This window comes from Pseudomonas sp. Irchel s3h17 (assembly GCF_900187505.1).
Lineage (GTDB): Bacteria > Pseudomonadota > Gammaproteobacteria > Pseudomonadales > Pseudomonadaceae > Aquipseudomonas.
On record NZ_FYDL01000025.1, the window covers coordinates 1 to 53,260 of the forward strand.

Genomic DNA, 53,260 nt, shown 5'->3' on the forward strand with positions numbered 1-53,260 from the left:
GTTATTTTCAGAAGTTTTCAAAGTTTCCCTTGTAACTTCAACCACTTGCGCTTCCGATCTCTCGTCAGCGGGAGGCGAATTCTACAGCGTTACACGCTGCTGTCAACACCTCTTTTTCAACTTCCTTTTAGCTTCGATGACCTGAAGCAACCTGCTGCCGAAAACCGCGTAACTCTTTGTTTACCAAGGAGTTTTCCGTTTCGACTGCGCCGGAAGTGGGGCGAATTATAGACAGATAAAATTCGCCGTCAACTGCTAATTCAGGGTTTCTATCAATAAACTGCACAAACAGGCAAAAGCGATGCTTTCCCTCCCGGACAAGCAAGGAAAAGCATCGCTTCTATATAGAAGTACCCCTCAGAGCACGCCGGCCTCTTTGAAAGCAGCAACGGCCGCCCCATCAAGCCCCAGCACCCGCTGCAACACCTCAAGCGTATGCTCGCCCAGTAGAGGAGGAGCGCTGCGGTACTCAACCGGGGTCTCGGACAAGCGAATCGGGCTGGCAACCTGCGGTACCAACCCTGCCAAAGCATGAGGCAACTCGATCGCCAGGCCACGAGCCTGCACCTGCGGATCGGCGAAGACCTGCGACAGGTCGTTGATCGGCCCGCACGGCACACCGGCCACCTCCAACTGCGCCACCCACTCGGCAGTGGTCTTGAAGACCGTCGCCTGGCGAATCAACGGAATCAGCACCGCACGATTGGCCACCCGCAGCTTGTTAGTCGCAAACCGTGGATCATCCGCCCACTGCGCCTGGCCAGCCACTTCAGCAAACTTGCGAAACTGCCCGTCATTACCCACTGTCAGGATGAAGTTACCATCCGCCGTCGGGAAATCCTGGTAAGGGACGATGTTCGGGTGCGCATTGCCCAAGCGCTTGGGTGCCACACCCGTCGTCAGGTAGTTCATCGCCTGGTTAGCCAGGCACGCGACCTGTACATCCAGCAATGCCATATCGATGTGCTGACCACCACCGTCATGATCCCGATGAGCCAAGGCCGCCAGGATTGCCACTGTCGAGTAGAGGCCCGTCAGAATATCCGTCAGCGCCACACCGACTTTCACCGGCCCGGCACCCTCATCCCCCTCGGGACGCCCCGTCAGGCTCATCAGGCCGCCCAGGCCCTGAATCATGAAGTCATAGCCGGCGCGCTTTGCATAAGGACCGGTTTGACCGAAACCGGTGATCGAGCAATAGATCAGGTCAGGGTTGATCGCCTTGAGCGACTCATAGTCCAGCCCGTAAGCCGCCAGACCGCCAACCTTGAAGTTTTCGATCAGGATGTCGGACTTCGCCGCCAACTCACGCACCAGGCGCTGACCTTCAGCCTGGGTAAAGTCGATGGTCACCGATTGCTTGTTGCGATTGGCCGACAAGTAATAGGCGGCCTCGCTGGTGTTTTCGCCGTAGGCATCCTTCAGGAAGGGCGGGCCCCAGGCGCGAGTGTCATCGCCATTACCGGGACGCTCGACCTTGATCACCTCGGCACCAAGGTCCGCAAGGATCTGACCGGCCCAAGGCCCGGCCAGTACCCGCGACAAATCCAGTACCCGCAAATGCGATAACGCACCCATGGCCGCTCTCCTATTAATAGAACGCCTGGAGACCGGTCTGCGCACGACCCAGGATCAGCGCATGGACGTCATGGGTGCCTTCATAGGTGTTGACCACCTCGAGGTTGACCAGGTGACGGGCAACACCGAACTCATCGGAGATGCCGTTGCCGCCGAGCATGTCACGGGCCATGCGGACAATATCCAGCGACTTGCCACACGAGTTGCGCTTCATCATCGAGGTGATTTCGACAGCCGCCGTGCCCTCATCCTTCATACGCCCCAGACGCAGGCAGCCTTGCAGGGCGAGGGTGATTTCAGTCTGCATGTCGGCCAGTTTCTTCTGGATCAACTGAGTGGCAGCCAGTGGGCGACCAAACTGCTGACGATCCAGGGTGTACTGACGAGCGGTGTGCCAGCAGAACTCGGCCGCACCCAATGCGCCCCAGGAAATGCCATACCGAGCAGAGTTGAGGCAGGTGAACGGCCCCTTCAAGCCGCGCACGTCCGGGAAGATGTTCTCTTCGGGAACAAACACGTTGTCCATCACGATCTCACCGGTGATGGAGGCACGCAGGCCTACTTTGCCGTGGATGACCGGGGCACTCAGCCCTTTCCAGCCTTTCTCCAGCACGAAACCACGAATGTCGCCGGCATCGTCCTTAGCCCATACCACGAACACGTCAGCGATCGGACTGTTAGTGATCCACATCTTGCTGCCGGTCAGGCTGTAGCCGCCTTCCACTTTGCGCGCCCGGGAAATCATCGAGCCTGGATCGGAACCATGGTTTGGCTCGGTCAGACCGAAGCAACCAATCCACTCACCGGATGCCAGTTTCGGCAGGTATTTCTGCTTCTGGGCTTCAGTACCAAACTCATTGATCGGCACCATGACCAGGGAGGACTGCACACTCATCATCGAGCGATAGCCAGAGTCGACACGCTCGACTTCACGGGCAATCAGGCCGTAGCACACGTAGTTCAGGCCGCTGCCGCCGTACTGCTCGGGAATGGTCGCGCCCAGCAGGCCGATCTCGCCCATTTCGCGGAAAATGGCCGGGTCGGTTTTCTCATGGCGGAACGCTTCAAGAATGCGTGGCGCCAGCTTGTCCTGCGCAAACTGAGCAGCGCTATCGCGCACCATGCGCTCTTCTTCAGTGAGCTGTTGATCCAGCAGCAGGGGATCGATCCAGTTGAAGCTAGCTTTACCGGCCATGAGAGTGTCCTCGCGAGTAGGTCAAATATCGTGGACTGATCCTAGGCGCCGTTTATGCATTGGGCAAACGAGGATTTTGCATGCTGTTGTGCTAATTTCTCACTCCGTAACAGCCTGAAACCCTGAAAGCACCAATAACGTGTGAGGTTGCCGTACATGCGCCGCAAGATACCCAGCACTGCCGCACTGATCAGCTTCGAAGCCGCCGCCCGCCACGAGAGCTTTACCAAGGCGGCCCAGGAGCTTTCGCTGACTCAAGGCGCCATCTGCCGACAGATCGCCAGCCTGGAGGAATTCCTCAGCGTCGAACTGTTCCGACGCTCGCGGCGCGGAGTGAAGCTGACGGAAGCCGGCCTTTCCTACAGCCGACGCGTCGCCACCCAACTGGACGCCGTTGAACGCGACACGCTGTCGGTGATGGGCCAGCAGGGCGCCAATGTCATCGAACTGGCAGTTGTCCCCACCTTCGGTACTCAATGGCTGCTGCCACGACTCAAGGACTTCCAGCAGCAACACCCGGAAGTGACCGTCAACCTCACCAACCGCACGCGACCCTTTCTGTTTGCCGACACCGAATTCGACGCGGCGATCTACTTTGGCGATGCCGACTGGTCCGGTACCGAATCCCACAGGCTGATGGGGGAGAGCCCTATGCCGGTGTGCAGCCCGACCTTGCTGGGCAATCGTACTCATCTGAGTGCCGAGATGATTGCCGACCTGCCCCTGCTGCAACAGACCACGCGCCCCTATGCCTGGCGTCAATGGTTCAACTCACAGCACCTGAACATCCCCCGCGACATGACAGGCCCCCGTTACGAGCTATTCTCCATGCTCGCCCAAGCCGCCATGCATGACATGGGTATCGCCTTGATCCCACCCTTCCTGATTCAACGCGAACTGGCAGAGAACCGACTGGTCATTGCCAACACCCAGGCACTGTCGAGTATCAAGGCCTATTACCTGATGATTCCTGATCGAAAGGTCGAATCTGCCTCTTTACGCGCATTTCGAGACTGGCTGATCAAACAGGCTCATAGCTACAACGTAGAAGGACAGGGGCTGCCAGACATTAGCTGACCACGTAGTCAAATAACCAAAAGCCCTACAGATATAACTATTTGTCGCATATCCGTAGACTGTACCCACAACCGGCACAATCGTGCCACACGCGCCTAACGACGCGGCTTTGCGGCCTGGAATCGAGGCCATGGCGCATCATTCATACGGCCGATGTGTAAATTCTTGAATTTCGGCCAGAATCCTTGAAAGGCACGGCCTACAAGGGATTGAACAGTTCAGTTGCGACATTCGGTCACGGGGTGACTTGTAGTTAATTTTCCGTCACCCGTCATAATCCCTTGAAGGGCACAAAGTTCGCCTGCAAAATGCCGCGCCCCGCCCGAAATACGGCGGAGTCGTGCTGATCGGCCGCCCCAGCGCACCCTCCGCAGTGCGCTGGCCTTCCAAGAAAGATCAAAGCAATAAGATCAAGCAGGAGATTTGACGTGCACATTGGTGTTCCTCTCGAAACCCAGACCGGTGAAACGCGGGTTGCTGCAACCCCGGAAACCATCAAGAAGCTGATCGGCCAGGGTCATACAGTCACTGTGCAAAGCGGCGCCGGCGTCAATGCCAGCGTTGTGGACAGTGCTTATGAAGCGGCAGGTGCGGTGATTGGCAGCGCCCACGATGCATTTGGCGCGGAGCTGATTCTGAAGGTGGTCGCCCCCAGCGACACCGAACTGACCCTGATCAAAAGTGGAACCGTGCTGGTTGGCATGCTCAACCCGTTCAGCAATGAAACCATTGCCAAACTGGCCGAGCGCGGCATTACCGCGTTCGCCCTGGAAGCCGCGCCGCGTACATCCCGCGCACAAAGCCTCGACGTGCTCTCTTCGCAAGCCAACATTGCCGGCTATAAAGCCGTGCTGCTGGCCGCGCATCACTATCCGCGCTTCATGCCGATGCTGATGACCGCAGCGGGCACCGTGAAAGCCGCGCGCGTGCTGATTCTGGGCGCCGGTGTCGCGGGCTTGCAGGCCATCGCCACCGCCAAGCGCCTGGGTGCCGTGATTGAAGCGTCCGACGTACGTCCGGCCGTGAAGGAACAGATTGAATCCCTGGGTGCGAAGTTCGTCGACGTCCCGTACGAAACCGACGAAGAGCGTGAGTGCGCGGTCGGCGTTGGCGGTTACGCTCGCCCGATGCCGACCAGCTGGATGCAACGTCAGGCCCAGGCCGTGCATGAGCGCGCCAAGCAGGCTGACATCGTCATCACTACCGCACTGATTCCGGGTCGCAAGGCGCCAGTCCTGCTGAGTGCGGAAACCGTCGCGCAAATGAAACCGGGCTCGGTGGTCATCGACCTGGCGGCGGCGCAAGGCGGTAACTGCCCGCTGACCGTGGCCGATCAAGTGATCGTCGCGCATGGCGTGACGATTGCCGGCCCGACCAACCTGGCCGCACAGGTCGGTGCAGACGCCTCGGCGCTGTACGCCCGCAACCTGCTGGACTTCCTGAAACTGGTCTTCACCAAAGAAGGCCAGTTCGAGATCAACCTAGAAGACGACATCGTCGCCGCGTGCCTGATGTGCCGCGACGGCCAAGTCATCCGCAAAAACGCCTAAGCAGGGATTCAGACGATGGAAGAGCTTATCTCCCCCGGTATCTACAACCTGATCATCTTCGTGCTGGCGATCTATGTCGGTTATCACGTGGTCTGGAACGTTACACCTGCCTTGCACACGCCGCTGATGGCCGTGACCAACGCCATCTCCGCGATCGTGATCGTTGGCGCCATGCTGGCGGCCGCCTTGACCGTGACACCGCTGGGCAAGACCATGGGCACCCTCGCCGTGGCACTGGCCGCGGTCAACGTGTTCGGTGGCTTCCTGGTCACCCGCCGCATGCTTGAGATGTTCAAGAAAAAAGCCCCGAAAGCCGTAAAAGAAGAGGCGCCCAAGTAATGAGCATGAACCTCGTAACGACGCTCTACTTGATCGCGTCGATCTGCTTTATCCAGGCCCTCAAAGGCCTGTCGCATCCAACCACTTCGCGACGCGGCAACCTGTTCGGCATGTTGGGCATGGCGCTGGCGATCGTCACCACCATCGGTCTCATCTATAAGCTGGGCGCGCTCTCTTTTGAGCAAGGCGGGGCCACCGCCGGCATCGGCTATGTGATCGTCGGCCTGCTGGTGGGCGGCACGGCCGGTTCGATCATGGCCAAGCGCGTTGAAATGACCAAGATGCCGGAACTGGTTGCGTTCATGCACAGCATGATCGGTATGGCCGCCGTGTTCATCGCCATCGCCGCCGTGGTCGAGCCGCAGTCGCTGGGCATCGTCAAACAGCTGGGTGATTCGATCCCGGCCGGTAACCGCATGGAGCTGTTCCTTGGCGCGGCGATTGGTGCGATCACCTTCTCCGGTTCGGTAATTGCCTTCGGCAAGCTGTCGGGCAAGTACAAGTTCCGCCTGTTCCAGGGCGCACCGGTACAGTTTGGCGGCCAGCACAAGTTGAACCTGGTGCTGGGCCTGGCGACGCTCGGCCTGGGCATCACCTTCATGCTGACCGGCAACCTCGGCGCTTTCGCCCTGATGCTGGCCCTGGCCTTCGTGATGGGTGTGCTGATCATCATCCCGATCGGCGGTGCCGATATGCCGGTGGTGGTGTCAATGCTCAATAGCTATTCCGGTTGGGCAGCAGCGGGTATCGGCTTCTCACTGAACAACTCGATGCTGATCATCGCAGGCTCCTTGGTGGGTTCTTCCGGTGCCATCCTCTCGTACATCATGTGCAAAGCGATGAACCGCTCGTTCTTCAATGTACTGCTCGGCGGTTTCGGCGGTGCAACGGATACCGCAGGCCCAGCTGGCGCCCAGGAAGCTCGGCCGGTGAAGTCCGGCTCGTCCGACGACGCCGCGTTCCTGCTGACCAACGCCGACACCGTGATCATCGTGCCGGGCTACGGCCTGGCGGTGGCACGTGCCCAGCACTCGCTGATGGAGCTGGCGGAAAAGTTGACGCACCGTGGCGTCACTGTGAAGTTTGCGATCCACCCGGTTGCCGGGCGGATGCCAGGCCATATGAACGTCCTGCTGGCCGAGGCCGAAGTGCCTTATGAGCAAGTATTCGAGATGGAGGACATCAACTCCGAGTTCGGCCAGACCGACGTAGTGCTGGTGCTTGGCGCCAACGACGTGGTCAACCCCGCGGCGAAGAACGATCCGAAGTCGCCGATTGCCGGCATGCCGATCCTCGAGGCCTATAAAGCCAAGACGGTAATCGTCAACAAGCGTTCGATGGCCAGCGGCTATGCCGGTTTGGACAACGAACTGTTCTACCTGGACAAAACCATGATGGTCTTCGGTGACGCCAAGAAAGTCATCGAGGATATGGTTAAAGCAGTCGATTAAAACCTGCGCCAGCGCAATACCCCAAACCCCAGCCTCTAGTAGGCTGGGGTTTTTTATTACCCGCTAAAACCCGACCAAAGGCTCTAAATCAGCGGTCGGCATTCGACCATGGTAGCGGGACGAATTTTTTTGAAATCACTAGACTGCGCATCTTGCTTCCGCTGCCCGAGATAACAATCCATGTACCGTGACCGTATTCGCTTGCCTTCGTTGTTGGATAAGGTGATGAGCGCCGCCGATGCTGCCGCTCTGATTCAGGACGGCATGACCGTCGGCATGAGCGGCTTCACCCGCGCCGGCGAAGCCAAGGCGGTGCCCCATGCACTGGCCGAGCGCGCCAAGGTCACGCCGCTGAAGATTAGCCTGATGACCGGTGCCAGCCTGGGCAACGACCTCGACAAGCAACTGACCGAGGCCGGTGTACTGGCCCGTCGCATGCCGTTCCAGGTCGACAGCACACTGCGCAAGGCGATCAACGCCGGCGAAGTCATGTTCATTGACCAGCATCTGTCGGAGACCGTGGAGCAACTGCGCAACAAGCAACTCAAGCTGCCGGACATCGCGGTGATTGAAGCGGTGGCGATCACAGAGCAAGGCCACATCGTGCCCACGACCTCGGTCGGCAACTCCGCCAGTTTCGCGATTTTCGCCCAGCAGGTGATCATCGAGATCAACCTGGCGCACAACCCGAACCTGGAAGGTCTGCACGACATCTATATCCCCACCTACCGCCCAACCCGCACCCCGATCCCGCTGGTCAAGGTCGATGATCGCATTGGCAGCACCGCCATCCCGATCCCGCCGGAAAAAATCGTCGCGATCGTCATCACCAATCAGTCCGACTCACCGTCCACGGTGTTGCCGCCCGACAGCGAGACCCAGGCGATTGCCGACCACCTGATCGACTTCTTCAAGCAGGAAGTGGACGCCGGGCGCATGACCAACAAGCTCGGGCCGCTGCAAGCCGGTATTGGCAACATCGCCAACTCCGTGATGTGCGGGTTGATCGACTCGCCATTCGAAGACCTGACCATGTACTCCGAAGTGCTGCAGGACTCGACCTTCGACCTGATCGACGCCGGCAAACTGAGCTTTGCCTCGGGCAGTTCGATCACCCTGTCGAGCCGACGCAATGCCGATGTGTTCGGCAATCTGGAGCGCTACAAGGACAAGCTGGTGCTGCGCCCGCAGGAGATCTCCAACCACCCTGAAGTGGTTCGTCGCCTGGGCATCATCGGCATCAACACCGCCCTGGAGTTCGATCTGTACGGCAACGTCAACTCCACCCACGTCTGCGGCACGCGGATGATGAACGGCATCGGCGGCTCGGGAGACTTTGCCCGTAACGCGCACCTGTCGATCTTCGTCACCAAGTCGATTGCCAAGGGCGGGGCGATTTCCAGCGTGGTGCCGATGGTCAGCCACGTTGACCACACCGAACATGATGTGGACATCCTGGTCACCGAGATCGGCCTTGCCGACCTGCGCGGCCTGGCACCTCGGGAGCGTGCCCGGGTGGTCATCGACAACTGTGTGCACCCGGACTACCGCCAGGCGCTGAATGACTACTTCGACAAGGCTTGCACCCTCGGCGGACACACGCCACACATCCTGCGCGATGCCCTCAGCTGGCACATGAACCTGGAAGAAACCGGTCGCATGCTCGCCGTGTGATTGATACAGAAGGCGGCTGGCGCAAACACAGTTTCGTCAGCTCGCCCTCATTCCATCAGCATCCAGCAAAAACTGTACTACTGTACCGGCCTTTTCCCACCCTATTTGCCTACCTCTCCAGACAAAAACCCTAAAAATGCACTACTACAGTGCAGATAGGTACAGTTGCCTCAATTTAGACCAGTACACCCCTTATTAACAGTTAACTGGTCCCTCACAATACAGGTGAACTGTATCTAGAGAGACTGGCCAAACGAGAGGATCATGGGCACCAGTTAAACCACTACCTAATCCCGCCACAAGCGGAAGGATGTCAATCATGGAACGTACACTCAGTTCCGAACTGTTCTTCGAAGACAAAGCTGAAAAAACCCAGGCTTCCATGCCTCTGCGCGTTCTCGCCAACCTGATGCTGTGGCAACGCCGCATCTCCAGCCGCCACCAACTGGCTCGCCTGGATTCGCGTCTGCTGGCTGACGCAGGGATTAGCGAAGCACAGCGTTACGAAGAGCTGAGCAAGCCGTTCTGGCGCTAAGTTAGCGTCGCTGGCCCTGACCCACCGGGTCCACCGCCAGCACCCTGAATTGCATACACAAAACCCGTCGCGGGCAATCGCGACGGGTTTTGTCGTTTCAGGGCTGAAAAAACGTCGGTACAGAAGCGTTGATGCCAGACAGGTACAGTTTCAAATACTAAGCAACTGAACCAGTACAATTAAACGCTGCTGTAGCTGCTCCAGTGTCACAGAAAAGCTCACCCTGTTCTCCCAAGGCTGCTTTACCAGCCTCTGCGCGAGGACTTCATCATGGACCGCTCACTCGATATTTCGCTCCCACGCCCCCGGCGCTTCAGCACTCTCAAGCTGATGGCCCGCCTGTTCGCGGCTACCGGTCGATGCATGGAGAGGGCACGGACCCGGCGCCTGCTGGCTCAACTCAATGACCAGCAACTGCACGACATAGGCCTGAGCCACTCGGACCGAGCAGCCGAACTGGATAGGCCATTCTGGCGATAGGAGGTGTGACAAAGTGCGATGGGACTATTCGAACCCCTGGACAACGGCCTAATATCCAAGAACACGTGGCGAACACTGCGTATGACGCGTCTGATTCACTACTTCAACGCGACACACAGTGGTTGCCCGGCGTATTCAGCACCACTTTTTGGTTTTTGTTCATCAACAGGAGTTACCCCCATGTCCCGTCTTCGTCTGCTCAGCGCTGCGGCCCTGCTGGCCGTTGCTGCCAACTCGCACGCGACCAGCCTGATCGCCACCACTGACGCAATTGTCGGCGCACTCAAAGCCACTTCCGACGCGACCTCCGATGTCACCTCTTCGTTCCGCGACGACAAGATCGTCCGAGCGGCTCGCGACGATGCAGCCAGCTTCGTGGCCAGCGAAGGCGCCATCCGTGGCGTTCGCCTGGAAAGCGCTCTGGAGCACATCCGCAAGCAGGTTCCACAGCTGAGCGCGACCGATGCACAGCTGGCTCAGGCCATCCTGACCATCTGATTGCACGTCAACGGGGTCGGCCTGACCGGCCCCGCTTCCTCCGCGCTGGCTCTGCCCCGAGCCGTGCGCCTGGAGCCTGCGCTGGTTTACCTGCGCCAGACTCCGCCAAAACTTCGTGTCAGCGCGCTTGAACTGGCACAGACAATTCTCGTCCAATAGTTATCCCTGTTCTTCCGGAGTCGTTCCATGCGTAACCCGCTGATTGCTGCCACCCTTGGCCTGCTGTTGTTGGCCGATGTGGCCCAGGCACACACCCTGGTAGCCACCAGCAACATATTGATCCGCGCGACCCAGCGCACCCTGGATTTCACATCCGATACCACCACCTCGATCCGCGACATGAAAGTCATCCGTGAAGCCCGGGACGATGCCGCCAGTTTCGTTGCCAGCAACGGTGATATCCGTGGCGCGCACCTGGAAGCCGCCTTCGACACCTTGCGCACCCGCGTGCCTGAAGCTCGCGACGCCAGTGACCAAGTCCTCGCCGAAGCTATCCTCGCACTGTGAGGTCGCTCGTCACCTGGCTGCTGAGTGCATGCCTGTTGCTTCTCGGCGGCACAGCGCAAGCCAGCCTGCAACTACACCTCAACACCGAAGGCTTGAGCCCGGCAGAGCAACAGGCCAGCCAGGCCCTGCTGGATGAAGCGATGCAGGCACTGCCGCCACGCTTTATCGAGCAACTGGACCGTCGCATCGATGTCGGCTGGACCGACAACATGCCGAGCAACGCTTATGGCCAGGCGTCGCTGGTGTCGGAGCTCGACCTCAATCGCAAGCTGCTGGCCGGCCTGACCGACGGCAGTGCCGCGACGAAAAAAACCCATCGTCCGCACGGCACCGTACGCCGGGAAATGCTCGCCACGGTGCTGCACGAACTCACCCATATCTACGACCGTGCGCGCCTGTGGTCAGGCCCCGAACGTGTGCTGATCCAGCGTTGCACGCGGCAAAACAACAGTTCGGGACTGGTCGGCATCCCTGATCAGTGCCGTGGCCAGACGGGGCGTCGCTTTACCCTGAGTGACGACCCACGCCTGCTGGACCTGGCCGGCTGGCAGCAGTACGTCGGTCGTCGGGGTGAACGTGAGCAACACAACCGCCAGATCGTCCGCAGCCCGGATCTCTACGAGACCAGCAGCCCCAAGGAGTTCGTCGCGGTCAACATGGAGTACTTCCTTCTCGACCCGAGTTACGCCTGCCGCCGTCCCGCGTTGTACCGCTATTACCAGGAACACTTTGGCTGGGCACCCGCCACCAAAGACACCTGCGCCACGTCCTACGCCTTCCTGAACGCCGGCAACGACTTCGCCAGGCAGCCGCTGGGGCAGGTCGATCCTGAGCGGGTCTACGCCGTTGACTACCTGTTGGCCGAGGCCAACCAGAACCTGGTCAGTCGCTGGGGCCACAGCATGTTGCGCCTGGTGATCTGTGCACCAGGTCGCCCACGCGGGCCGGACTGTCGCCTGGACCTGGAATACTCATTGGTACTGTCCTACCGCGCGTTCGTCGGTGACGTACAGCTGTCGAGCTGGGACGGCCTGGTCGGCAAGTACCCGTCGCGGCTTTTCGTGTTGCCGCTGTCCCAGGTCATCGACGAATACACCAAGACCGAACTGCGCAGCCTGGCCTCGGTACCGCTCAATCTGTCGCGCAGCGAGATCGAAGAGGTGGTCGAGCACGCGGCGGAGATGCACTGGAGCTACGACGGCAACTACTTCTTCCTATCCAACAACTGCGCGGTCGAAAGCCTGAAGCTGTTGCGCAGCGGCAGCCACAATCCACAGTTGACCGGACTGGACAGCATCATGCCCAACGGCTTGCTGGAAGTGCTCAAGGCCCGGGGACTGGCGGACACCAGCGTGCTTGATGACCCACGTGAAGCCTTGCGCCTTGGTTATCGCTTCGACTCGTTCCGTGACCGCTACCAGGCCATGTTCGAAGTGCTGAAAAAGCACCTGCCGATCAAACAGGACAAGGTTGAAGACTGGCTGGCCTTGAGCGCCGCGGAACGCCGCCCGTGGTTTGATCAGGCCGACCTGCGGACCAGCGCCGCTTTGCTGTTGCTGGAACAGGCCAGTTTCCGCCAGCAACTGATGCTGGCCCAGAATGAAGTGAAACAATGCTACCTGGACGCCCGCGAGCTGACGAACGGCGGCATGGACAAAGCCAACCAGACCTTGCAGCAGATTCTCGCTAACAGCGGCTTCCTCAGCCGCCCCGCGGAATTGCTCGACCGGGGAGGCTACGGACTGCCGCAAGCCAATGAGTGGCAACGCCTGGAATCGGAGAGCAGCACCCGGCAGAAGAAGCTGCTGGCGCTGACCGGCGATCTGGACAAAGAGGTGAGGGCGCTGCTGGAACACACGCGCGCGGCAGAAATTGCAGCCAGCGAGGCCAACCTCAAGCAATTGGGTGAACACCTGCGAGCCCTGCACAAGGCAGCCGGAGGCCTGGAGCTGCCTTGAGGCCTGGGCTACAGGCTTTCCTGTGCCTCTTCAGGCAACTGCTCGTCCAGGTGCAGCCAGGGCAAGCGGCTGTCGGTCCAGATGTGCCGGTCGGCCGGGGCGTGTTCAGGATGGTCGAGGGTGGCGATGGTCACGTCGATGGTGTCCGGGCTCAGCTGAGTGATCAGCGCCAGGTGCGCGCCACAATGGGCACAGAAATACCGCGCGCAGCGCTCAGAAGAGTCGTACCGCGCCGCAGTCCCGGCCAGCCATCGGAATGCAGAGCGGGGCAGGGTGATCCAGGTGGTCACCAGGCCTCCGCTGACCCGTCGGCATATCGAGCAGTGACAATGGGCGATGTCGCGCAATGGCCCGCTGAACTCATAACGCAGTTGCCCGCAATGGCATCCGCCGGTGTGAAGTTCGCTCATGTGCAGATCTCCCTACTCAGGCTTCGGGCCGTCCGATCGGCGTCCAGCCCGTTACTTTAGGCGCCAACCTGCGACCTTGAACATCTCGTCCGCAGTTTGTGCGGCGAAAGGTAGCTGAAAGGTTGGCCGATTAGGATCGCCTCACTACCGGCAATAGACCGGTTGGCCAACGCGAACGTTGCAACGTTTGCCCGGCCCATTTAACAACAACAATGGTGATTCTGATGTCCGCTGCTACCCGCCTGTTCGCCCCGACTCCCTTCGTACGCCTCGTGCTTCCCGTTCTGCGCTGACCCCACCCGGTCCGCCATTCCCTAGTCGCGCTACGCCTGGAGTATTCCCATGCTGACTTTCCTTGGCTTTGCCATGGTCATCACGTTCATGTACCTGATCATGACCAAGCGCCTGTCGGCGCTGATCGCCCTGATCATCGTTCCGATCCTGTTTGCCCTGTTCGGTGGCTTTGCGCCGAAGATCGGCCCGATGATGCTCGAAGGCATCACCAAGCTGGCCCCGACCGGGGTGATGCTGATGTTCGCCATTCTCTATTTCGCGCTGATGATCGACTCCGGCCTGTTTGACCCGGCGGTGCGCAAGATCCTCAAGCTGGTCAAGGGCGACCCGCTGAAGGTGTCCGTCGGCACCGCCGTGCTGGCCCTGGTCGTGTCCCTGGACGGTGACGGTGCGACCACCTACATGATCTGCGTGGCCGCCATGCTGCCGTTGTACAGCCGCATCGGCATGAGCCCGCGGATCATGGCCGGCCTGATCATCCTCGCCGGTGGCGTGATGAACATGACCCCCTGGGGCGGCCCGACCGCCCGTGCCGCCAGCGCATTGCATGTCGACCCGTCGGACATTTTCGTACCGATGATCCCGGCCATGCTTGCCGGCGTGGTGGCGATCCTGGCGATTGCCTACCTGTACGGTAAGCGTGAGCGTGCACGCCTGGGTGAATTGCACCTGGCAGGCGATGAGATCGACCACAGCGAAATCAGCGTTTCCCAGTTCCCGGACGCCCGTCGTCCGAAGCTGATCTGGTTCAACGGTGCCCTGACGCTGGTCCTGATGTGCGCCCTGATCGCCGGCCTGCTGCCACTGCCCGTGCTGTTCATGGTCGCGTTCAGTATCGCGATGATCGTCAACTACCCGTGCCTGCAACAACAGAAAGACCGCGTGGCGGCGCACGCCGGCAGTGTTCTGGCGGTCGTCGGGTTGATCTTTGCCGCGGGTATCTTCACCGGTATCCTGTCCGGCACCGGCATGGTCGATGCCATGTCCAAAAGCTTGCTCGCCGTGATTCCGGAGTTCCTGGGCCCGTACCTGGCCGTGATCACCGCACTGGTGAGCATGCCGTTCACGTTCTTCATGTCCAACGATGCATTTTATTACGGCGTGTTACCGGTTCTCGCCGAAGCCGCCAGCCACTATGGCATCACCGCCGTGGAAATGGCCCGAGCCTCGATCGTTGGCCAACCCGTACACTTGCTGAGCCCGCTGGTACCTTCGACCTACCTGCTGGTGGCGCTGGCCGGGATCGAATTCGGCGATCACCAGCGCTTCACCCTCAAGTGGGCAGTGCTGGTTTGCTTGTGCATACTGGTCGCCGCGTTGCTGATGGGTATTTTTCCATTGTTCAGCACCCTGTAACATCCCCACATCTCTGCGCCGCCAGCCTGACTTCGATGTTTGAAGCGGCTGGCGTCGTGGTTTAACACTCGCTCAAAGGAATACACATGGAATGGCTGACCAACCCGGAGATCTGGGTTGCCTTCTTCACACTGACGGCCCTGGAAATCGTTCTGGGCATCGACAACATCATCATGATCTCGATCCTGGTCAGCCGCATGCCCAAGCATATGCAGGCACGTACTCGGATCTTTGGCCTGGCCCTGGCCATGATCACCCGGATCCTGTTGCTGCTGTCGATCACCTGGGTCATGCGTCTGACCGCGGACCTGTTTGTAATCTTCGGCCAGGGTATTTCCGGGCGGGACCTGATCCTGTTCTTCGGTGGCCTGTTCCTGCTGTGGAAAAGCTCTCAGGAGATGTACCACGCACTGGAAGGTGAAGACGAAACAGGCGACGAGCCAAGCGGCAAGGGCGGCAACTTCCTCTACACGATCATCCAGATCGCAATCATCGACATCGTGTTCTCCCTGGACTCGGTCATTACCGCCGTCGGCATGGTCTCCCATGTTCCGGTCATGGTGGCCGCGATCGTCGTTGCAGTGCTGGTGATGATGCTGGCAGCTGGCAAAATCAGCGAGTTCATCGACAAGCACCCGTCGCTGAAAATGCTCGCGCTGTCGTTCCTGCTGGTGGTGGGTACCGTGCTGATCGCCGAAGCCTTCGAAGTGCATGTGCCAAAAGGCTACGTCTACTTCGCCATGGCGTTCTCGCTGGCTGTAGAGGCATTCAACATCAAGATGCGCTCGGCAATGGCAAAAAAGAAGAACCTGGCGCACGAGCCGGTAAAACTGCGCAAGGACATTCCGGGTCAATAACCCGAATGCGCTGTAGGGAAAGGGGCTTTCGAGCCCCTTTTTCACGTCTGCAGAACGCTGTTTTCATGACAGTTTTGTATCAATCGCCTCTTTAGCTATGCGATGCTGGCGTCAGGACCATTCGCCAACTACAGCTTAAGTACAGAATCCATAACGTTACGCGGCACCGTCAACTTGCCCCTTTGGGGCGCTATGCACCCAGGGGGCCCACTATGCTGACCCTGCTCAATCTATTGTCTGCGGTGGCTCTGCTGATCTGGGGCACGCACATCGTCCGAACCGGCATCCTGCGGGTCTACGGTTCCAACCTGCGCCACGTCATTGGCCGCAACATGTCCAAGCGCTGGCTGGCCTTCATCGCCGGGATCCTGGTGACCGCCATGGTCCAGAGCAGCAACGCCACCGCGATGCTGGTGACTTCATTCGTCGGCCAGGGCCTGATGGCACTGACACCGGCCCTGGCGACCATGCTCGGCGCCGATGTCGGTACCGCGTTGATGGCTCGGGTCCTGACCCTGGACCTGTCCTGGCTGTCGCCGCTGCTGATTTTCCTGGGGGTGATTCTCTTTCTCTCGCGCAAGCAAACTCGCGTGGGCCAGCTCGGCCGGGTAGGGATTGGCCTGGGGCTGATTATTCTGGCCCTGCAACTGATTGTCGAAGCCGCGGCTCCCATCACCCACGCCCAAGGCGTCAAGGTGCTGTTTGCCTCGCTGACCGGCGACATCCTGCTCGATGCCCTGATCGGCGCACTGTTCGCGATGATTTCCTACTCCAGCCTGGCAGCAGTACTGCTCACCGCGACCCTTGCCGGTGCCGGAGTGATCAGCCTGCCAGTGGCCATTGGCCTGGTCATTGGCGCCAATATCGGTAGCGGGGTGCTGGCATTTCTCAGCACCAGCATGCAAAACGCCGCGGGGCGGCAAGTCGCGCTGGGTAGCCTGCTGTACAAAATGATCGGCCTGCTGTTGATCATTCCGGTACTCGACCCACTGGTGCACTGGATGGACAGCCTTGATTTCAGCCCTCAGGGCCTGGTGATCGGTTTTCATCTGCTCTACAACACCCTTCGCTGCCTGATCCTGCTGCCTACTGTCAGCCCGATGGCACGGCTCTGCGCCTGGCTGCTACCGGAGCGCCCGGAGACCAACGGCCAAGCCAAACCCCGACATCTGGACCCAACAGCCCTCACCACCCCGAGCCTGGCCCTGGCCAACGCCTCCCGGGAAACCCTGCGCATCGGCGACCTGATCGATAACATGCTCGAAGCCATGCTCGACGTGCTGCGCGGCAAGCAGACCGCCGTCACCCAGGAGGTGCGCCGCTTGAGCGATGACGTTGAAGCCCTCTATAGCGCGATCAAGCTGTACCTGGCGCAGATGCCCCGCGAAGACCTCAGCGACCAGGACAGTCGGCGCTGGGCGGAAACCATCGAACTGGCAATCAACTTGAAGCTCGCCTCGGACCTGATCGAACGTATGCTGCGCAAGGTTCAGCAGCAAAAGACCTCACAGCGTCGCTCCTTTTCCGACGTCGGCCTGGAAGAACTGGCCGGGTTGCAGCATCAATTGATCGCCAACTTGCGCCTGGGGCTGTCGGTGTTTCTCAGCGCCGACAAGGAAAGTGCCCGGCAGCTGCTGCGCGAGAAACGCCGCTTTCGGGCTCAGGAGAGACGCCTGGCCCATGCCCACGTCAGCCGGCTACAACGAAAAATCGTACAAAGCATCGAAACCAGCTCGCTGCACCTGGAGCTGATTGCCGACATGAAGCGCTTGAACTCACTGTTCTGCAGCAGTGCCTACGTGGTACTGGAAACCTTCGAAACCGGCGCCCTGGCTGTCGAGGATATGGCTGACATCACCCATTCACCCTGAACGTCTAGCGTTGTAAAAAGTCCCTACAAGAGATGAATGAAAATCCTCGCTCCGCCTCTACCCGCCAGGAAGGTTGTTATGCGTTGTCTGTTGTTCGCGTGTCTGCTGCTCGGCTCCACCTGCTCATGGGCCCTGGACCGCTTTCAGGTTGAAGGTTACGTGCTGCCAAACGGCCTGCAGATCCTGCTCAAACCCGGCAGTGAGCGCGGCCATGTCGCCATTCGTCTGGTGGTTGGGGTTGGCCTTGATGATTTCGCCTGCGCCGACAAGGAACTGCCTCACCTGCTTGAGCATGTGCTGTTCAGCGGCATCGACGCCGGGGGCGAGGGTGGGCTTGAAGAGCGCATGCAGGGGCTGGGGGGTGAGTGGAACGCCTACACCAGCAATGCCGACACCACCTTCGTCATCGAAGCCCCGGCGAAAAACCAGCGTAAGGTCCTGGACGTCCTGTTGGCACTGCTGACCGAAACCCGCATCTACGACACGGCCATCCGCGCCGCCAAACAGGTGGTTGAACGTGAAGATGGTGGCCACTACACCCACCTGCAACGCTGGCTCGACCGCCAGGACCTCGGCCACACGGCCAGTAATCAGCTGGCCGTGGAGTTGGGCCTCAAGTGCCCGGAGCGGGCCGAAGTCCATCATCTGACCCGCGAACAATTGAAGAAGGTGCGCAAGGACTGGTATGCCCCCAATAACATGACGCTGATTGTCGTGGGCGACCTCGATCGCCTGCTGCCGGCCTACCTGGAGCGCACTTTCGGTCAACTCAAGCCGATCGAGCCCACCGCGCATCCGCCCCTGCCGCAGATCCAGAACACCGCCCAGGCCCGGCGCAACCTGATCCACGGATGGGTGGGCGACGGTGCCAGGCTGCACTGGCTGCTCCCGGAGCCGGTGCTCGACGATCAGTACGACGAGACCTTCGATCTGCTCAAGGACTACCTCGACTGGGCGCTTTACCGTCAGCTACGGCTTGCGCACGGCTTGTCCTATGGCCCCTCCGCCGAACGCGAAGTGTTCGGCGGCGTAGGCTTCATGAGCCTCAATGCGGATCTTGAGCGCGATGACCTGCCGCAGGCGCAGCAGGTCCTGGAGGAGCTCAAGGCCGACCTGCTGAAAAACGGCCTCGACCCTGTCGGCTTCGAGCGCCTGAAACAGGCAGCCATTGCCCGGCAGGCCTGGGTCGTGCAAGGCAACAGCGGATTGGCCGACTACTACTGGAGCGCCCTGTCAGACTATGAGGACGGGCGCTTCGACAACCCGGCCAGACGCTTGCGTGCGGTAACGCTCAAACAGGCCAACCTGGCCTTGCATGCACTGCTCGACCAGCCGGGTTACCTGCGGATCGAGAAGCCACTGCTCAGCGATGACCAGGTGCTGTGGTTGTTGGGTGGCATGTTGGGGGGGTTGGTATTCGGTGTGCTGGGCTGGCGCCGGTATCGCAGGCACCCGTAGCGATCGCAAGGGCACTGGCTCCCTCGCCACAGGCTTCTCGCAACATCAGTGTGCCAGCGGTATCCTGTGCGGGTTTTTCCCTTGAGCACTGTGAACCGTCCAATGCCTAATCTCCCCCAGACCGTACAGCGCATTCTCGAACTGATGAAGCGCTACCCCGGGGTCATTGCCTTGGGTGGTTTCATCTCGGGGGTCGGCAGCTTCATCCTGGTTGATCGCCAACAAGGCCTGGCGACCTGGATTGCAATCATCATGCTGGTCAGTTGGGTCTGGCTGATGCTGGAAAACAGCCTGACCGAGCTCTTCGCCAAGGTGTTCAAGCGCGAAATCCCGCAGCCCCTGCTGCGCTATGCCACGCAGATGATCCACCAGGAAAGCCTGTTCTTCGTCCTGCCGTTCTTTTTCATCACCACCGCCTGGAACAGCGGGCAACTGGTGTTCACCGGGCTGCTCGGCGCCGCGGCGCTGATCTCGATCATCGACCCCCTGTACTACAAGTGGCTGGCACCGCGGCGCTGGTTGTTCCTGGCCATGCACACCCTGACGCTGTTCGCCGCCCTGCTGACCGCACTGCCGATCATCCTGCACCTGACCACTGCGCAGAGCTTCAAGCTGGCACTGGGCACCGCCATGCTGCTGTCGTTCCCGAGCCTGGCCTCGATCTTTCCGATTCGCACACTGCGCGGCGGGCTGAGCGTGCTGTGCATCACCCTGGTCATCGGGGCGACCGGCTGGTTCATGCGCTCGTGGGTTCCGCCGGCCACCTTGTGGATGACCGAGGTGGCCATCAGCACCCAACTGCAGGACCGTACGCCAGGCGACAGCCTGCATCAGGTCAGCGTTGCCCAGTTGAGCCGCGATGGTCTGTACGCCTACACCGCGATCAACGCCCCACGCGGGCTGGACGAGCGGATTTATCACGTCTGGAAGTTCAACGGCAAAGAGGTCGACCGCATTGCCCTGGATATCCACGGCGGGCGCAAGGAAGGCTACCGGGCCTGGACCCACAAGCAGAATTTCCCCGGGAATCCGGTCGGCAAATGGCAGGTTCAGGTACTGACCGAAGACGGCCAGGTGATTGGTGTCCTGCGCTTCGTCGTGAGCGACGCAGGTCAAGACAATCAAGTGCCGAACGAGGCAAAGTAACGGGGATCGTGCTATTACGTAGCACTGCGTTTCAGCCGAACAAGCAAGGAGCTTATGAGCAACACGATAACCGGCAGTGCCCGACTCGACACCTCGCAGACCCCTGCGCTGCTGAGGATCACGGGGGACTGGACGCTCGCCCATTACGCCGACCTCAAGCGCCTGAGCGAAACCCTCAAGGGTCAATACGACGAGCGCACCACCATTGACCTTAATGGACTGGGCGTACTCGACACGGCAGGTGCTTCCCTGCTGGTCGAACTGCTGGGGGCCGAGCGCCTCGGCAAGTCGGCCGAACACCCCGACTGCAGCCTGTCTGCCGCCGACCGCGCGCTGCTGCAAACGGTCTATTGCTCAATGGCCGACTTCTGCATCCCCGTCAAAGAGCCCGACATCAGCGTCGGCATCCAGCTGCTGACCCGGATCGGTCGCGCTGTCGATATCGTCTGGCAAGACACCCTGCAACTGCTGGGCTTTGTCGGCCTGATCCTGGAAACCATCGCCCGTGGGCTGTTTCGCCCCAAGCGCTGGCGGATCACCCCGATGGTGGCACACATCGAACAAACCGGGCTCGACGCCGCCCCCATCGTTGCCTTGCTGACCTTCCTGGTGGGCGCGGTGGTGGCGTTCCTCGGGGCGACGGTACTCGCCAGCTTTGGCGCGAGCATTTTTACCGTGGACCTGGTGGCCTTCTCGTTTTTACGTGAATTTGGCGTATTGCTGACCGCGATCCTCATGGCTGGCCGCACTGCCAGTGCCTTCACCGCGCAAATCGGCTCCATGAAGGCCAACGAAGAAATCGATGCCATCCGCACCCTGGGCCTGGACCCGACCGAGTTGCTGGTGGTGCCACGGGTGCTGGCGTTGCTGGTGGCTCTGCCCATGCTGACGTTCCTGGCCATGCTCTCGGGGATTGTCGGCGGCGGGGTGGTCTGCGCCCTCTCGCTGGATATCTCGCCGGCGATGTTCCTGTCCTTGCTGCAATCGGACATTGGCGTTCAGCACTTTCTGGTGGGCATGGTCAAAGCACCGATCTTCGCCTTCCTGATCGCCGCCATCGGCTGCCTGGAAGGCTTCAAGGTCAGCGGCAGCGCCGAGTCCGTGGGCGCGCACACGACCTCAAGCGTGGTGCAGTCGATTTTTGTGGTGATCGTGCTGGATGCGGTGGCCGCGCTGTTCTTTATGGAGATGGGCTGGTGAGTCGCTTACCCCGTGCACCCGCCGAGGCGGTGATCGAAGTCCGTGGGCTGTGCAACCGCTTCGGCAAGCAGAGCGTGCATGAGAACCTCGATCTGGATCTGTACAAGGGCGAGATCCTCGCCGTAGTGGGTGGTTCCGGTAGCGGCAAGTCGGTATTGCTGCGCAGCATCGTCGGCCTGCGCCAGCCCAGCGAAGGCAACGTGACGGTATTTGGCAAGAACCTGCCCAGCCTGTCGGAGCATGAGCGTTCAATGGTCGAGCGGCGCTTCGGCGTGTTGTTCCAGAAGGGCGCATTGTTCTCGTCGCTGACCGTGACGGAAAACGTCGCGCTGCCACTGATCGAACACGCCGGGCTGAGCCGCGACGATGCCGAGCACCTGGCTGCCGTGAAACTGGCCCTCGCCGGCTTGCCCCTGTCGGCGGCCGACAAGTACCCGGCCTCGCTGTCCGGCGGCATGATCAAACGTGCCGCACTGGCCCGGGCACTGGCGCTGGACCCGGACATCCTGTTTCTCGATGAGCCGACCGCGGGCCTCGACCCTATCGGTGCAGCCGCATTCGACCAGTTGATCCTGACGCTACGCGATGCGCTGGGACTGAGTGTGTTCCTGGTGACCCACGACCTCGACACGCTCTACACCATCACCGACCGGGTGGCGGTACTGGCGCAGAAAAAGGTGCTGGTGGCCGATGCCATCGACGTCGTGTCCGAGACCAACGACCCGTGGATTCACGAATACTTCCATGGCCCACGCGGCCGCGCGGCGCTGACAGCCGCTTCACAGCTCAACGAGGTATGACATGGAAACCCGAGCCCATCATGTATTGATCGGCCTGTTCACCGTAATCATCGTGGCCGGCGCCTTGCTGTTCGGCCTGTGGCTGGCCAAGTCCAGTGTCGACACGGAGTTCAAGGATTATGAAGTCGTCTTCAACGAGGCCGTGAGCGGCCTGTCCAAAGGCAGCGCGGTGCAATACAGCGGGATCAAGGTCGGCGATGTGGTGAGCTTGCGCCTGGACCCCGACGATCCCCGCCGGGTGCTGGCACGGATTCGCCTGGGTAGCGACACCCCGATCAAGGAAGACACTCGGGCCAAACTGGCACTGACCGGCATTACGGGCACCTCGATCATCCAGCTCAGCGGCGGCACCCCCAAAAGCCCGGAACTGCAAGGCAAGGACGGTCAATTGCCGGTCATCGTCGCCTCGCCGTCGCCCATCGCACGGTTGCTGGACAACAGCGAAGACGTGATGAGCAGCATCAACCGGCTGCTGTACAACGCCAACCAGATGCTGTCGCCGGAAAACGTCGAACGCCTGAGCAAGACCCTCGATCATCTGGAACAAACCACCGGGGCCATTGCCGACCAGCGCGGCGATATCCGCCAGGCCATGCAACAACTGGCGGTTGTCGGCAAACAGGCCGGTGCCGCCATGGAACAAACCGCCGCGTTGATGCGTAACGCCAATGGCCTGCTCAATGACCAGGGCAAACAGATGTTCGGCAGTGCCGAGCACGCCATGAAATCCCTGGAGCAGAGCACGGCGACCATCAACACGCTGCTGAGCAGCAATCAGGACGCATTGAACAACGGCATGCAAGGGCTCAACGGCCTGGCACCGGCCGTGCGCGAACTGCGCGACACCCTGAGTTCGCTGCGGGCCATTTCACGTCGCCTCGAAGCCAACCCCGGCGGCTACCTGCTGGGCGGCGACAATGACAAGGAGTTCACACCATGAAGGGTGTCTACCGCACTTTTGCCCACGGCACGCTGCTCGCAAGCCTGGCACTGACCAGCGCCTGCTCGATCCTCCCCAAACCGGAGCCACAGGATATCTATCGCCTGCCTGCGGCCCAGGATAGCGCGCCGTCGACCCACGCCAATCCGGTGCGCTGGTCGCTGAAGGTTGCCAAACCACAGGCAGGTGACGTGCTGAACAACGCCAAGATCGCCGTGATCCCGCAAGGTGACCTGATCAGCAGCTACAAGGCTTCGCGCTGGAGCGACACGACACCGATCCTGCTGCGCAACCGCCTGCTCGACGGTTTTGCCCAGGACGGTCGAGTAGGCCTGCTGAGCACCGACGACAGCAACTTCCAGACAGACCTGGAACTGGGCGGCAACCTGCAAGCCTTCCAGACCGAATACCAGGGCAACCATGCACAGGTGGTGATTCGCCTGGATGCATTGCTGGTGCGTGGCACCGACCAGCGCATCCTCGCCAGCCGGCGCTTTGAAGTGCGCCAGCCATTGAACGATGTGAAAGTGCCCGCCGTGGTGAGCGGGTTCGGCCTGGCCGGCGATACGCTGACCAGGCAGGTGATTGCCTGGACCGTGGAGCAGGGGCAGAAAAACACCCCGGCAAGACCCTGACCCGACGGGTGATTCCGGCTCAGCCAAAGAACCAGTAGCACACCCCGATCGCGCCCAGCACGCCGGCGAGTTCCGCCAGCAGGGCGCAGCCCACGGCGTGCCGCGCGCGCTGGATGCCCACGGCGCCGAAGTACACCGCCAGCACATAGAAGGTGGTTTCGGTACTGCCCTGAACCGTCGCCGCGACCAGTGCCGGGAAGCTGTCCACCCCCGACGTTTTCATGGTTTCGATCAACATGGCCCTTGCCGCGCTGCCCGAGAACGGCTTGACCATCGCCGTCGGCAGGGCGTCGACGAAGCGGGTGTCCCAGCCAGCCCACTCCACCAGATGACGAATCCCGTCCAGGCCGAAGTCCAGCGCGCCGGAGGCCCGCAGCACACCCACCGCACAGAGCATCGCCACCAGGTACGGCAGCAGGTTCTTGGCCACGTCGAAGCCTTCCTTGGCACCCTCGACGAATGTTTCGTAGACCTTGACCTTGCGCAGTCCGCCGATCACCAGAAACACGATGATCAGCCCGAACAGCGTCAGGTTGCCAAGGATCGACGACAGGCCGGCCAGCGCGGTGGCTGAGAGCGTCGCCAGCAAGGCCATGAAGGCACCCAGTACCAGCGCACCCGGAATCAGATAAGCCAGCACCACCGGGTCCCACAGGCGCAGACGCTGCACGAACGCCACCGACAACAGGCCGACCAGGGTCGAGCAACTGGTCGCCAACAGGATAGGCAGGAACACCAGGGTCGGATCGGGCGCGCCTTGCTGGGCGCGGTACATGAAGATGGTCACCGGCAACAGGGTCAGTGACGACGCGTTAAGCACCAGGAACAGAATCTGCGCGTTACTGGCCACCGTTGCACTGGGGTTGAGCTCCTGCAACGCCTTCATGGCCTTGAGCCCGATCGGCGTGGCGGCGTTGTCCAGGCCCAGGCCGTTGGCCGCAAAGTTGAGGGTGATCAGGCCGATGGCCGGATGGCCGGCCGGTACTTCCGGCATCAGGCGCAGGAACAGTGGCCCCAGGGCCTTGGCCAGCCATTCGACGATACCGGCCTTCTCGGCGATTTTCAGAAAGCCCAGCCACAGGGTCAAGGTGCCGAACAACAGCACCATCACTTCGACCGACAGCTTGGCCATGGCGAAGATGCTTTCCACCATCGCCGCGAAGATCCCAGCATTGCCACCGATCAGCCACTGCGCCAGTGCCGAAACGGCCGCCACGACGAAAAAGCCAAGCCACAGGCCATTGAGCATCAGTCAAATTCCCCCAAAAGATGCGCGAATGATAGCGGGGTGGGCAGAAACGACAAACCCCGGATTTCTCCGGGGTTTGTGGGCCGGACGCAAAGCGTCCGGGGGATGCATTCCCACGCAGGGCGCGGGAACGATCATGTAGGCGAACTCAGTTGCTGGAAGTCTCGCCGGCCGGCAGCTTCTCTTTGCTGCGCCAGTGCGGCAGGGAGTTCCAGTAGCGCTGGCCCTTGGCATCGTCGTACATGCCTTCCCAACGCGCGATAACCAGTACGGCCAAGGCGTTGCCGATCACGTTCAGTGCGGTACGAGCCATGTCCATGATGCGGTCGACACCCGCGATGAACGCCAGGCCTTCCAACGGAATACCCACGCTGCCCAGAGTGGCCAGCAGCACCACGAAGGACACGCCCGGTACGCCGGCGATACCTTTGGAGGTGACCATCAGGGTCAGTACCAGCAACAGTTGCTGGCTGATCGACAGGTCGATGCCGTACAGCTGGGCAATGAAGATTGCCGCGATGCTCTGGTACAGGGTCGAACCGTCGAGGTTGAACGAGTAACCGGTCGGCACCACGAAGCTGCAAATGGCTTTCGGCGCACCGTAGGCTTCCATCTTCTCGATCACGCGCGGCAGCACGGTTTCCGAGCTCGCGGTGGAGTAGGCCAGCACCAGCTCATCCTTGAAGATGCGTATCAGCTTGAGCACCGAGAAACCGAACAGGCGTGCGATCAGGCCCAGAACGACAAAGCCGAAGAAGGCAATGGCGGCGTAAACCAGGATCACCAGCTTGGCCAGCGGCAGCAGGGACGCGAAGCCGAAGTTGGCAACGGTCACCGCGATCAGTGCGAATACACCGATCGGCGCGTAGTTCATGATCATGTGAGTGACCTTGAACATGCTTTCCGATACGCCCTGGAACATCTTCACCAGCGGATCGCGCAGGTCGGACTGCAGGCTCGACAGACCGAGGCCGAACAGGACCGAGAAGAAGATGATCGGCAGCATCTCGCCACGCGCCATGGCAGCAAAGATGTTCGACGGAATCAGGTTGAGGATGGTTTCGACGAACGCATGTTCATGCTGAACCTCGGCCGCCGTCGCCTGGTACTTGGAAATATCCACAGTCCCCAGGGTGCTCATGTCGATGCCCGAGCCCGGGTGGAACAGGTTGGCCAGCACCAGACCCACCAGAATGGCGATGGTGGTGACGATTTCGAAGTAAATGATGGTCTTCAGACCAATGCGCCCGAGCTTCTTCGCATCACCCACGCCAGCGATACCAACGATCAGCGAGGAGATCACGATCGGGATCACGATCATCTTGATGAGACGGATAAAGATATCGCCCGCCGGTTGCAGGACGTTGCTGATCCACCAGGCTTTTTCCGCACTGAAATGGTTGAGCACTGCGCCGATTGCTATACCCAGGACCAGACCGATGAGGATCTGCCAGGCGAGGCTAAGCTTTGCCTTCTTCATATCATTACCCTTACTTGCGTTTGACTCGGGCAGATGCACGAACTGGAACGCTCAATGGCGGAAAAGTTTGAGCATCTACCCCCGTATAAGGTGCCCCGGAACGCGTGTATACGGCTCTCTGGCAGGCGAAAAAAGGCGCAACTATTCCGATGCAAGGACACCGCGTCTAATGCCGTAAACGCCTACCCTATGCCGAATCGGCATGAGTTTTTTCAAACAAAACGGCCGTCCCAACCGGTTCGAATACGACATTTCGGCAGGCATAAGTGCCGTGAACCGGCCATCGCAGAGGAGAGTGGTTGTTTTTTGATCAGCCGAATGTGGGCAAAAAAAACAGAATTTCCCTACTCGCAGCGACGAAAAATGACCGGAAATTAATCTTAAAAATCTCGATATACGGTCACTTGGAAACACTGCGAAATGCTTTGCCAGGCAGATGCAGGAACAATTACCCGATAAATATCCCTGGATCGCTCTAGGACAGTGCTTTGCACTTGTGAGCGCGCCGCCTGTTCACCACCTTGCAAGCGATTGGCGAACAGACGGCGCAACTTTGCGTTGCCTGACCCGGTCCTTTCGCGGGCACTCCCTGTACCCGTAGGTCACTCCGATCCTGAAACAATCAGAACGTCCCGGCCCCCTGGTCATGCGCGCACCGTCCTCGGGTGGGCGCAAAGGAAAGAGACCCTGTTGATCCCTTTCGGTATTCAAACTGGCTGCATGTTCCTGGCAATGTCGCCCCGCGGGGCGGCAGGCTGCGCCTGGCAGCAAGTCCTCGCGATCAGCCTCGACCACCGCGACGGCCAACGAAGAAGGACGCGATGAACATCACCAGGAACACGACAAAGAGAATCTTGGCGATACCCGTGGCGGTGCCCGCGATACCACCGAAGCCAAGTACGGCAGCGACAATGGCAATAATCAGGAATGTGATTGCCCAGCTCAACATGATGATTCTCCTTACACGTCTATTAGTGGTGCTGCCTTACCCGATGTGTGAAACGCACGTCCGGCCTGCTGCCTAGAACACCCAACGCTCCTGGGGCGGCCCCTTGAACTCAGGCCGAGCCTGGTCAATCTCCATCATTCGCCTGGAAGTCGCGTCAGGCAGGTGACTGCTGACGGCGCTGGAACGGGGCGAGGCGATATGCAGGGTTGGTGCGATGCCTGCATCCGGCTGCTGACTGTGCTCCCAGCGCAAGAACTGCTGGCCTCCGATCAGGGTGACCACCAACGCAAGCACGATGGACAGCCCCTGTTGGATACACAGCGGCAAGAGTCGCAATGGGGCGCCACGTTGGCGATTCATCCTGATGCTCCTCCCACACGGGTGGTGATGGGTTTGCGGGTGCTGTGTCATGAGCGACCCGGATCAACCAGAGCATTGCAGCCGGCATGCCAGCTTCTTTTCAGTTAAAAATCCAATAAAATCAGATAGTTATAAATAAGCCCAGAATCCGTTTGAGCGCATCCTGCACGATGCGCGAGGGTCGCTCGTGCGATATGCACGATCGGCCTGAGGCAAATGGAAAATTTTTGGAATGTATGGGGCGGTGCAGATGTCAGAAAAGGAGGCAGGACAACCCAACACCCGTGAATGGGCAGCAATACCTGACAAAAACGTACGCTTATTGATGAATTGCGCAGATATCGGCTTCGCTTTGATCAGAAGCGACCAGAATGAATCATGCAACTTGCCTGATTTCTCCGGGACTAAATCAAGATCACTCACTCAAGGAGCGCAGGAAAAATGGAATTCGCCAACGAGCATCAAGGCCGCATCCTGCTGGTGGACGATGAGGCCGCCATCCTGCGCACCTTCCGCTACTGCCTTGAAGACGAAGGCTACAGCGTCACCACTGCCAACAGCGCCGCCCAGGCCGACCTCCTGCTGCAGCGCCAGGTCTTCGACCTGTGCTTCCTCGACCTGCGGCTGGGCGAAGACAACGGTCTCGACGTGCTGGCGCAAATGCGCATCCAGGCACCGTGGATGCGCGTGGTCATCGTCACCGCGCACTCAGCCGTGGACACCGCCGTCGACGCCATCCAGGCCGGTGCCGCCGACTATCTGGTCAAGCCTTGCAGCCCGGATCAACTGCGACTGGCCACCGCCAAACAGCTGGAGGTTCGCCAGCTTTCGGCACGCCTTGAAGCCCTCGAAGGCGAACTGCGCAAACCTGGCGACGGCCTGGATTCCCATAGCCCGGCGATGAAAGTCGTCCTGGAAACTGCGCGCCAGGTTGCCAGCACCGACGCCAATATCTTGCTTCTCGGCGAGTCAGGCACCGGCAAAGGCGAGCTGGCACGGGCCATCCATGGCTGGAGCAAGCGCGCGAAGAAGTCCTGCGTCACCGTCAACTGCCCGTCCTTGACGGCCGACCTGATGGAAAGCGAGCTGTTCGGTCATAGCCGGGGAGCGTTCACCGGGGCCAGCGAAAGCACCCTGGGCCGGGTCAATCAGGCCGATGGCGGCACACTGTTCCTCGATGAGATCGGTGATTTTCCTTTGACCCTGCAGTCCAAACTGCTGCGTTTCATTCAGGACAAGGAATACGAGCGGGTCGGTGACCCGGTGACCCGTCGCGCCGATGTGCGGATTCTCGCCGCCACCAACCTCAACCTCGAAGACATGGTCCGCGACGGGCGCTTCCGTGAGGACCTGTTGTACCGGTTGAATGTCATCACCTTGCACCTGCCACCGCTACGTGAACGGGCAGAGGATATTCTGGCCCTGGCCGACCGCTTCCTCGCCGGATTCGTCACAGAGTACGCCCGGCCGGCCAGAGGGTTCAGCGACGAGGCACGCGAGGCGCTACTGGGATACCGATGGCCCGGCAACATCCGTGAACTGCGTAACGCGGTCGAACGGGCGAGCATCATTTGCCCGCAGGAGCGGGTGGAGATCAGCCATTTGGGCATGGCTGAGCAGACCACCAACAACGCTCCGCGAATCGGTGCCGCGTTGAGCCTGGAAGAACTGGAGAAAGCCCATATCGGCGCGGTACTGGCCAGTTCCGGCACCCTGGACCAAGCCGCCAGGACTCTGGGCATCGACGCCTCGACGCTGTATCGCAAACGTAAACAGTACAATTTGTGAGCCGCCCCTTATGAAGCTGGCGATAAAGTTGCGCACGCGACTGTTCCTGAGCATCTCGGCATTGATGACCGTCGCCTTGCTCGGGCTGGTGCTCGGGCTGGTCAGCGTGATGCAGATGGCCAACAATCAGGAGGTGCTGGTTCGCGACAACTTCATCACCCTGGACCTGGGCCTGAAGCTGCAACAGACCTTGGGCGAGCAACGGGTCATCATGCTCGACGAAAAGCCCGACCTTGAAGCGCTGCACGCATCAGAGCGGCACTACGTCGAGCTACTGGACCAAGGCATCGCCCATGAGAACAACCTCGATACCGACCACCACGGCTTCCAGCAGGCTCGCAATGACTACCGGGCGCTCCTCGAAGCCTTCCGTCACGCACAGGAACCTCCCGCCATACTCAGCGGCAATCAGGCACTCACCGAAAAACTCGACCTCCTGCGCAACGGCCTGATTGCCGAACAGAAACGGGCACTGGAGCACATCAGCAGCACTCAGCACGATGTCCGTCAACGTGCGTTGCTGGTCGCCGGCCTGCTTGGCCTGGTGGCGCTGGCGGTGCTGATCGTCGGTTTTGTCACCGCGCACGGTATCGCGCAACGCTTCGGTGCCCCCATCGAAGCGCTGGCCAAGGCGGCGGACGACATTGGCCAAGGCAATTTCGACGTTACCCTGCCGATTTCCCCGGCCGCGGAGATGATCCAGCTGACTCGGCGCTTCGGCCTCATGGCCGAAGCCTTGCGCGAACATCAGGCAACCAACGTCGACGAACTGCTCGCCGGCCAGCAACGCTTGCAGGCGGTGCTCGACAGCATCGACGACGGCTTGTTGATGATCGACCGCCAAGGGCATCTGGAGCACTTCAACCCGGTCGCGCAGCGCCAGCTGGGCTGGGACGACGATCGCCTGGGCCAGGGCCTGGGCGCCGCGCTGCAACGTCCGGAGCTTGATGAGCAACTGCAACGGGTGCTGCACGGCGGTACGCTGGAGCGCGCACCTGAAGACCTGAGCATCGAAGTCGACGGCCAATCGCGCCTGCTGAGCTACAGCCTGACCCCCGTCAGCCATACCGAAGGTCATATTCTCGGCGCGGTGATGGTGCTGCACGACGTCACCGAACAGCGCGCCTTTGAGCGGGTGCGCAGCGAGTTCGTACTGCGCGCCTCCCATGAACTGCGCACGCCGGTTACTGGCATGAACATGGCCTTCGGTTTGTTCCGCGAACGAACGCACTTTGCCGAACAGACGCGCGAAACGGATTTGCTGAACACGGTCAATGACGAAATGCAGCGTCTGGTGCAGTTGATCAACGACCTGCTGAACTTCTCGCGCTATCAAAACGGCCTGCAAAAGCTCTCCCTGGCGGCCTGCAACGTCGATGACCTGCTGGAGCAAGCGCAAGGGCGCTTTGCCGAACGAGCCAATGAACACAATATCGAGCTGCTGGTGGAGCTACAGGCCCCGATGCCACGGTTACAGGCCGATCAGGCGCAACTGGAGCGCGTGCTGGACAACCTGATCGACAATGCCTTGCGCCACACCCGCGCCAACGGGCAGATACGCTTACAAGCCCGTCGCAATGGCAAACGGGTGATTATCAGCGTCGAAGACAATGGCGAAGGCATCGCCTATGGCCAGCAGGGGCGAATCTTCGAGCCGTTTGTCCAGGTCGGACGCAAGAAAGGGGGCGCAGGGCTTGGCCTGGCCCTGTGCAAGGAGATCGTGCAACTGCACGGTGGCCGCATCGGCGTGTATTCACGGCCGGGGCAGGGGGCTCAGTTTTACATGGCATTGCCGTTGTGACTGCCCCCCCCCCGCGGTTAGAGCTTCAGACCGCAGCGCGTTCTACTGTTACCAACTCCCATAGGGGATACCAAAACGTTCGACGTAGCGCTTGGATGAGGCGGATTGCGGGGTGTAGCGCCCCTGAAATTTCCCCTGGTCCGGTCCTAAAGGCTCGATATCCACCTGCACTCGGTCGGTTTTAATGGGGCGTCCACATTCATCCCGCACCCAGATTTGAATAATCCCACCTGGGGCCAACCCCACATTCATCAACGACAGCAAGTACGCCGGCTCGTCCGGTCGCTCCGGGCAACGGCGCATTGTGGCCCGGCGCATAATGCGCCGGGTTTCTTCCGAGATCTCGATCCAGCCCTTGTAGGTGGTTTGATTGGCGTTGGATTGCCAGCGAACATAAATGCGCCTGGGCAAATCTGCGCCGGTCACCGGCCTGAGAGACACCCCTAGACCGCTCCAACCTTTTGCCACCTCGGTACCGTCATCCCAGTCGCTGCCTGCGGCAGTATTACCTGCGATATTGCGAAACAACATTCCTTGTATGTCCTCTACGGCAGACGTCTCCACCCACACTTTCATATGGGCCGGCTCGACGAAATCGATATGCCATGAATCGTCCTTCGGATCGTTGGCCCCGGAAAGCGGATCAATGGGCTGACAGCCGCTGAGCATCATGAATAACCCCAGCAGTACAAAAAGCTGTTTCATCAGTGTGCGTCCTTCATGGCGTATGGGGGTGTTGCACCCGATTACGGTCTGGTGTCGGGGCATTGAGATAGGTCAGCGCGAACGTTCCAATGCGCGGTCCAGCCAACGGGTCGGGGTTCCAGTGAGCCGAAGCATGGATGTAACTGCGCTTGAGCAGCGTTTCCTCAGCGGGTGTAGTGCTGTAATCGCCAGCGATAAAGCGCTCACCCAGTGCTTGAAGTGGTGGTGGTAATTCGTAGATGGCCTGGTGAACATCCAGATCGTCGAAGTCCACTCCACGTGCACGCGCCAACCCATACATCACCCGCAAGTACACCCGCGACAAACCAGCGCTGACCGTGCGCTTGAGCCGCAACCCGGCGTACACCCGCTTCTGCCGAGGGGCTAGACGGTCCTGCGGGTCCGCCGGCAGCAGGACCGGCTCGGGAGTCACGATGAACAACATCGCCAACGGCCAGCCCTGGGCCTGCCATCGGGCCTGCGCCTGCAAGGCATCGCGGTAAATGGAGGTGTTTTTAACATCGACGTACACAGGCACATCCAGCGCTTGCATCGGGCCAAGCATGACCTGCTCTTCGACTTCATCCCGATAGCCGCCTCCCACATCCGAATGGGCACCGGGCAATAGTATTTCCGAGTGCTCCGGGCCGACTCGCTGCAAGGGAAAGTTACTGCGGTACTCATCTCGAGCGGCCAGTTGCACCACCCGAGGGAACAACTCCGGGGGCAAGTGCAGTTGCAAGCCGGGGGCAGAAGCACTGCGTACATAGCCCAGGTTACGCAATCCACCCACTGCCGAAACCGTATCGAACAGGCCGATAAAACCCACCTGCACGCCATGACCGTATTGCTTGGTGAACCCGGCCGTGAATACATTCGGTACATTCAGGGCCGCTCGCAGGGGGCCATTGGCGGCTTTCGCCAACAGGTTGGCAAAGTGCCGCGCTGCGGCGGCGCCACGACTAAAACCGAATACATCGAAGGTCAACTGACCAATTCGCATGGCGGGGTAGTCATCACGGAATAGCTGAACCGCAATTCGAGCCTGATTAAATGCGTAATCCACCCGCGCCTCGACGCCGGTTTCTCCTCGGCCGATGCCCGAGCCAATAACACTGTCCTTGGCGCCTGCCTGAGTACCTATCCCCTCTACAAGGATCTTCTGGAATGCTTTTCTTTTCTCCTGGATAACTTCCCGTTTGCTGGAGCGTTTATAAAGATCAAACAGCTTTTTGATGTTAGTGAAGTCATTGCCATAACTACTGTTCGCATCGCGCATGTACGGTTTGCAACTACCATCCAGATCCTCTGGAGCAATCGGGTGGTGCGCACCGCAGCGAATGCCCTGCTCTACATTGGCAGGGTTGTTGCCGGTGCCATCGAAAAACACCCCAATGCGCAAGGTGACGTTCACCCGCTGCCGCTCTTCCTCCCTCTGCTCCCAGGCTTCTTGACGGCTACGCGCCTCCTCATGTTCCCAGGCCTTCTGCCTGGCGAGCTGTTTAGCCTCAATACGAAGGTCAGCAGCGGCGTTTCCAGCTTCACGGACCAAACACTGCTGACAAAAACAATTTTGTATTCTCACAACGGTTTTCCTTCCCCGATTAACCATCCATTCACGAGCGCTCAACCATGAAGCGATTCATACGTGACGGGGGGAAGTTGCTCCTATGAGCATGAGCATAGATATCAGTCGCGGACTGTTTTCATGTAAGAAAAAACTGTGTTTTGAGTATGTATGACTATTCTGAAAGCCAGGTTCAGGCCTCGTCATCGATACGCCGCGGCGCCCGTCGGCGGCCGCGGGTCACCAGCTCGATCAATTGCATCGCGCTCAGGGCCTGGGCAAACAGCCAGCCCTGACCGTAATTCACCCCTTCACTCATCAGCAACATGGCCTGGGCTTCATGTTCGATGCCTTCGGCGATGACGGTGAGCTGCAGGGCATGCGCCATGCGGATGATATGGGGAGCCACGCCGCTGCTCGCGGCGTCATGACCCAGTGCATCGATGAACGCCTTGTCGATTTTCAGGCAGTCCACCGGCAGGGTTTGCAGGTAGGCCAGACTGCAGTAACCCGTGCCAAAGTCGTCGATCAGCACCTGATGCCCGGCATCGCGCAAGGCTTTCAGGTTCTGGCGTGCGACCGCCACGTCGATCAAGCCACGCTCGGTGACCTCAAACGCGATCTGCCGCGCCGCCACACGATGCAACGCCAGCAGGCGGGCCATGACTTCGCCGACTCTGGGCACCATCACATCACAAGCCGCCAGGTTCACCGAGATATACAGCTGCGGGTTGGCGCGCAGCAGTTGGCCGAGCTGCTCAAGCAGGCGCTGCAAGACAAAATCGGTGATCTGGCGTATCTGCCCGGTGTTCTCCGCCATGGGAATGAACAGGTCCGGACTGGTCAGCGTGCCGTCCGGTCGACGCCAGCGCAACAAGGCCTCGGCGCCGACACACTGGCGGCTGCGCAGCTCAAAGATCGGCTGATACAACACCTGCAGTTCGCCGCGCTTGAGCGCGCCCTGCAACTCACCGCCCATTGACTGTCGCTGCCGGGCCAACAGATACACCACCGTGCCGATGCTCAGTCCCGCCACCAGGCTTGCCGACACCAACCACCACCACAGTGCCGGCAAGCTCATGCGGGTGCGCGGAGAGATCAATACCAGTTGGTACTCGGGATTGTTGGTCGGCATCCGATAGATCAGCCGGGTCCGGGTGATCTGCAACGGTTCATTGCTGAACGGTGACCAGGGCTCAGTCAGTGGCCAGGTTTGTGGCGCGCCAAGCACCGGAACCGCCCGGGTACCATGATCGAGGATCACCAACAGGCTGCTGCCCGGCGACAAGTCGACCATGTCGGTCAAATGCCCGCGCGACGTCGCCACCCGAAAGTTGCCGCGCCCGAGCATCAATGCCGCGCGATTTTCATCCGGTTCGGTCGACGTATTGAGCCAATAGCTGTAGGTCGGGCCCTTGATGTCGGGTGGGCGGATGGCCGAAAGCGATTCCTGATGAGGGCGGTTTGAGCAGAACTGTGTCTTGTCGATGTAGGCTGCTTCATACACGAAGCGGTAGTTGAAACTCACCTGTTGCAGGATCGTGAACATTTTCATGTCACAGCCACGCAGCGGTTGCGCCTCCAGGTCATCCAGGCCTTCGCGCAATTGGCCGAACAGTTGCTCCAGTCGCTCAAGGAAACGCTCACCCTGGGCGTTCATCTGTTCGCTTTCACGCAGCTGGACCTGACGCAGCGCCAACCCCAGGCTACCGGCCAGCAACAAGGCCGCGCTGAGCGCAGCCGCCAGCATCGCCAAAGACCAAGGGCGATGAAACCAGTTACGCAGGGTCTCTCGAGCAGCCGCCATCATTGAACATCCGAAGGATTACCAATGAGTTATAGCTACTGATTGAGGGTTGGCCCCTACCGTCGAGCGGGCGTCATTATTTTGTCTGATTGAGTACTTGCAGGATCGCAGCACTTTGCGCGTCTGGCGTACCGTCGAAGCGCGATGGCCGGAAGCGCATCTGGAAGGCCGCCAGCACATGCCGGGTGGCGACATCCAGCTCGCCGGTCTGCGGCGTCGTGTAGCCCAGGCGCGTCAGTTGCTCCTGAAACCAGCCGATGCTCGGCAACCGTGTCGCAAACACCGCTTGCTGACGGGCGACTGCCTGCTCGTTCGGCCAGAGCGCCACACCGGCTTCGGCCAGGCGCTTCCACGGGAACAACGGGCCCGGGTCGAGTTTGCGCAAGGGGGCGATGTCACTGTGGCCGATCACCTGGCGAGGGCTGATGCCATGACGCTTGTTGATGTCCTTGAGCAGGACGATCAGCGACTGCACCTGGGCTTCGCTGTAGGGATACCAGACGCGCCCGCTCGGCGTATCGCTGAAGCCCGGATTGACGATCTCGATGCCGATGGAGCTCGAGTTCAGCCAGGTACGCCCTTGCCACTCGCTTTCACCGGCATGCCAGGCGCGATAGTTCTCATCCACCAGCTTGTAGATGGTCGCGTTTTTATCATCACCGACCAGGTAATGACTGCTGACCTCGCCATGGGTCAACAACGCCAGCGACTGCGCCAGCGACGCGGAGGTGTAATGCATGACGACGAACTGCACACGGTTGTCGTAATTGGCCGAAGGGTGGCTGGTATCGTAACGAGGACCACTGGCGCAACCCGCCAGGACAAGAAAGGACACGAGCAAAGTAATGAATTTCATGGCAGTGACAGTACGCTGAAGACAGTAATGCAACAGTGTAACGTACCGCCCTGTGCCTGAGCCGCTAAAAGCGCCGGATTAAATAAAATGGAACAATTGCCGTCAGGCTGGCTCAACGCGATTTCGTCCGGCATTTTTTGCCCGATATAGCGCCTGATCGGCTCTCTTAAGCACCAGATCGCTACGTTCTCCCGGCTTGAACGCCGTCACACCGATGGAAACCGTAATGGTCACCGGTTCGCCCTTGAAGTGAAACGGGCAGGCTCCGATGGCCGCTCGCAAGGTTTCCAGCAGGTTCACACCCGCTGCCAGCGATGTGTCGGGCACCAGCAATACAAACTCTTCGCCACCAAAGCGGGCAATGAAGTCTGAACCTCGCAGGCGCTTGCGCAGCACCGTTGCGATGATTTTCAGCACCTTGTCGCCAGCCAGGTGGCCATAGTTATCGTTGATGCGCTTGAAATGATCGAGGTCGAGCATCGCCAGCAACAAGGTCGTGTCGTGCTGTTGCCACCGGGCCACTTCATGCTCCAGGCGCTCGCTCCAGGCAGCCCGGTTCGGCAAGCCGGTGAGCGGGTCGACCAAGGCCTTCTGGCGCTGCTCTTCCAGGTGTTCGCGATAGCCCTGGGCTTCCTGCTCCATGCTCGCCACCCTTTGCGCCAAGCCTTGCAGGCGCGCTGCGACTTCCTGCTCACGCTCGTCGCGCTGCTGCTGGTGCTGGTCCAGGGTGCCGAGCAGGCCCTCGAGGTGGTTCTCCAATACGCGCTTGAGATCTTCCAGGTCTGCCGCGTCCTGCATGCTGCTGTGCAAGCCGTCGACCTGCTCACGGAGCTGCGTGTCCATCTCGCGAGCGGCCGAACGGTTGTCCGCGTGCCCGTCACTGGCCGCTTGCAGGTTGCTCTGGAAGGATTCCAGGCGCTCATTGAGTTGCTTGAGGTACACCTCGAACTCATGCTGGCCACTGTCGGTGATCGCCAGCATCAACACCGCAAGATCATCGAGGATCGGTAGCAGTTCGTACCAATTCAACCCGTTTCTCAGCCGCACGCGCATGGCCTCGGCTTGCGGGCGGTGGCGCTCGGGCAACGACAGATCGTCCAGCAACCCCAGCAGCGTGCCTTCGATGTGCTTGGCCACCGAGCTGTAGGACGGCTCGGGCGAATCCGGGAGCGCATAAAGCGCGTCCGGTTCGTAACACTCAGGATCCATTTCGGCGTGGATGTGTGCCATGGCTGGAGACAGGGGAAGGCTGTCGACCAATGGCGTGGTTTCGAGCTCGGGTTGCGGGGCAGGCGACGCTTCCCGCTCGTCCAGGACTGCCAGGTCCTGATCCGCAGCCTGGATCGAATCGTGTCGAGCTTGCGGCGCCTGTTCAAACGCGGCCACTGCGAGCGCTGGCGATTCCTCGATCGGCTCAGGCCCGGACTCCACCACGACGGCGGTCGATGCTTCCGGAGCCCGCTGCGCGATCGGCACTGTCACAGGCTCAGGCGTCATGCCAACAGCAGGCACTGGCTGGGTCGAACCGACCGGCTGCTCTTCGACGTTCTCGTCACGCCCCCCAAACAGACGCTGCAACAACCCTGGGCGGTCAGGTTCATCAGGGCTCTCCAGCACACTGAGTGCCTGGCTCTGTAACTGACTCAGTTCACCGAGCAGCAAGGGAATCTCGCGGGCCTGGCTGACGCGCCCGTCCAATTGCTTGGCGAAGGTCTTGAGCGGTCGACTGACCTCTCGCGGCAATGGCAAGGCCTGGAGTTGCGCGACCAGTGCGCTAAGCGCCGAGCCGATCTGATCAACCCGGGTTTCGCGCCGCTGCTCGGAATCCAGCACGGCTTTTTCCAGACGCGGCAGCAACGCAGCCAATCCGGCATCCATTTCATTGGTGCGGATGACTTCACGCATTTCCTTCATGCATTGGTCTACCGCACGGTCGGTCCCCTCGGCAGCCAGCGTACTGCGCACCAGCCCACGACGCAGCAAGTCGAAGCGGGCATCCCAGCGACGCTCGAGTTTTTCCTGCTGTTCGATACTTTTGAGGTACTTCTCTTTCCAGCGGTTTGCTTCGTCGCTCATTCAGGGGTTCCGCGAAGGGCAGGACTCAACGCGGGCAATGCATCGGCCGTGAGCGAACCCGGCAGACGAATCTCTACCGCGACCGGCAGGTGATCGGAGATGGGTTGCGCCAGCACTTCGACCCGTTCGAGCGTCAGGGTCGGACTGAGCAGAATATGGTCCAGGCAACGCTGCGGGCGCCAGCTGGGGAATGTCGCTTCGACTTGCGGTGCAAGCAGGCCCAGGTCGCGCAAAGGCGAGCTTTGCAGCAGATCGCTGGCATGGGTGTTCATGTCGCCCATCAGCACCTGGTGCTTGTAGCCACCGATCAACTCGCGAATGTAGGCCAGCTGCAGACTGCGAACCCGGGCACCGAGCGCCAGGTGCATCATCACGACGACCAGCGCCTCGGGCCCCTCGCCAAACCGCACGAGAATCGCACCCCGGCCCTTGGGCCCAGGCAGCGGGTGATCCTCAATCTGCCAGGGCCGCATCCGGCTGAGCACACCATTGCTGTGCTGGCCGAGACGACCCAGGTTTCGATTGAGTTGCTGATACCAGTAGGGGAAGGCGCCAAGCTGGGCCAGGTGTTCGACTTGATTGACGTAGCCGGAACGAAGGCTGCCGCCATCCGCTTCCTGCAAGGCGACCAGATCGTAGTCGCCCAGCAGGTTGCCGATCTTTTGCAGGTTGTCGGCACGCCCGGTGTGCGGCAGCAGGTGCTGCCAGCCACGGGTCAGGTAGTGCCGATAACGCTCGGTACTGATGCCCACCTGGATGTTGAAGCTCAGCAGGCGCAGACGACTGTCCGCGGGCAAGCCCGAGGGCTCCAGATGATGCTCGTTGACCTGCGGATCATGCAGGCCAACGACGCGCTCAGTACCCCAACGACGCATGGCGTGCGCCGCTTACTTAGCGGCGCGCTCCTTGGCGATCAGTTGGTCGGCCACGCTCAGCGCACCTTCAGGGCCACCGGCGGTGCCGAGGTCAAGGCGGTACTTGCCGTTGACGACCATGGTCGGTACACCGGAGATCTGATAGGCCTGGGCCTTCTTCTTGGCGTCTTCAACCTTGCCTTTGACGGCAAACGAGTTGTAGGTGCTCAGGAACTTGTCCTTGTCGACACCTTCGCCGGCCAGGAACTCAGCCATTTCTTCCGGGGTAGCGAGCTTCTTGCCATCGTGGACGGCTTCGAACACGGCCTTATGAACCTTTTGCTCCACACCCATGGCTTCCAGGGTGATGAACAGCTGGCCGTGCACGTTCCAGATACCACCGAACATGGCCGGGATACGCACGAAGTTCACATCGGCCGGCAGTTTTTCAGCCCACGGGTTGATGGTGGGCTCGAACGCATAGCAATGCGGGCAGCCATACCAGAACAGCTCTACCACTTCGATCTTGCCGGGCACAGCCACCGGAACGGCGCTGCTCAGTTCGACATATTGTTTACCGGCTTCAAGCGGTTCAGCAGCCTGGGCGGTGACGCCGAACAGGCTGGCAGTGACGAGTGCGGCGCTGAGAATCAGATTACGCATGCTTTACTCCTGGGCAAATTGGCTCGCCTCGCGCGACCTGCATTCTGTCAGGCCATGGCGGGCATCAGTTCTCTAGTGTAACGGCAGCGGCCACAAAAAAGGGCGGCCTAAGCCACCCTTTTTATGTTCGCATCGAAGGATTAATCGAGCGTTAACGTTGTGCGGGTTCAACCCCCCGCGTAACGCCCGCTCGACGGACCTTAGTGCAGGCCCTGAATGTAGCTGGACACCGCTTCGATGTCTTTGTTGCTCAGCTTGGCTGCAACGCTTTGCATGATTTTCGCGTCACCGTCGTTGGTACGGTTACCTTCACGGAAATCGGTCAGTTGCTTGGCGGTGTATTGAGCGTGCTGGCCACCCAGGTGCGGGAAAGCAGCTGCCGCGTTGCCGGCGCCGTTAGGCGAGTGGCAACCGGTGCACGATGGCATGCCCTGCTCCAGCTTGCCGCCGCGGAACAACTCTTCACCGCGAGCCACGACTTTCGGGTCTGCCGCGCCGACGCTGCCTTTCTGGCTGGCGAAGTAGGCTGAAATGTCAGCCAGGTCCTGATCGCTCAGGTTGGTCAGCAGGCCGGTCATCTCCAGAACGGTGCGCTTGCCCGACTTGATGTCGTGCAGTTGCTTGTTCAGGTAACGCTCACCCTGACCCGCCAGTTTTGGAAAGTTTGGCGCCATGCTGTTGCCATCCGGGCCATGGCAAGCACCACATACTGCGGCTTTCGCCTGACCAGCAGCAGCGTCGCCCGCAGCATGGGCGCCACCTGCGATGCCCAGGGTCAACAGCAGACTCACGACTAATTTGTTCATCAGCTAATCCAACTACGGCTAAGGGTTAAAGAGTTATGGACCGGGATCACTCGCTCATCCACTGGATGATTGCCTGGTAATCCTCGGCACTGCAGTCCATGCACAAACCACGCGGCGGCATCGCCTTGAAACCCTGGGTCACGTGTTGCACCAGCGTCTCCATACCTTGCGCCAGTCTTGGCGCCCAAGCTTCCTGATCGCCCTTTTGAGGCGCCGTCGGGAGTTGGCCGGAATGACAGGCTCCACAAACACGGTTGTACACAGCTTCCGGATCCTGTGTAGCCTGCGCGCCATAAAGCGGCATCAAGACGCCGGCAGCTAGCAGCCATTTCGTCATAAAACGACCTTTTCAGGGTTGAGAGCGTGCTGCGTTCTTATGCGCAATCAAGGTCAATCGCTCTCGTGAACTTCATCCTACGCTGGGACAAAGCGCACACAAAATCTGCGGCATTATATACTGGCGTCACTGAAACGGAAACGACGCAGCTCTTTGCGACCATTCTCGGCACCGCCCACATCGGAAATCCCATGCAACTCAAGAACCCCATCCTTGGTCTGTGCCAACAGTCCACCTTCATGCTCAGCGCTGCCAAAGTCGATCAATGCCCTGACGACGAAGGCTTTGAAGTGGCCTTCGCCGGGCGTTCCAACGCCGGCAAGTCCAGCGCGCTGAACACCCTGACCCACGCCAGCCTGGCGCGTACCTCGAAGACACCGGGTCGCACGCAGCTGTTGAACTTCTTCAAGCTAGACGAAGATCGGCGTCTGGTCGACCTGCCGGGCTACGGTTACGCGAAAGTGCCGATCCCGTTGAAGCAGCACTGGCAGCGCCACCTGGAAGCCTACCTGGGCAGCCGCGAGAGCTTGAAGGGCCTGATTCTGATGATGGACATCCGTCATCCAATGACCGACTTCGACCTGTTGATGCTCGACTGGGCTGTCGCCAGCGGCATGCCGATGCACATTCTGCTGACCAAGGCCGACAAACTGACCTACGGCGCGGCGAAGAACTCACTGCTCAAGGTTCAGGCGGAGATCCGCAAAGGCTGGGGCGAAGCCGTGACCATCCAGCTGTTCTCGGCCCCCAAGCGCCTGGGCCTGGAAGAGGCCTACACGGTATTGGCGGACTGGATGGAGCTGGCGGACAAGGGCGCTGAAGAGGCCGCCGAGTAACCGGGAACCTCGCCGCGCGACGCTCAAGCGAGCCTGTTTTAAGGCCGCAGGAGCGACGCGCAGGCAGTTTTCAGGCAAAAAAAACCCCGAACTACATATGGGGAGGGAGTAGTTCGGGGTCTAAGTTCCGGACCGCTAGGGCGGGGTCCAGATATCTGCCAACACTTAACACAACATAGGAGCATCGAAGGGCTTCACCACCCATTCAGTAATTCTGAGTGGGGGTTCACGGTTTAGTTCCGGCCAGTTTCAAAATCGATTGGAATAAACCAAGATTTTTTCGAGCTAACAGCCCTTCGCCTGCGATGGCCGCGACACTATGCCGCGGCCAATGGCGCCTCAAAACGGCTTAATGAGCCTCATCCCAGTTGTTTCCGACACCGACGTCCACCAGAAGTGGCACATCCAGGGCCGCCGCGCCGCTCATGTGCACGCGGATTTCCTCGCGAACCTGGTCGACCAGGTCCTCGCGAACCTCCAGCACCAGTTCATCGTGTACCTGCAGGATGACTTTGGCGTCCAGGCCGGAAGCCGTCAGCCAGTTATCCACCGCCACCATGGCTTTCTTGATGATGTCTGCCGCCGTGCCCTGCATCGGCGCGTTGATCGCTGTGCGTTCGGCGCCAGCGCGCTCCTGGGGTTTGTTGGAGTGGATCTCGGGCAGGTACAGGCGACGCCCGAACAGGGTTTCTACATACCCTTGGTCCGCCGCCTGGGCGCGGGTGCGCTCCATGTACTCGCGAACGCCGGGGTAACGGGCAAAATAGGTGTCGATGTAGGCCTTGGCCTGCTTGGTATCGACGCCAATGTCCTTGCCGAGCTTCTGTGCCCCCATGCCGTAGATCAGACCGAAGTTAATCGCCTTGGCACTGCGACGCTGGTCGGACGTGACGTCCTGGAGCTCAACCTTGAATACCTCGGCGGCCGTGGCCGCATGCACGTCCAGGTTGTTGCGGAAAGCATTGAGCAGGCCTTCGTCACGGGACAGGTGCGCCATGATCCGCAGCTCGATCTGCGAATAGTCCGCCGCCAGCAGTTTGTAGCCGCTCGGGGCGATAAAGGCCTGGCGGATGCGCCGGCCCTCGGCGGTACGCACGGGAATGTTCTGCAGGTTCGGATCGCTGGAGGACAGGCGCCCGGTGGACGCCACCGCCTGGTGATAAGAGGTGTGAATCCGCCCGGTGCGCGGGTTGATCTGCTCAGGGAGACGGTCGGTGTAGGTGCTCTTCAGTTTGCTCATGGAGCGGTACTGCATCAGCACCTTGGGCTCTTGGTAGTCATCTTCCGCCAGCTTGGCCAGCACCTCTTCGGCGGTGGACGGCTGGCCCTTGGCGGTTTTCTTCAGCACCGGATAGCCGAGTTTTTCGTAGAGGATCGCACCCAACTGCTTAGGCGAGCCGAGATTGAACTCCTCACCGGCAATGTGAATGGCTTCACGCTCCAAGTCTGCCATCTTGTTGCCCAGCTCGATGCTCTGCACCCCCAGCAGCTCGGCATCCACCAGCGCGCCCTGGCGCTCGATGCGCGCCAGCACCGGCACCAACGGCATTTCGATATCGCTCAGCACGCTGGCCAGGCTCGGGATGGCGGTCAGCTGCTGGTGCAGGGCCTGGTGCAGCCGCAAGGTCACATCGGCGTCTTCAGCGGCATAAGGCCCGGCCTGCTCAAGGGCGATCTGATCGAAGGTCAGCTGCTTGGCCCCTTTGCCCGCGATGTCCTGGAAGCTCACGGTGGTGTAGTCCAGGTACTTCTGCGCCAGGCTGTCCATATCATGGCGGGTGGCGGTGGAGTTGAGCACATAGGACTCAAGCATGGTGTCGAAGGCAATGCCGCGCACAGTGATGCCGCAGGCTGGGTCGCCACCGATGGCGCAGTTGGCCAGGATATTCATGTCGAACTTGGCGTGCTGGCCAACCTTGAGCTTGTCCGGGTCTTCCAGCAGCGGCTTCAGGGCACGCAGGACGCTGTCGCGATCCAGCTGGTCCGGCACACCTTCGTAGGCGTGAGTCAGCGGAATGTAGGCCGCTTCAAAAGGCTGCACGGCGAAGGACAGGCCCACCAGTTGCGCCTGCTGGGCGTCGATGCCGGTGGTTTCCGTGTCGAAGGCAAACAGCTTGGCGCCATTGAGCTTCTTCAGCCAGGCGTCGAAACGGGCCTGATCGAGGATGGTTTCGTAGCGCGCCTCAACGACCACAGGCACTCTGGCTTCGGTCTCGGTGGCACTCAACAGATCAGCCACCGGCTCAGGCTGGGGAGCGGCACTCAGCTCAAGACGCTTGGCATCGCGTTGCAGCTCATCGAACCAGCTCTTGAATTCAAGCAGGGTGTAGAGCTCCGCCAGTTTTTCGCGGTCCGGCTCGCGCAGGTGCAAATCGTCCAGCCCCACGTCCAGCGGCACGTCGACCTTGATGGTCGCCAGTCGATAGGAGAGGAACGCCATCTCCTTGTGCTCTTCGAGCTTGGCCGGCAGGGTCTTGGCCCCGCGAATCGGCAGGGTCGGCACGATATCGAGCTGTGCATACAGCTCGGTCAGGCCGCCATTGACGCCCACCAACAGGCCGGACGCAGTCTTCGGGCCAATCCCCGGAACGCCCGGAATGTTGTCGGAGGAATCGCCCATCAACGCCAGATAGTCGATGATCTGCTCGGGAGCGACGCCGAATTTCTCCTTCACGCCAGCCACGTCCATCGCGCTACCGGTCATGGTATTGACCAAGGTAATGTGCCCGTCGACCAGCTGTGCCATGTCCTTGTCGCCCGTGGAGATCACCACCGGGCGGTCAGCGGCCGCGCTGCTGCGGGCCAGCGTGCCGATCACGTCGTCCGCTTCAACGCCTTCCACGCACAACAGCGGGAAGCCCAGGGCAATCACGCTGGCATGCAGGGGCTCGATCTGCACACGCATATCGTCGGGCATGCTCGGGCGATTGGCCTTGTATTCGGCGTACATGTCGTCGCGAAATGTCCCACCCTTGGCGTCGAACACGACGGCGAACGGGCTGTTCGGGTACTGCTTGCGCAGACTCTTGAGCATGTTCAGCACGCCCTTGACCGCACCGGTCGGCAGGCCTTTGGAGGTAGTCAAAGGTGGCAGCGCGTGAAAGGCGCGGTACAGGTATGAAGAACCGTCCACCAGGACGAGGGGGGCTTGGCTCATGAGCAGGATCAACCTTTTCGGCGGGTCCGGCGCTAGAATAGCGGGACCGTTGACGACAAAGGGACAAGGTTATCATGCGTACACTCAATCGCCTGTTGCTGGCTGGCTTGTTTACCTGCATTCCGCTGGCCGCCATGGCAGCGGATGACGCACCGACCCCGGAACCGGAAGTCACCATCCGCACCGAAGGCGACAAGACCATCCAGGAATACCGCCAGAACGGCTTCCTGTATGCGATCAAGGTCACTCCGAAGGGCGGCAAACCGTATTTCCTGGTGCGCTCGGACGGAACGGAAGCCAATTTCATCCGCTCGGATCAGCCGGATATGCTGATCCCGGCATGGGAAATTTTTTCGTGGAAGTAGTTTCTTAACTTTAATCGGTGCTGGCTCGATAGCGGCACCCGAACTGAGCAGTTTTTAACCATGTCTGTGTTCACCCCCCTGGCTCGGCCCGAGCTGGAAACCTTTCTCGCCCCTTATGGGCTCGGCCGCCTGCTTGATTTCCAGGGGATTGCCGCGGGCAGTGAGAATACCAACTACTTCATCAGCCTGGAGCAGGGCGAGTTTGTCCTGACCCTGATTGAGCGTGGCCCGGCGCAGGAAATGCCGTTCTTCATCGAACTGCTCGACGTGTTGCACAACGCCGACCTGCCGGTGCCCTATGCGCTGCGCACCACCGAGGGTGTCGCCCTGCGCGAGTTGGCCGGCAAGCCTGCGCTGTTGCAGCCACGCCTGGCCGGCAAGCACATCAAAGTCGCCAATGCGCAGCACTGTGTGCAGGTCGGGGAGCTGCTGGGGCATCTGCACCTGGCGACCAAAGACAACATGATCAAGCGCAAGACCGATCGCGGCCTGGACTGGATGCTCGAAGAGGGCACACAGCTTCTGTCGCACCTGGGGGTTGAGTCACGCGCATTGCTACAGTGCGCACTGGATGAAATCACCGCCCGCAAAGACAGCATCCTGGCGTTGCCACGGGCCAACATCCACGCCGACCTGTTCCGCGACAATGCCATGTTTGAAGGCACGCACCTGACTGGGCTGATCGATTTCTACAACGCCTGCTCGGGGCCGATGCTCTACGACGTGGCCATCGCCCTGAATGACTGGTGTTCGGACGATGACGGCTTGATTGACGGCCCACGGGCGCGGGCATTGCTCGGTGCCTACGCCGCGCTGCGGCCATTCACCGCGGCCGAGGCCGAACTGTGGCCGACCCTGTTGCGGGTGGCCTGTGTGCGCTTCTGGTTGTCACGCTTGATCGCTGCCGAGTCCTTTGCCGGACAAGACGTGCTGATTCACGACCCGAAGGAGTTCGAGCATCGCCTGGCGCAGCGTCAACAGGTCAGCACGCCACTGCCGTTCGCCATTTAAAGGCATCGCGGGCAAGCGGAACGCCACCCTGCGCGCTCCCACATGGACAGGGAAAGTCCTGTGAGAGCGGGCTCGCCCGCGAATGGAATGGCGCCTGTTTTCCGGTTACAACGACTCCAGGCACCCCGCCAGATCATTCCCCAACTTCTCCAGCACCTGCTCATAACCCTGTGCGGTGGCCGGCGTGTAGCCACCCAGTGCATCCAGCTCCGCCAGTTTCACCGGCAGGCCCGCCACCAGCGTCTCGGCCAGGCGAGGGCGCAGCGGCGGCTCGCTGAACACACAGGTCTTGCCGACCGCTTGCAGGCGCGTGCGCATCGCGGCGACGTGCTGGGCACCGGGCTGCACTTCGGCGGCCACGCTGAACACGCCCGCATGCTTGAGGCCGTAGGCGTCCTCAAAATAGTCGAACGCTTCATGGAACACGAAGTAGGGCTTGCCCTCGACAACCGCCAGGCGGGCTTTCAATCGCAGATCCAGTGCATCCAGTCGCTCATCGAATGCCTTGAGGTTGCCCTGGTAGCGCCCGGCATTGGCCGGATCGACTGCACTCAGGTCGGCGGCGATTTTAGCGGCGATGACACGCGCATTGACCGGCGACAGCCACAAGTGGGCATCGAGACTGCCGGGGCGGTGATCATGATCATGCTCGTCGGCTTCTTCGGCGTGGGCGTGGTTGTCTTCGCCAAAATGGCGCAGCTTCAAGCCTGGCAGGTCCTGCACGGCCACCGATGGCAAGGTGCGCCCCTTGAGTACGCGGGGCAGGAAGCCCTCCATGTCCGGACCGATCCAGTACAGCAGGTCCGCCGACTGCACGCGCCGTACGTCGGAAGGCCGCAGTGCATAGTTATGCGGCGATGCTCCCGGCGGCAGCAAGACTTCCGGCCCCCCCGCGCCATCCTGCACCGCAGCAGCAATCAGTTGCAGCGGCTTGATGCTGGTAAGCACTTTGACTTCGGCATGAGCGCTGCTGAAAGCGAACAAACTGGCAGCAAATGTGACAAGGATGGCAAAAAGTCTGGACACGATAACCACTCAAAGGGGCGAGAACGAGTAACATAATAACGTCTCTCACAAAACTCGTCGCCGCTCATGCCTATAACACCGCTCGCCAGCCGTCCCCACGACCACTCACATTGCGTGCACAGCGCACTGTCCGAGGCCGATGCCATCTGCGCACGCCAAGGGCTGCGCCTGACCGCATTGCGCCGGCGGGTACTGGAGTTGGTGTGGCAAAGCCACAAGCCGCTGGGTGCCTACGACATCCTGGCGGTACTCAGCGAGCAAGACGGTCGCCGCGCAGCCCCACCGACGGTCTACCGCGCCCTGGATTTCCTGCTGGATAACGGCCTGGTGCATCGGATCTCGTCGCTCAACGCCTTTGTCGGCTGTAACCATCCGGGGCACGCCCACCAGGGTCAGTTCCTGATTTGCCGCGAGTGCCATGCCGCGATCGAGCTGGAGCAAACCTCCATCAGTGACGCCATCATCCACAGCGCCAGCGACGTCGGGTTCGTGGTTGAAGGCCAGACCGTCGAAGTGGTCGGTCTCTGCGCCGGTTGCCAGGGGGCTTGATGAGCACAGCGTTGATCCGCCTTGAGCAGGTTGCAGTGACCTTTGCCGGGCAAACCGTGCTGGACAACATCGAGCTGAGTGTCGAGCCGGGGCAGATTGTCACCCTGATCGGCCCCAACGGCGCCGGCAAGACCACCCTGGTGCGTGCCGTGCTCGGCCTGCTCAAGCCCGACAGCGGCAGCGTATGGCGCAAGCCGAAGCTGAGAGTCGGCTACATGCCGCAGAAACTGCACGTCGACCCGACCCTGCCGCTGTCGGTACTGCGTTTTCTGCGCCTGGTCCCCGGCGTCGATCGCGCCCGGGCCCTGGCCGCACTCAAGGAAGTCGGTGCCGAACAGGTCATCGACAGCCCGGTACAGAGCGTCTCCGGCGGTGAAATGCAGCGCGTTCTGTTGGCCCGTGCCTTGCTGCGTGAGCCAGAGTTGCTGGTCCTCGACGAACCGGTGCAAGGCGTCGACGTAGCCGGGCAAGCCGAGCTGTACAGCCTGATCACGCGCCTGCGCGACCGCCATGGTTGCGGCGTGCTGATGGTTTCCCACGACCTGCACCTGGTGATGAGCACCACCGACCAGGTGGTCTGCCTCAATCGCCACGTCTGCTGCTCTGGACACCCCGAGCAGGTCAGCGGCGATCCGGCGTTCGTCGAACTCTTCGGCAAGAACGCGCAAAGCCTGGCGATCTATCACCACCATCACGACCACGCCCACGACCTGCATGGCTCGGTGGTCAGCGCGGCACCGTCCGCTCATACCCACGTTCACGGAGATGGCTGCAAGCATGGCTGATTTTCTGTTGTATGCCCTGCTTGCAGGCCTGGCCCTGGCTGTCGTCGCGGGCCCCCTGGGATCCTTCGTGGTCTGGCGGCGCATGGCTTACTTTGGCGACACCTTGTCCCACGCGGCCTTGCTCGGCGTGGCGCTGGGCTTTTTGCTGGATGTCAGCCCAACCATCGCGGTCACCGTCGGCTGCCTGTTGCTGGCCGTGCTCCTGGTGACCCTGCAACAGCGCCAGCCACTGGCGTCCGACACTTTGCTGGGGATTCTTGCACCGAGCACGCTCTCTCTGGGCCTGGTGGTACTAAGCTTCATGCATGAAGTGCGGATCGACCTGATGGCTTACCTGTTCGGCGACCTGCTGGCGATCAGCCCTACCGACCTTGCGTGGATTCTCGGCGGCAGCGCAGCGGTTCTGCTGTTATTGGTGGCGCTGTGGCGACCGCTGCTGGCGATTACCGTGCATGAAGAGCTGGCCAGGGTCGAAGGCTTGCCCGTAGCCGGGCTGCGCCTGGCCTTGATGCTGTTGATTGCGGTCGTGATCGCGGTGGCGATGAAAATCGTCGGTGTGCTGCTGATTACTTCGTTGCTGATCATTCCGGCGGCTGCGGCACAACGTCACGCGCGATCGCCCGAGCAGATGGCCTTGGGCGCGAGTTTGCTGGGTATACTCGCGGTCTGCGGTGGCCTGGCGCTGTCGTGGTTCAAGGACACGCCGGCGGGCCCATCGATTGTGGTCGCCGCCGCCGCGCTGTTTTTGCTGAGTTTTGTCCTGCCCCGTCGAGGGGTGTAGACTTGCTCGTTTTTTGCGCAATCAGAGAGTCGCAGGAATGAAGCCGTTCGCCTCCCGTTATCTGCTCCTTGTTGCATTTATGCTGCTGGGTGCCTGCCAGAGCACACCGCCCCCCGAGCCCCCGGACGCGCGGGCGCCGGCGATCGCGCAGCTGGAGCAAAGCCTGGCCAGCAGTGAGCTGGCCACGGCCGAAGATCAATTGGCCGCCCTACAGGCGCAATCACCCAATGATCCGTCGCTGGAGCCTTACCAACGACAACTCGCCGAGGCCTATCTGCAACGCAGCCAGATCATGTTGCAAAAGGGTGATGTCAATGCCGCCGCTACGGCCCTGAGCCGGGCTCGTGTCCTGATGCCCAAGGCCCCGGCACTGACCGGTGGTGTCAACGGTGCGATCACCCAGGCCCGTAAAGCCGAGCTGGAAAAAGCCGAGGCCGCCCTCCAGGCAGCTGCTGCCAAACCGGCCGCCAAAGTCATCGACCCGACGGCTGAAAGCACCACCGTTGCACTGAACATCACCGATAGCAAGCAACTACGCCGGCAACTCGACGCGATTGCCGCCGATGTAGTGAACTACCAGTGCGACGTGAGCATCCAGGCCCCACGCACCGAGGATTACCCCTGGCTGGCCACGTTGCTGACCAAGCGGGTGCAAAAGCTCGACCCAGGCTTCGACCTGGACATCGAGCGACAAATCCTGCGGCACGTCCCGGCGCAAATGGTGTTGTCACCGCGCAGACCGTAAGTGAGATCGCCGCGTGGCTAGCGTCTTCATCGAGAAGAACAGGCTGGCGAAGCGGCGATCTTGTGCATTTGCGGCTATTTCGTTATCGCCAAATGGCATGACGAACGCAAAATAAATGCTAAGAACCTCTATACGGACACGCTAAAATGCCCGCCCGGCTAACCGCTGATCCTTTTCCAACGCGCCCCACAAGGTTCGCTACGTGATCGAGTTTCAAAACGTCCATAAAACCTACCGCGTTGCCGGTAAGGATATTCCCGCACTGAACCCGACCAGTCTGACGATTGAGAACGGCCAAGTGTTTGGCCTGATCGGCCATTCCGGCGCGGGAAAAAGTACCCTGTTGCGCCTGATCAACCGCCTGGAAGATGCCAGCGGTGGCAAGATCACCGTGGATGGCGAGGAAGTCACCGCGCTGGACGCCAATGCGCTGCGCCGCTTCCGTCAACAAGTCGGGATGATCTTTCAGCACTTCAACCTGCTGGCCTCCAAGACCGTCGCGGACAACGTGGCCCTGCCGTTGAGCCTGGCCGGCGAGCTGTCGCGCAGCGAGATCGACCAGCGTGTGGCCGAGTTGCTGGCGCGGGTTGGCTTGTCCGACCACGCCAAGAAGTACCCGGCGCAGTTGTCCGGTGGCCAGAAGCAGCGCGTCGGCATCGCCCGCGCCCTGGCAACCAAGCCGAAAATCCTGCTGTGCGACGAAGCCACCAGCGCCCTGGACCCGCAAACCACTGCGTCGGTCCTGCAACTGTTGGCCGAGATCAACCGCGAGCTGAAGCTGACCATCGTACTGATCACCCATGAAATGGACGTGATTCGTCGCGTTTGCGATCAAGTGGCCGTGATGGATGCCGGCTCGATCGTCGAACACGGTCCGGTGGCCGAGGTGTTCCTGCACCCCAAGCACCCGACCACCAAGCGGTTTGTTCAGGAAGACGAGCACATCGACGAAAGCGAGCAGCGTGATGACTTCGCGCACGTGCCGGGCCGTATCGTGCGCCTGACCTTCCAGGGTGATTCGACCTACGCACCATTGCTGGGCACCGTCGCCCGCGAAACGGGGGTGGACTACAGCATCCTCGCCGGCCGTATCGACCGCATCAAAGACGTCCCTTACGGGCAACTGACCCTGGCCATCACGGGCGGTGACATGGAAGCGGCCTTTGCCCACTTCACCGCAGCGGATGTCCACATGGAGGTGCTGCGCTAATGGAACTGCTGACAAGTTTCTTCGCCAATATCGACTGGTATGAAATCTGGCTGGCCACCGGCGACACCATGCTGATGCTTGGTGGCTCGCTGCTGTTCACCGTATTGCTCGGCCTGCCGCTGGGCGTCTTGCTGTTCCTTTGCAGCCCACGCCAATTGCTGGAAGCCAAAGGTATTTACGCGCTGCTGTCGCTGATCGTGAACATCCTGCGCTCGCTGCCGTTCATCATTCTGTTGATCGTGATGATCCCGTTCACCGTACTGATCACCGGCACCTCGCTGGGTGTCGGTGGCGCGATCCCGCCTCTGGTGGTTGGCGCTACGCCATTCTTCGCCCGCCTGGTGGAAACCGCCCTGCGTGAAGTCGATCGCGGCATCATCGAAGCGACCCAGGCCATGGGCGCGACCACGCGCCAGATCATCACCAACGCCTTGCTGCCGGAAGCTCGCCCGGGCATCTTCGCGGCGATCACGGTGACCGCGATCACGCTGGTGTCCTACACGGCCATGGCCGGTGTGGTGGGCGCCGGTGGCCTGGGTGACCTGGCGATCCGCTTCGGTTACCAGCGCTTCCAGACGGATGTGATGGTGGTGACCGTGGTGTTGCTGCTGGTGCTGGTCCAGGTTCTGCAAACCGTCGGCGATAAGCTGGTGGTGCACTTTTCCCGAAAATAAATGCAATCGCCGGCATCACGCTGGCAGGCGCCCGAAAAGGGCGCCTCAAAAGGAGTTTGCTGAATGAAAAAACTACTCGTCGCGTTCGCTGCCGTTGCCTCGTTCGCCGCCAATGCCGCTGATACCCTGACGGTCGCCGCTACTCCGGTACCGCACGCGGAAATCCTCGAATTCGTGAAGCCAGCCCTGGCCAAGGAAGGCGTGGACCTCAAGGTCAAGGTCTTCACCGACTACGTACAGCCGAACGTGCAAGTGGCCGAAAAACGCCTGGATGCCAACTTCTTCCAGCACCAGCCGTACCTCGATGAGTTCAACAAGGCCAAGGGCACTCACCTGGTGAGCGTGGCCGGTGTGCACATCGAACCGCTGGGCGCTTACTCCAGCAAGTTCAAGGCTCTGGCTGACCTGCCAGGCGGCGCCACCGTGGTCATCCCCAACGACGCCACCAACGGTGGCCGCGCGCTGCTGCTGCTGGACAAGGCCGGCCTGATCAAGCTGAAGGACTCGAACAACATCCTGTCGACCGTCAAGGACATCACCGAGAACGCCAAGGGCCTGAAGTTCCGTGAACTGGAAGCCGCGACCATCCCGCGCGTGCTGACCCAGGTCGACCTGGCGCTGATCAACACCAACTACGCGCTGGAAGCCAAGCTTGACCCGTCCAAGGACGCGCTGACCATCGAAGGCAAAGACTCGCCTTACGTGAACATCCTGGTTGCTCGCCCGGACGACAAGGACAGCGAGGCCATGAAGAAGCTGATTGCAGCCCTGCATACTCCGGAAGTGAAAGCGTTCATTCTCGAGAAGTACAAAGGCGCGGTATTGCCTGCGTTCTGATCTGACGCTTTAACAAAAAATGGGGCGCATTCATTGCGCCCCATTTTTTTGGTTCTTCACGGAATCCCGGGAAACACAGAAACAAGAACGCCGATTTGATTGATGATGTTCGTGCGAGCAAACACATCTAACAAACCGGCGTTCTTATGCGTGATATTAATACTTTCCTTCCTTTTT

Annotated in this window: 50 protein-coding genes; 32 read left to right on the top strand and 18 right to left on the bottom strand. The window is 60.6% G+C overall.

Translation table 11 applies throughout. The features are described 5' to 3' along the window. Window positions 1-357: 357 nt before the first annotated feature. The gene (locus CKW25_RS24510; protein ID WP_095083379.1) at window positions 358-1,578 is read right to left on the bottom strand and encodes a CaiB/BaiF CoA-transferase family protein; all 1,221 of its coding nucleotides are present in this window, start codon (window positions 1,576-1,578) and stop codon (window positions 358-360) included. Window positions 1,579-1,591: 13 nt separating this feature from the next. Beyond that, entirely contained in the window at window positions 1,592-2,773 is a 1,182-nt protein-coding gene (locus CKW25_RS24515; RefSeq protein ID WP_095083381.1) for an acyl-CoA dehydrogenase, read from the bottom strand. 156 nt (window positions 2,774-2,929) lie between these two features. Here CKW25_RS24515 and CKW25_RS24520 point away from each other — a divergent pair, with 156 nt between their 5' ends. From CKW25_RS24520 to CKW25_RS24565, 11 genes are all read left to right on the top strand, one after another. Next, a complete protein-coding gene (locus tag CKW25_RS24520) occupies window positions 2,930-3,850 on the top strand; it encodes a LysR family transcriptional regulator (RefSeq protein WP_095083382.1) in 921 nt (306 codons plus the stop codon). Between the two features lie 428 nt (window positions 3,851-4,278). Then, complete coding sequence (locus CKW25_RS24525) at window positions 4,279-5,400, top strand: Re/Si-specific NAD(P)(+) transhydrogenase subunit alpha (RefSeq protein ID WP_095083384.1); 1,122 nt, start codon at window positions 4,279-4,281, stop codon at window positions 5,398-5,400. Between the two features lie 15 nt (window positions 5,401-5,415). Further along, window positions 5,416-5,739 (top strand): NAD(P) transhydrogenase subunit alpha, encoded by a 324-nt coding sequence (locus tag CKW25_RS24530; RefSeq protein WP_003187010.1) that lies wholly within the window; start codon window positions 5,416-5,418, stop codon window positions 5,737-5,739. Next, window positions 5,739-7,190 (top strand): NAD(P)(+) transhydrogenase (Re/Si-specific) subunit beta, encoded by a 1,452-nt coding sequence (locus CKW25_RS24535; protein ID WP_095083387.1) that lies wholly within the window; start codon window positions 5,739-5,741, stop codon window positions 7,188-7,190. Before CKW25_RS24530 ends, CKW25_RS24535 begins: the two co-directional genes overlap by 1 nt. 180 nt (window positions 7,191-7,370) lie before the next feature. Then, complete coding sequence (locus CKW25_RS24540) at window positions 7,371-8,864, top strand: acetyl-CoA hydrolase/transferase family protein (RefSeq protein ID WP_095083389.1); 1,494 nt, start codon at window positions 7,371-7,373, stop codon at window positions 8,862-8,864. A 319-nt stretch (window positions 8,865-9,183) separates the two neighbouring features. Further along, complete coding sequence (locus tag CKW25_RS24545) at window positions 9,184-9,399, top strand: DUF1127 domain-containing protein (RefSeq protein WP_095083390.1); 216 nt, start codon at window positions 9,184-9,186, stop codon at window positions 9,397-9,399. Window positions 9,400-9,669: 270 nt separating this feature from the next. Next, a complete protein-coding gene (locus tag CKW25_RS24550; RefSeq protein ID WP_095083392.1) occupies window positions 9,670-9,879 on the top strand; it encodes a DUF1127 domain-containing protein in 210 nt (69 codons plus the stop codon). Between the two features lie 180 nt (window positions 9,880-10,059). Next, a complete protein-coding gene (locus tag CKW25_RS24555) occupies window positions 10,060-10,377 on the top strand; it encodes a DUF2388 domain-containing protein (protein WP_095083393.1) in 318 nt (105 codons plus the stop codon). Window positions 10,378-10,440: 63 nt separating this feature from the next. After that, complete coding sequence (locus CKW25_RS27205) at window positions 10,441-10,536, top strand: DUF2388 domain-containing protein (protein WP_256578025.1); 96 nt, start codon at window positions 10,441-10,443, stop codon at window positions 10,534-10,536. A gap of 27 nt (window positions 10,537-10,563) precedes the next feature. After that, a complete protein-coding gene (locus tag CKW25_RS24560) occupies window positions 10,564-10,884 on the top strand; it encodes a DUF2388 domain-containing protein (protein ID WP_095083395.1) in 321 nt (106 codons plus the stop codon). Continuing rightward, on the top strand, window positions 10,881-12,842 hold the full coding sequence (locus CKW25_RS24565; protein ID WP_095083397.1) for a DUF4105 domain-containing protein: 1,962 nt from the start codon (window positions 10,881-10,883) through the stop codon (window positions 12,840-12,842). The genes CKW25_RS24560 and CKW25_RS24565 overlap by 4 nt, the downstream gene beginning before the upstream one ends. Before the next feature lie 8 nt (window positions 12,843-12,850). On the opposite strand, the gene CKW25_RS24570 is transcribed toward CKW25_RS24565, so the two are convergent. Then, window positions 12,851-13,252: a GFA family protein gene (locus CKW25_RS24570; RefSeq protein WP_095083399.1), complete on the bottom strand. Its 402-nt coding sequence runs from the start codon at window positions 13,250-13,252 to the stop codon at window positions 12,851-12,853. A gap of 342 nt (window positions 13,253-13,594) precedes the next feature. On the opposite strand from CKW25_RS24570, the gene CKW25_RS24575 reads away from it, so the two are divergent. The 9 genes from CKW25_RS24575 to CKW25_RS24615 all read left to right on the top strand — a co-directional run bounded on the left by CKW25_RS24575 (window position 13,595) and on the right by CKW25_RS24615 (window position 23,809). Further along, window positions 13,595-14,902 (top strand): CitMHS family transporter, encoded by a 1,308-nt coding sequence (locus CKW25_RS24575; RefSeq protein WP_095083401.1) that lies wholly within the window; start codon window positions 13,595-13,597, stop codon window positions 14,900-14,902. Between the two features lie 86 nt (window positions 14,903-14,988). After that, a complete protein-coding gene (locus CKW25_RS24580) occupies window positions 14,989-15,759 on the top strand; it encodes a TerC family protein (RefSeq protein WP_095083403.1) in 771 nt (256 codons plus the stop codon). Between the two features lie 212 nt (window positions 15,760-15,971). Beyond that, window positions 15,972-17,630 carry a Na/Pi cotransporter family protein gene (locus CKW25_RS24585; protein ID WP_095083405.1) on the top strand — a complete coding sequence of 553 codons (1,659 nt, stop codon included), beginning with the start codon at window positions 15,972-15,974 and terminating at the stop codon, window positions 17,628-17,630. A 78-nt stretch (window positions 17,631-17,708) separates the two neighbouring features. Then, entirely contained in the window at window positions 17,709-19,088 is a 1,380-nt protein-coding gene (locus CKW25_RS24590) for a pitrilysin family protein (RefSeq protein ID WP_095083407.1), read from the top strand. Between the two features lie 102 nt (window positions 19,089-19,190). Continuing rightward, window positions 19,191-20,234 carry a DUF5924 family protein gene (locus CKW25_RS24595; protein WP_095083408.1) on the top strand — a complete coding sequence of 348 codons (1,044 nt, stop codon included), beginning with the start codon at window positions 19,191-19,193 and terminating at the stop codon, window positions 20,232-20,234. A 54-nt stretch (window positions 20,235-20,288) separates the two neighbouring features. Continuing rightward, the gene (locus CKW25_RS24600; RefSeq protein WP_095083410.1) at window positions 20,289-21,434 is read left to right on the top strand and encodes an ABC transporter permease; all 1,146 of its coding nucleotides are present in this window, start codon (window positions 20,289-20,291) and stop codon (window positions 21,432-21,434) included. Beyond that, complete coding sequence (locus CKW25_RS24605; protein WP_095083412.1) at window positions 21,431-22,234, top strand: ABC transporter ATP-binding protein; 804 nt, start codon at window positions 21,431-21,433, stop codon at window positions 22,232-22,234. The genes CKW25_RS24600 and CKW25_RS24605 overlap by 4 nt, the downstream gene beginning before the upstream one ends. Window position 22,235: 1 nt before the next feature. Continuing rightward, window positions 22,236-23,174, top strand: a complete 939-nt coding sequence (locus tag CKW25_RS24610; protein ID WP_095083414.1) for an MlaD family protein — start codon at window positions 22,236-22,238, stop codon at window positions 23,172-23,174. After that, the gene (locus CKW25_RS24615) at window positions 23,171-23,809 is read left to right on the top strand and encodes an ABC-type transport auxiliary lipoprotein family protein (RefSeq protein WP_095083416.1); all 639 of its coding nucleotides are present in this window, start codon (window positions 23,171-23,173) and stop codon (window positions 23,807-23,809) included. Before CKW25_RS24610 ends, CKW25_RS24615 begins: the two co-directional genes overlap by 4 nt. Before the next feature lie 19 nt (window positions 23,810-23,828). Here CKW25_RS24615 and CKW25_RS24620 read toward each other — a convergent pair whose 3' ends face one another. The 4 genes from CKW25_RS24620 to CKW25_RS24640 all read right to left on the bottom strand — a co-directional run bounded on the left by CKW25_RS24620 (window position 23,829) and on the right by CKW25_RS24640 (window position 27,847). Then, on the bottom strand, window positions 23,829-25,058 hold the full coding sequence (locus CKW25_RS24620) for a nucleoside recognition domain-containing protein (protein ID WP_095083418.1): 1,230 nt from the start codon (window positions 25,056-25,058) through the stop codon (window positions 23,829-23,831). A gap of 148 nt (window positions 25,059-25,206) precedes the next feature. After that, window positions 25,207-26,538, bottom strand: a complete 1,332-nt coding sequence (gene gltP / locus CKW25_RS24625; RefSeq protein ID WP_095083420.1) for a glutamate/aspartate:proton symporter GltP — start codon at window positions 26,536-26,538, stop codon at window positions 25,207-25,209. A gap of 781 nt (window positions 26,539-27,319) precedes the next feature. Next, window positions 27,320-27,487 carry a DUF1328 domain-containing protein gene (locus tag CKW25_RS24635; RefSeq protein WP_095083424.1) on the bottom strand — a complete coding sequence of 56 codons (168 nt, stop codon included), beginning with the start codon at window positions 27,485-27,487 and terminating at the stop codon, window positions 27,320-27,322. 72 nt (window positions 27,488-27,559) lie between these two features. Then, entirely contained in the window at window positions 27,560-27,847 is a 288-nt protein-coding gene (locus CKW25_RS24640; protein WP_095083426.1) for a hypothetical protein, read from the bottom strand. 441 nt (window positions 27,848-28,288) lie between these two features. On the opposite strand from CKW25_RS24640, the gene algB reads away from it, so the two are divergent. After that, the gene (gene algB, locus CKW25_RS24645; RefSeq protein WP_095083428.1) at window positions 28,289-29,635 is read left to right on the top strand and encodes a sigma-54-dependent response regulator transcription factor AlgB; all 1,347 of its coding nucleotides are present in this window, start codon (window positions 28,289-28,291) and stop codon (window positions 29,633-29,635) included. 10 nt (window positions 29,636-29,645) lie between these two features. Then, window positions 29,646-31,436 (top strand): ATP-binding protein, encoded by a 1,791-nt coding sequence (locus CKW25_RS24650; protein ID WP_095083430.1) that lies wholly within the window; start codon window positions 29,646-29,648, stop codon window positions 31,434-31,436. 48 nt (window positions 31,437-31,484) lie between these two features. Here the strand turns inward: CKW25_RS24650 and CKW25_RS24655 are convergent, their stop codons facing one another. The 9 genes from CKW25_RS24655 to CKW25_RS24695 all read right to left on the bottom strand — a co-directional run bounded on the left by CKW25_RS24655 (window position 31,485) and on the right by CKW25_RS24695 (window position 41,107). Next, entirely contained in the window at window positions 31,485-32,141 is a 657-nt protein-coding gene (locus tag CKW25_RS24655) for a DUF2931 family protein (RefSeq protein WP_095083432.1), read from the bottom strand. 13 nt (window positions 32,142-32,154) lie between these two features. Continuing rightward, the gene (locus tag CKW25_RS24660; protein WP_256578023.1) at window positions 32,155-33,771 is read right to left on the bottom strand and encodes a DUF2235 domain-containing protein; all 1,617 of its coding nucleotides are present in this window, start codon (window positions 33,769-33,771) and stop codon (window positions 32,155-32,157) included. Between the two features lie 130 nt (window positions 33,772-33,901). Next, complete coding sequence (locus CKW25_RS24665) at window positions 33,902-35,518, bottom strand: EAL domain-containing protein (protein ID WP_095083436.1); 1,617 nt, start codon at window positions 35,516-35,518, stop codon at window positions 33,902-33,904. Window positions 35,519-35,591: 73 nt separating this feature from the next. Then, window positions 35,592-36,371 carry an N-acetylmuramoyl-L-alanine amidase gene (locus tag CKW25_RS24670; RefSeq protein ID WP_095083438.1) on the bottom strand — a complete coding sequence of 260 codons (780 nt, stop codon included), beginning with the start codon at window positions 36,369-36,371 and terminating at the stop codon, window positions 35,592-35,594. Window positions 36,372-36,473: 102 nt separating this feature from the next. Beyond that, the gene (locus tag CKW25_RS24675) at window positions 36,474-38,447 is read right to left on the bottom strand and encodes a GGDEF domain-containing protein (RefSeq protein WP_095083440.1); all 1,974 of its coding nucleotides are present in this window, start codon (window positions 38,445-38,447) and stop codon (window positions 36,474-36,476) included. Continuing rightward, window positions 38,444-39,322 (bottom strand): endonuclease/exonuclease/phosphatase family protein, encoded by an 879-nt coding sequence (locus CKW25_RS24680; RefSeq protein WP_095083442.1) that lies wholly within the window; start codon window positions 39,320-39,322, stop codon window positions 38,444-38,446. Before CKW25_RS24680 ends, CKW25_RS24675 begins: the two co-directional genes overlap by 4 nt. Window positions 39,323-39,334: 12 nt before the next feature. Continuing rightward, on the bottom strand, window positions 39,335-39,964 hold the full coding sequence (locus tag CKW25_RS24685) for a thiol:disulfide interchange protein DsbA/DsbL (RefSeq protein ID WP_095083444.1): 630 nt from the start codon (window positions 39,962-39,964) through the stop codon (window positions 39,335-39,337). Between the two features lie 200 nt (window positions 39,965-40,164). Beyond that, window positions 40,165-40,770 (bottom strand): cytochrome c, encoded by a 606-nt coding sequence (locus tag CKW25_RS24690; protein ID WP_095083446.1) that lies wholly within the window; start codon window positions 40,768-40,770, stop codon window positions 40,165-40,167. 46 nt (window positions 40,771-40,816) lie between these two features. Next, window positions 40,817-41,107 (bottom strand): cytochrome c5 family protein, encoded by a 291-nt coding sequence (locus CKW25_RS24695; RefSeq protein ID WP_095083448.1) that lies wholly within the window; start codon window positions 41,105-41,107, stop codon window positions 40,817-40,819. 191 nt (window positions 41,108-41,298) lie between these two features. On the opposite strand from CKW25_RS24695, the gene yihA reads away from it, so the two are divergent. Then, window positions 41,299-41,943, top strand: coding sequence for a ribosome biogenesis GTP-binding protein YihA/YsxC (gene yihA / locus CKW25_RS24700; RefSeq protein WP_095083450.1), 645 nt, complete (start codon window positions 41,299-41,301; stop codon window positions 41,941-41,943). Between the two features lie 349 nt (window positions 41,944-42,292). On the opposite strand, the gene polA is transcribed toward yihA, so the two are convergent. Then, window positions 42,293-45,100 carry a DNA polymerase I gene (gene polA / locus CKW25_RS24705; RefSeq protein ID WP_095083452.1) on the bottom strand — a complete coding sequence of 936 codons (2,808 nt, stop codon included), beginning with the start codon at window positions 45,098-45,100 and terminating at the stop codon, window positions 42,293-42,295. Window positions 45,101-45,174: 74 nt separating this feature from the next. On the opposite strand from polA, the gene CKW25_RS24710 reads away from it, so the two are divergent. Both CKW25_RS24710 and CKW25_RS24715 read left to right on the top strand, forming a co-directional pair. Further along, window positions 45,175-45,465 (top strand): DUF2782 domain-containing protein, encoded by a 291-nt coding sequence (locus CKW25_RS24710; RefSeq protein ID WP_095083454.1) that lies wholly within the window; start codon window positions 45,175-45,177, stop codon window positions 45,463-45,465. Window positions 45,466-45,525: 60 nt separating this feature from the next. Continuing rightward, a complete protein-coding gene (locus CKW25_RS24715) occupies window positions 45,526-46,476 on the top strand; it encodes a homoserine kinase (RefSeq protein ID WP_095083456.1) in 951 nt (316 codons plus the stop codon). A 105-nt stretch (window positions 46,477-46,581) separates the two neighbouring features. Here the strand turns inward: CKW25_RS24715 and CKW25_RS24720 are convergent, their stop codons facing one another. Next, window positions 46,582-47,511, bottom strand: coding sequence for a zinc ABC transporter substrate-binding protein ZnuA (locus CKW25_RS24720; RefSeq protein WP_095083458.1), 930 nt, complete (start codon window positions 47,509-47,511; stop codon window positions 46,582-46,584). Window positions 47,512-47,568: 57 nt separating this feature from the next. Between CKW25_RS24720 and CKW25_RS24725 the strand changes: the two genes are divergently transcribed. The 7 genes from CKW25_RS24725 to CKW25_RS24755 all read left to right on the top strand — a co-directional run bounded on the left by CKW25_RS24725 (window position 47,569) and on the right by CKW25_RS24755 (window position 53,083). After that, entirely contained in the window at window positions 47,569-48,051 is a 483-nt protein-coding gene (locus CKW25_RS24725) for a Fur family transcriptional regulator (RefSeq protein WP_095083460.1), read from the top strand. Next, window positions 48,051-48,836 carry a zinc ABC transporter ATP-binding protein ZnuC gene (znuC, locus tag CKW25_RS24730; protein ID WP_095083462.1) on the top strand — a complete coding sequence of 262 codons (786 nt, stop codon included), beginning with the start codon at window positions 48,051-48,053 and terminating at the stop codon, window positions 48,834-48,836. The genes CKW25_RS24725 and znuC overlap by 1 nt, the downstream gene beginning before the upstream one ends. Continuing rightward, entirely contained in the window at window positions 48,829-49,617 is a 789-nt protein-coding gene (znuB, locus tag CKW25_RS24735) for a zinc ABC transporter permease subunit ZnuB (RefSeq protein ID WP_095083464.1), read from the top strand. The genes znuC and znuB overlap by 8 nt, the downstream gene beginning before the upstream one ends. 37 nt (window positions 49,618-49,654) lie before the next feature. Beyond that, window positions 49,655-50,362, top strand: a complete 708-nt coding sequence (locus CKW25_RS24740; RefSeq protein ID WP_095083466.1) for a PA5502 family lipoprotein — start codon at window positions 49,655-49,657, stop codon at window positions 50,360-50,362. A 202-nt stretch (window positions 50,363-50,564) separates the two neighbouring features. Beyond that, window positions 50,565-51,572 carry a methionine ABC transporter ATP-binding protein gene (locus CKW25_RS24745; RefSeq protein WP_095083468.1) on the top strand — a complete coding sequence of 336 codons (1,008 nt, stop codon included), beginning with the start codon at window positions 50,565-50,567 and terminating at the stop codon, window positions 51,570-51,572. Beyond that, window positions 51,572-52,246, top strand: coding sequence for a methionine ABC transporter permease (locus CKW25_RS24750; RefSeq protein ID WP_095083470.1), 675 nt, complete (start codon window positions 51,572-51,574; stop codon window positions 52,244-52,246). The genes CKW25_RS24745 and CKW25_RS24750 overlap by 1 nt, the downstream gene beginning before the upstream one ends. A gap of 63 nt (window positions 52,247-52,309) precedes the next feature. Beyond that, window positions 52,310-53,083, top strand: a complete 774-nt coding sequence (locus CKW25_RS24755; RefSeq protein ID WP_095083472.1) for a MetQ/NlpA family ABC transporter substrate-binding protein — start codon at window positions 52,310-52,312, stop codon at window positions 53,081-53,083. Window positions 53,084-53,260: the final 177 nt, after the last annotated feature.

What these genes read in the sequence shown, in the direction of transcription:
- CKW25_RS24570 (WP_095083399.1), bottom strand. Translation starts at nt 13,252, where the DNA reads ATGAGCGAACTTCACACCGGCGGATGCCATTGCGGGCAACTGCGTTAT.
- CKW25_RS24725 (WP_095083460.1), top strand. Translation starts at nt 47,569, where the DNA reads ATGCCTATAACACCGCTCGCCAGCCGTCCCCACGACCACTCACATTGC.
- CKW25_RS24530 (WP_003187010.1), top strand. Translation starts at nt 5,416, where the DNA reads ATGGAAGAGCTTATCTCCCCCGGTATCTACAACCTGATCATCTTCGTG.
- znuB (WP_095083464.1), top strand. Translation starts at nt 48,829, where the DNA reads ATGGCTGATTTTCTGTTGTATGCCCTGCTTGCAGGCCTGGCCCTGGCT.
- CKW25_RS24665 (WP_095083436.1), bottom strand. Translation starts at nt 35,518, where the DNA reads ATGATGGCGGCTGCTCGAGAGACCCTGCGTAACTGGTTTCATCGCCCT.
- CKW25_RS24750 (WP_095083470.1), top strand. Translation starts at nt 51,572, where the DNA reads ATGGAACTGCTGACAAGTTTCTTCGCCAATATCGACTGGTATGAAATC.
- CKW25_RS24560 (WP_095083395.1), top strand. Translation starts at nt 10,564, where the DNA reads ATGCGTAACCCGCTGATTGCTGCCACCCTTGGCCTGCTGTTGTTGGCC.
- algB (WP_095083428.1), top strand. Translation starts at nt 28,289, where the DNA reads ATGGAATTCGCCAACGAGCATCAAGGCCGCATCCTGCTGGTGGACGAT.
- CKW25_RS24520 (WP_095083382.1), top strand. Translation starts at nt 2,930, where the DNA reads ATGCGCCGCAAGATACCCAGCACTGCCGCACTGATCAGCTTCGAAGCC.
- CKW25_RS24635 (WP_095083424.1), bottom strand. Translation starts at nt 27,487, where the DNA reads ATGTTGAGCTGGGCAATCACATTCCTGATTATTGCCATTGTCGCTGCC.
- CKW25_RS24545 (WP_095083390.1), top strand. Translation starts at nt 9,184, where the DNA reads ATGGAACGTACACTCAGTTCCGAACTGTTCTTCGAAGACAAAGCTGAA.
- CKW25_RS24585 (WP_095083405.1), top strand. Translation starts at nt 15,972, where the DNA reads ATGCTGACCCTGCTCAATCTATTGTCTGCGGTGGCTCTGCTGATCTGG.
- CKW25_RS24740 (WP_095083466.1), top strand. Translation starts at nt 49,655, where the DNA reads ATGAAGCCGTTCGCCTCCCGTTATCTGCTCCTTGTTGCATTTATGCTG.
- CKW25_RS24515 (WP_095083381.1), bottom strand. Translation starts at nt 2,773, where the DNA reads ATGGCCGGTAAAGCTAGCTTCAACTGGATCGATCCCCTGCTGCTGGAT.
- CKW25_RS24690 (WP_095083446.1), bottom strand. Translation starts at nt 40,770, where the DNA reads ATGAACAAATTAGTCGTGAGTCTGCTGTTGACCCTGGGCATCGCAGGT.
- CKW25_RS24590 (WP_095083407.1), top strand. Translation starts at nt 17,709, where the DNA reads ATGCGTTGTCTGTTGTTCGCGTGTCTGCTGCTCGGCTCCACCTGCTCA.
- CKW25_RS24510 (WP_095083379.1), bottom strand. Translation starts at nt 1,578, where the DNA reads ATGGGTGCGTTATCGCATTTGCGGGTACTGGATTTGTCGCGGGTACTG.
- CKW25_RS24685 (WP_095083444.1), bottom strand. Translation starts at nt 39,964, where the DNA reads ATGCGTAATCTGATTCTCAGCGCCGCACTCGTCACTGCCAGCCTGTTC.
- CKW25_RS24680 (WP_095083442.1), bottom strand. Translation starts at nt 39,322, where the DNA reads ATGCGTCGTTGGGGTACTGAGCGCGTCGTTGGCCTGCATGATCCGCAG.
- CKW25_RS24620 (WP_095083418.1), bottom strand. Translation starts at nt 25,058, where the DNA reads ATGCTCAATGGCCTGTGGCTTGGCTTTTTCGTCGTGGCGGCCGTTTCG.
- CKW25_RS24650 (WP_095083430.1), top strand. Translation starts at nt 29,646, where the DNA reads ATGAAGCTGGCGATAAAGTTGCGCACGCGACTGTTCCTGAGCATCTCG.
- CKW25_RS24535 (WP_095083387.1), top strand. Translation starts at nt 5,739, where the DNA reads ATGAGCATGAACCTCGTAACGACGCTCTACTTGATCGCGTCGATCTGC.
- CKW25_RS24710 (WP_095083454.1), top strand. Translation starts at nt 45,175, where the DNA reads ATGCGTACACTCAATCGCCTGTTGCTGGCTGGCTTGTTTACCTGCATT.
- CKW25_RS24595 (WP_095083408.1), top strand. Translation starts at nt 19,191, where the DNA reads ATGCCTAATCTCCCCCAGACCGTACAGCGCATTCTCGAACTGATGAAG.
- CKW25_RS24575 (WP_095083401.1), top strand. Translation starts at nt 13,595, where the DNA reads ATGCTGACTTTCCTTGGCTTTGCCATGGTCATCACGTTCATGTACCTG.
- CKW25_RS24695 (WP_095083448.1), bottom strand. Translation starts at nt 41,107, where the DNA reads ATGACGAAATGGCTGCTAGCTGCCGGCGTCTTGATGCCGCTTTATGGC.
- gltP (WP_095083420.1), bottom strand. Translation starts at nt 26,538, where the DNA reads ATGAAGAAGGCAAAGCTTAGCCTCGCCTGGCAGATCCTCATCGGTCTG.
- znuC (WP_095083462.1), top strand. Translation starts at nt 48,051, where the DNA reads ATGAGCACAGCGTTGATCCGCCTTGAGCAGGTTGCAGTGACCTTTGCC.
- CKW25_RS24675 (WP_095083440.1), bottom strand. Translation starts at nt 38,447, where the DNA reads ATGAGCGACGAAGCAAACCGCTGGAAAGAGAAGTACCTCAAAAGTATC.
- CKW25_RS24755 (WP_095083472.1), top strand. Translation starts at nt 52,310, where the DNA reads ATGAAAAAACTACTCGTCGCGTTCGCTGCCGTTGCCTCGTTCGCCGCC.
- CKW25_RS24580 (WP_095083403.1), top strand. Translation starts at nt 14,989, where the DNA reads ATGGAATGGCTGACCAACCCGGAGATCTGGGTTGCCTTCTTCACACTG.
- CKW25_RS24715 (WP_095083456.1), top strand. Translation starts at nt 45,526, where the DNA reads ATGTCTGTGTTCACCCCCCTGGCTCGGCCCGAGCTGGAAACCTTTCTC.
- CKW25_RS24540 (WP_095083389.1), top strand. Translation starts at nt 7,371, where the DNA reads ATGTACCGTGACCGTATTCGCTTGCCTTCGTTGTTGGATAAGGTGATG.
- yihA (WP_095083450.1), top strand. Translation starts at nt 41,299, where the DNA reads ATGCAACTCAAGAACCCCATCCTTGGTCTGTGCCAACAGTCCACCTTC.
- CKW25_RS24550 (WP_095083392.1), top strand. Translation starts at nt 9,670, where the DNA reads ATGGACCGCTCACTCGATATTTCGCTCCCACGCCCCCGGCGCTTCAGC.
- CKW25_RS24655 (WP_095083432.1), bottom strand. Translation starts at nt 32,141, where the DNA reads ATGAAACAGCTTTTTGTACTGCTGGGGTTATTCATGATGCTCAGCGGC.
- CKW25_RS24600 (WP_095083410.1), top strand. Translation starts at nt 20,289, where the DNA reads ATGAGCAACACGATAACCGGCAGTGCCCGACTCGACACCTCGCAGACC.
- CKW25_RS24610 (WP_095083414.1), top strand. Translation starts at nt 22,236, where the DNA reads ATGGAAACCCGAGCCCATCATGTATTGATCGGCCTGTTCACCGTAATC.
- polA (WP_095083452.1), bottom strand. Translation starts at nt 45,100, where the DNA reads ATGAGCCAAGCCCCCCTCGTCCTGGTGGACGGTTCTTCATACCTGTAC.
- CKW25_RS24555 (WP_095083393.1), top strand. Translation starts at nt 10,060, where the DNA reads ATGTCCCGTCTTCGTCTGCTCAGCGCTGCGGCCCTGCTGGCCGTTGCT.
- CKW25_RS24670 (WP_095083438.1), bottom strand. Translation starts at nt 36,371, where the DNA reads ATGAAATTCATTACTTTGCTCGTGTCCTTTCTTGTCCTGGCGGGTTGC.
- CKW25_RS24615 (WP_095083416.1), top strand. Translation starts at nt 23,171, where the DNA reads ATGAAGGGTGTCTACCGCACTTTTGCCCACGGCACGCTGCTCGCAAGC.
- CKW25_RS24640 (WP_095083426.1), bottom strand. Translation starts at nt 27,847, where the DNA reads ATGAATCGCCAACGTGGCGCCCCATTGCGACTCTTGCCGCTGTGTATC.